Below are 57,671 nucleotides of genomic sequence, written 5' to 3'. Positions count from 1 at the left end.
GCGCAGTTTTGCCGATAAGTAGAAGAAGAGATTTTTCAGCTTCCGAATATGACCTTGAACCCGACTTAAGTAAGTACTTTCTATCTATGGCTAAAATTATCGGCATCATTGTCGTGTTCGCGAGCGTGCTCGGCGGATACGTGCTCTCCCACGGCAAGATCGCCGCCCTGATCCAACCCTTCGAGGTGTTGATCATCGGTGGCGCGGCCCTCGGTGCATTCTTGCAGGCCAACCCTGGCTATATGACGATGCACGTGCTCAAGAAATCCTTGAGCATGTTCGGCTCGCGTTTCAGCCACACCTTCTATCTGGAGGTGCTGGGGCTGATCTACGAAATCCTCAATAAAAGCCGCCGCGAAGGCATGATGGCGATCGAAGGCGACATCGAAGACGCCGCCGCCAGCCCGATTTTCGCCAAGTATCCGTCGGTGCTGAAGGATGACCGCATGACGGCGTTCATCTGTGATTACCTGCGCATCATGTCGTCCGGCAACATGGCGCCCCATGAGCTCGAAGGCCTGTTCGACATGGAACTGTACAGCCTCAAGGAAGACCTGGAGCACCCGTCCCACGCGGTCAACGGCATCGCCGACGGCATGCCTGGCTTCGGTATCGTCGCGGCGGTATTGGGGATCGTGGTGACCATGGCCTCCCTGGGCGAAGGCGACCAGGCGTCCATCGGCCTGCACGTGGGTGCGGCGCTGGTAGGTACCTTCTTCGGTATTTTGGCCGCCTATGGCTTCTTCGGCCCGCTGGCCCATTCCCTGGCCCATGATGCCAAGGAAGAACTCAACGTCTACGAAGCCATCAAGGCGTCCCTGGTGGCCTCGGCCTCGGGCATGCCGCCATCGCTGGCGGTGGAATTCGGTCGCAAGGTCCTGTACCCGGCGCACCGTCCAAGCTTCGCCGAGCTGGAACAAGCGGTTCGCGGTCGCTAAGTCATGGAAAATAACCAGCCGATCATCGTCAAGCGCATCAAGCGCATTGCCGGCGGGCACCATGGCGGTGCCTGGAAAATTGCCTTCGCCGACTTCGCCACGGCGATGATGGCGTTCTTCCTGGTGCTGTGGCTGCTGTCCACGGCAACCCCGGAACAGAAGATCGCCATCGCCGGTTACTTCAAGGACCCGGTCGGCTTTTCCGAAAGCGGCACGCCCTACATCATCGACCTGGGCGGCTCGCCGACCCTGGCGCCGGACACGACCCTCAATCCCGAGGTCAAGTCCCAGCCCCAGCCCGACAAGGTCACGGTGGATTCCGAGCAGGTCGAGGGCATGGCCGAGCAGGTCGAGCGCGAGCGTTTGGAGTTGCTGCTGCAGGAATTGCAGAACAAGGTCGAAGAGAACCCGGAGCTGCAGAAGTTCAAGGACCAGATCCTGTTCGAAATTACCCCGAACGGCTTGCGCATCCAGATCATGGACGCCGAGAACCGGCCGATGTTCGATTCTGGCAGCGCACGTCTGAAGCCTTATTTCGAAGATATCCTGCTGGCCATGGCCGACACCATCAAGGCGGTGCCGAACAAAATCAGCATCAGTGGTCATACCGATGCCAAGCCTTACATCGGTAAGGGTGACTACGGAAACTGGGAATTGTCCGCCAACCGCGCCAACGCGGCCCGTCGCGCCCTGGTGGCCGGCAGCTATCCGGACGAGCAGGTGGCACGGGTGGTCGGTTATGCCTCTTCGGCGCTGTTCGACCGCAAGGACCCGTTCAACCCGGTCAACCGGCGCATCGACATCGTGGTGTTGACCAAGAAGGCGCAGAAAGCCATCGAGGGCTCACAAACCGACGATCCGGCGCCCGATTCGGTTCCGGGCGAGGGTGCACCGGGTGAAGTGCCAGCTCCACAGGCTACGCCAGGTGCAGCGGTCGATCCGAATGCGTTGCCGGCGGACCAGCAACCCGTACCGGCCCATGAGCTGCGCGAGCGGCTGAACCTGTTCGACGACACCGCACCGAAACCGGCCGAGCCGCCGGCGCAGTGACCCACAAAAAAGCCGACCTCGATGTCGGCTTTTTTGTGGGTCCACTGTTTACTTGAGGATTGCTTGCCTTTGTGGCGAGGGAGCTTGCTCCCGCTCGGCTGCGCAGCAGTCGCAAGACCGGACAACTCGGTCTGGCTGGAGACTGTTGGGGCCTGCTTCGCAGTCCAGCGGGAGCAAGCTCCCTCGCCACAAGAGTGATCGGCTTGATACTGCGTGCAGGTCAATAACTGCTTTCCGGCAGGCTGGCGATGATCGAGCGGTAGCTGTTCATCCGTTGCTGATGCACGCGACCTTCTTCCAGGGCCTTGAGCAGGGCGCAACCGGGTTCGCGGTCGTGCTTGCAGTCGCGGAAGCGGCAGGTACCGATCAGCTCGTTGAACTCGATGAACCCGGCTTCGACATCGGCCCGGCTGACGTGGCCCAGGCCGAATTCGCGGATACCCGGCGAGTCGATCAGTTCACCGCCACCAGGGAAGTGGAACAGCCGCGCCGTGGTCGTGGTGTGGGTGCCTTGGCCGGACAGCTCGGACAACGGCCCGACGCGGGTCTCGACTTCCGGCAGCAGGCTGTTGACCAACGAAGACTTGCCGACGCCGGACTGGCCGACGAACACACTGATGCGCCCGTCCAACTGCTGTTGCAATTGTTCCATGCCGTTACCGTGGTGGGCCGAGACTTCCAGCACCGGATAACCCAAGTCCCGGTAGACCGACAGCAGGGCGTTCAGCGCCGGGGCGTTGTGTTCGTCGATCAGGTCGAACTTGTTGAGCAGCAGCAACGGGCGGATGCCGGCGTGCTCGGCGGCCACCAGGTAGCGGTCGATCAGGTTGGCGTGGGGCTCGGGCAACGGCGCGAACACAATAACGATCATGTCGACGTTGGCGGCCACGGGCTTGAGCTGGCCCCGGCTGTCCGGGCGGCATAGCTCGGTGTGGCGCGGCAGTTGCGCGACAATCACGCCGATGCCCTGGTTGCCGGCACGCCAGACCACCTGGTCGCCCGTCACCAGCGCCGGCAGGTTGGCGCGCAAGTGGCAGCGGAACACCTGGCCGGCCAGTTCGCCTTCCTGGGCCTCGACCTCGACCTGCACGCCGAAGTGGGCGATCACCAGGCCGGTCTGTTCAGGACCCAGGTCGCCACCCTCCAGGGCTTCGACAGCACTGGATTCGCGTTTGGCGGCGCGGGCGGCGCGCTCACCCTGGATCTTTTCGATGCGCCAGTTTTGACGACGATTGAGTTGGCGTTTGGCCATGGGTGTTCCGTATGAAGAAATACAGCGAATAGGGTAAAACGGCGGCGAGTTTAGCACGCCCAAGGGGCTGCCTAGGCTAAACTGCGTGGCTACGCCGAGGAGCCTCCCTATGCAAAACCCGCAGAACCTGATCTGGATCGACCTGGAAATGACCGGTCTGAACCCTGACACTGACGTCATCATCGAAATGGCCACCATCGTCACCGACAGCGACCTCAACACCCTGGCCGAGGGCCCGGTGATCGCGATCCATCACAGCGACGAGATCCTGGCCGGCATGGACGAGTGGAACACCCGCCAGCACGGCGGCTCGGGCCTGACCCAGCGGGTGCGCGAGAGCAAGATCAGCATGGCCGAAGCCGAAGCCCAGACCCTCGCGTTCCTGGAGCAGTGGGTGCCCAAGGGCAAGTCGCCGATCTGTGGCAACAGCATCTGCCAGGATCGTCGCTTCCTTTATACCCACATGAAATCCCTGGAAAGCTACTTCCACTACCGCAACCTGGACGTCTCCACCCTCAAGGAACTGGCCGCCCGCTGGGCACCGGAAGTGCGCGACAGCTTCCAGAAAGGCAGCACCCACCTGGCCCTGGACGACATCCGCGAGTCCATTGCCGAGTTGCAGCATTACCGTAAGCACTTCATCAAGTTCTGAGTCGACTCGAAGGCTACTGCGGCGAGACAGCTTTTGTGGCGAGGGAGCTTGCTCCCGCTGGCCTGCGAAGCAGGCCCCAACAGTTTTCCAGGAAGACCGAATTGTCTGGTTTGCGGCTGCTGCGCAGCCGAGCGGGAGCAAGCTCCCTCGCCACAAGGAGTTGTTTGGGCTTGGCTGCATGGTGTTCAGGCAGAAGACGGGGCCGCGCCCTCTTTTGGTGCCAGCCCAAACTGGCTAGACTGCGCGCCTTCTCGTATGGACCGCCATCATGTTGCTGATGCTTTATCTGATCGCCATCACCGCTGAAGCCATGACCGGCGCCTTGTCTGCCGGGCGGCGGGGCATGGACTGGTTCGGCGTGGTGCTGATCGCCTGTGTCACGGCGCTGGGTGGCGGCTCGGTGCGCGACGTGTTGCTCGGTCATTACCCGCTTACGTGGGTCAAGCATCCGGAATACCTGGTGCTGACCACCGCGGCGGCGATGTTGACGGTGTTCATGGCGCGCTGGATGCGCCATCTGCGCTCACTGTTCCTGGTGCTCGACGCCGTGGGCCTGGTGGCGTTCACGCTGATCGGTTGCATGACGGCCCTGGAAATGGGCCATGGCATGCTGGTGGCGTCGGTTAGCGGGGTGATTACCGGGGTGTTCGGTGGCATTCTGCGGGACATCTTTTGCAACGATATTCCGCTGATCTTCCGTCGCGAACTCTACGCCAGCGTCTCGTTTGCCGCGGCGTGGTGTTATCTGCTGTGTGTCTTCCTGCAACTGCCGAACGAGCAGGCGATCCTCATCACCTTGTTTGGCGGTTTCCTGCTGCGGCTCCTGGCAATTCGCTTTCACTGGGAAATGCCGAAGTTCGTCTACAACGACGAAGTCTGACGCTCGGCATGTTGGCGTAACGCCCATTCCACATGCTCGCGCACCAGCTCCGACGGATAGTCACGCCGCGCCTCCAGCGCTTGCAGCACGGGAATCGTCGACGGCGCATTGCCCAGGCCCACCGCCAGATTGCGCAGCCAGCGTTCGTAACCGGCACGGCGCAGCGGTGAACCTTCGGTGCTGCTGAGAAATGTGTCTTCGTCCCACAGGAACAACTCGGCCAGCCCGGCATTGTCCAGGTTGTGCCGCGGCTTGAAATCGCTTTCCCCCGACGGACGGGCGAAGCGGTTCCACGGGCAGACAATCTGGCAATCGTCGCAGCCGAACACCCGGTTGCCGATCAGTGGCCGCAACTCTTCGGGAATGGCGCTTTTCAGCTCGATGGTCAGGTAGGAAATGCAGCGGCGGGCATCGAGCACGTAGGGCCCGACGAAGGCATTCGTCGGACAAATGTCCAGGCACGCGGTGCATTTTCCGCAATGTTCGGTGCCGTGGGGCGGGTCTGTCGGCAGCGGCAAGTCGACGAACAGCTCGCTCAGGAAAAAATAACTGCCGGCCTTGCGGTTCAATACCAGGGTGTTTTTACCGATCCAGCCCAGGCCGGCCTGTTCGGCGATGGCTTTTTCCAGGACCGGCGCGCTGTCGACGAAGGCGCGGTAGCCAAAGGGACCGATGACCGCCTGGATTTTTTCCGCCAATTGTTGCACGCGTTTACGGATCAATTTGTGGTAATCGCGGCCCAACGCATAACGCGAGACGTAGGCTTTTTCCGGTTGGCCGAGCATCTGCGCCATCTGGGTGTCGCCCGGCAGGTAATCCATGCGCAGGGACACCACGCGTAATGTGCCGGGCACCAATTCCTCGGGGTGCGAGCGTTTGCTGCCATGGGCGCCCATGTAGTCCATTTCGCCGTGGTAGCCGGCCTCGAGCCAGCGTTGCAGGTGTTGCTCATGCTCGGCCAAGTCCAGGCCGCTGATGCCGACCTGCTGGAAACCCAGCTCGCGGCCCCATTCCTTGATGGATTGGGCGAGGGCGGGGAGGTCTGTGGGAATGGCAGGCATGAGGCGAGAGAAACCAGAGCTGAGATGCGTATAATTCTGCCAGACATCGGAGCCCGAAGACGCATGCCGCACACTAAAGATGATTTTCCCGACGCGCTGTACAGCGCCGCGCAGGTCCGGGCCCTCGACGCACAACTGATCGCCGCAGGCACTGCTGGCTTTGAATTGATGCAGCGCGCCGCCCGTGCCACCTGGCGCGCGATCGTCCGACGCTGGCCTGACGCCCATGAGCTGACCGTGCTGGCCGGCCATGGCAACAATGCCGGCGATGGTTACCTGGTCGCGACCCTGGCCCGGCGTGCCGGCTGGTCGGTGCGGGTGCTGACGGTGGGCGAACCCCGGCGATTGCAGGGGGACGCCGCCAATGCCCACGCCGAGGCGGTGGCGGTGGGCGTGCCGATGGAACCGTGGTCGGATGAAGCCGAGTTGCGTGGCGTGCTGCTGGACGCGTTGCTTGGCACGGGCCTGAGTGGCGATGTGCGTGAGCCGTATGTGCAGGCCATCGATACGATCAACGTCAGCGGCCTGCCGGTCGCGGCGGTGGATATCCCCTCAGGATTGTGTGCCGACACCGGCCGGGTGTTGGGTACGGCAGTGGCGGCCGACCTGACCGTGACCTTCATTGGCTTGAAGCTGGGGTTGTTCACGGGCGAAGCGGCGGACCGGGTGGGTGAGCTGGTATTCAATGACCTGCACGCCGATCCGGATATCGTTGAAGCAGCACCGGCCAATGCCCGACTGCTCCTACCTCACAATCTGCCGCATCTGACACCTCGCGCCGCCACTTCCCACAAAGGCAAGTTCGGTCACGTGCTGTTGATCGGTGGCGACCGGGGCTTTGGTGGCGCCATCCAGATGAGCGCCGAAAGCGCGCTGCGCTGCGGGGCGGGCATGATTTCGATGGCGACCCGCAGCGAGCATGTGTCCGCCGCGCTGATGCGTTTGCCGGAAGTCATGGTGCAGGGCACCCATTCGGCGAACCAATTGATGGGCTTGCTCCAGCAGGCCAGCGTGCTGGTGGTCGGGCCGGGCCTGGGCCAGGCTGCCTGGGGACGTAGCCTGTTATCGGCCGCAGCCAATGCGCCACTGCCGCAAGTGTGGGATGCCGATGCGCTGAACCTGCTGAGCGCCGGCGACGTCCGTCTGCCTGAACATTGCGTGATCACCCCGCATCCGGGCGAGGCGGCGCGGCTGCTGGAGATATCCACCGCCCAGGTGCAGGCCGATCGTCCGGCGGCGGCTCATGCCTTGAGCCAGAAATACACCGCCACGGTGATCCTCAAGGGAGCCGGCAGCCTGGTCGCCAGCCCGGATGGTCGCCTGGCAGTCTGCGGCCAGGGCCATCCGGCCATGGCCACCGCCGGCCTGGGGGATGTGCTGGCTGGCGTGGTCGGGGCCTTGCTGGCCCAGGGCATGGAAAGCTTCGAGGCCGCGTGCCTGGCGGTCTGGCTGCATGCCAATGCCGGTGCCAAGGTCGGTCGCTCGGGCCGGGGATTGGCGGCGACCGATCTGATCCCGGCCATTCGTCAGTTGTTGGAGGAGCATTCACCGTGTCTGAAGTAACCCTGTACGTGGCGGACGAACAAGCCATGACACAATTTGGCGCCCGCATCGCGCAGATCACTGCCGGCCACGGCCTGATTTTTCTCGAAGGCGACCTCGGCGCGGGGAAAACCACCTTGTCCCGTGGCATCATCCGCGGCCTCGGGCACGTCGGCTCGGTCAAGAGCCCCACGTTCACCTTGGTCGAACCCTACGAGATCGGCGACATTCGTGCCTTCCATTTCGACCTGTATCGACTGGTGGATCCTGAGGAGCTGGAATTCCTTGGCATTCGCGATTATTTCGAAGATGACGCCTTGTGCCTGATCGAATGGCCCCAGAAGGGTGCAGGCTTTTTGCCAAAGCCCGACCTGACCATTACCATTGGCGCGCAGAACGGCGGGCGCTCGCTGAAACTGACGCCGCAAGGTGCCCGTGGTGAGTCGTGGTGTGCCGCTTTGGCATTGGAAAACTAATTGATGATGGGGTTTGGTATGCGCTTTCGCGCGGTGGTTGCTGTCGTAGGACTGTTGCTTACGGCACTGGCCGTCGATGCTGTGGCCGAGACAAAGGTCAACAGCGTTCGCCTCTGGCGGGCGCCGGACAACACACGGCTGGTGTTCGATCTGACGGGGCCGGTGCAGCACAGCGTATTCACCCTGACCGCCCCGGATCGCCTGGTGATCGACATCAACGGTGCCTCCCTGGGCGCGCCATTGAACGTCGCTACCGCCAATACGCCGATTACCGCGATGCGCTCGGCCCAGCGTACGCCCACCGACCTGCGGGTGGTCATCGACCTGAAAAAAGCCGTGACCCCGAAAAGCTTCACCCTGGCCCCCAACGCCCAGTACGGCAACCGGCTGGTGGTGGACCTGTTCGACAACCCGGCCGATGCCGACCCACCGCCACCGCCGCCGACCAAGGTTGCCACGGTGCCCGCGGTGCCGGTGACCCCGACCGAGCCTGCGCTCAAGCTGCCACCGGCCCCGGCCGGCAAGCGCGATATCATCGTAGTGATCGATGCCGGTCATGGCGGCGAGGACCCGGGGGCCTCGGGCTCGCGCGGGCAACGTGAAAAAGACGTGGTGCTTGCCATCGCCCGTGAATTGCAGCGCCAGGTCAACGGCATGAAAGGCTTCCGCGCCGAACTGACCCGCACCGGCGACTATTTCATTCCTTTGCGCGGTCGTACCGAGATCGCCCGCAAGAAGGGCGCCGACCTGTTCGTCTCCATTCACGCCGACGCCGCGCCTTCGAAAGCCGCGTTCGGGGCCTCGGTGTTTGCCCTGTCCGACCGTGGCGCCACGTCCGAGACCGCCCGTTGGCTGGCCGACAGCGAAAACCGTTCCGACCTGATCGGCGGTGCCGGCAACGTCAGCCTCGACGACAAGGACCGCATGCTTGCCGGTGTCTTGCTCGATTTGTCGATGACCGCCTCGTTGACCTCCAGCTTGAACGTCGGCCAGAAAGTCCTGAGCAACATCGGTCGTGTCACGCCGCTGCACAAGCAGCGCGTCGAACAGGCTGGGTTCATGGTGCTCAAGTCGCCCGACATCCCGTCGATCCTGGTGGAGACCGGCTTCATCTCCAATTCAAACGAGGCGTCCAAGCTGTCGTCCTCCAGCCACCAGCAGGCCTTGGCCCGATCCATCAGCAGCGGCGTGCGACAGTTCTTCCAGCAGAACCCACCGCCGGGCACCTACATCGCCTGGCTGCGGGATTCCGGCAAGATCGCCCAGGGGCCACGGGACCACCGCGTCAACCCTGGCGAAACCCTGGCGATGATTGCCGTGCGCTACCAGGTGTCGCCCGCCACCTTGCGCAGCGCCAACAATCTCAAGAGCGATGAGCTCAAGATTGGCCAGACCTTGACCATTCCGGGCAACGAAGTGGCGGTCAAGCAATGAGTGACGAAGTGATCGGCAGCACCGCCCGCATCGAACTGCTCAGCCCTCGGCTGGCGAACCAGATCGCCGCCGGGGAAGTGGTCGAGCGTCCGGCATCGGTCATCAAGGAGCTGCTGGAAAACAGCCTCGACTCCGGGGCCAGGCGCATCGATGTGGATGTCGAGCAGGGTGGCGTCAAGCTGCTGCGGGTGCGCGATGACGGTGGTGGTATTTCCTCCGACGACCTGCCGCTGGCCCTGGCGCGTCACGCCACCAGCAAGATCCGAGACCTGGAAGACCTTGAACGGGTCATGAGCCTGGGTTTCCGGGGTGAAGCGCTGGCGTCCATCAGTTCGGTGTCGCGCCTGACCCTCACCTCACGCACCCGCGACGCCGAGCAGGCCTGGCAGGTCGAGACCGAAGGCCGCGACATGGCCTCTCGCGTCCAGCCCGCGGCCCATCCGGTGGGCACCTCGGTGGAAGTGCGCGATTTATTTTTCAACACCCCGGCACGGCGCAAATTTCTCAAGGCCGAGAAGACTGAATTCGATCACCTGCAAGAAGTCATCAAGCGCCTGGCCCTGGCGCGTTTTGACGTGGCGTTCCATTTGCGCCACAACGGCAAGACTATCCTCAGCCTGCACGAGGCCCGCGATGATGCAGCCCGCGCCCGGCGCGTGGGCGCGGTGTGCGGAGCGGGTTTCCTGGAGCAGGCCTTGCCCATCGAGGTGGAGCGCAATGGCCTGCACCTGTGGGGTTGGGTCGGGTTGCCAACGTTCTCCCGCAGCCAGGCGGACCTGCAGTATTTCTACGTGAACGGCCGGGCGGTGCGCGACAAACTGGTGGCTCACGCGGTGCGCCAGGCCTATCGCGACGTGCTGTTCAATGGCCGGCATCCGACCTTCGTGCTGTTTTTTGAAGTCGATCCGGCGGTGGTGGACGTCAACGTGCACCCGACCAAGCATGAGGTGCGTTTCCGTGATGGGCGCATGGTCCACGATTTCCTCTACGGCACCTTGCACCGCGCCTTGGGCGATGTACGTCCGGAAGATCAACTGGCGGCGCCAGCGGCAGTGGCGGGCATGGTCCGGCCAACGGGGCTGGAGGCGGGCGAATTCGGGCCCCAGGGCGAAATGCGCTTGGCGGCCAACGCATTGCTGGAGCAACCCCAGCCTCAGCCGAGCTACAACACGGCCGGCAGCGGCGCTGGCAGCGGCTATCAGTATCAATACACCCCGCGTCCACAATCCACTGTGCCCGCAGCCGAGGCCCAGGCGGCCTATCGCGAGTTCTTCAAGCCCTTGCCGGAAGCCGGCGCGGCGGCGATGCCCGATGGCCAGGGCGATATCCCGCCGCTGGGCTACGCCCTGGCGCAACTCAAGGGCATCTATATCCTCTCGGAAAATGCTCAGGGCCTGGTCCTGGTGGACATGCACGCCGCCCATGAGCGGATCATGTACGAGCGCCTGAAAATTGCCATGGCCAGCGAAGGCCTGAGCGGCCAGCCGCTGTTGGTGCCCGAATCCCTGGCCGTCAGCCAGCGCGAAGCCGATTGCGCCGAAGAACATGTGGCCTGGTTCCAGCGCCTGGGCTTCGAATTGCAGCGCCTGGGCCCGGAAACCCTGGCGATCCGCCAGATCCCGGCGTTGCTGAAGCAGGCCGAGGCCAATCGCCTGGTCAGTGACGTGCTGGCGGACTTGATGGAATATGGCACCAGCGACCGGATCCAGGCGCACCTGAACGAACTGCTCGGCACCATGGCCTGCCACGGCGCGATCCGCGCCAACCGGCGCCTGGCCCTGCCGGAAATGAACGGTCTGCTGCGGGACATGGAAAACACCGAACGCAGTGGTCAATGCAACCATGGCCGGCCGACCTGGACCCAATTGGGCCTGGACGACCTGGACAAACTGTTCCTGCGCGGTCGTTGATGAACCCGTTGCCACCCGCGATTTTCCTGATGGGCCCGACCGCCGCCGGCAAGACCGACCTGGCCATTGAGTTGACCAAGGTCCTGCCCTGCGAATTGATCAGCGTCGATTCGGCCTTGGTCTACCGGGGCATGGACATCGGCACCGCCAAGCCGTCGAAAGCGTTGCTGGCCGAATTCCCCCACCGCCTGATCGACATCCTCGACCCGGCCGAGGCCTATTCGGCGGCCGATTTCCGCCGTGACGCGCTCCAGGCCATGGCCGAAATCACCGCGCGGGGCAAGATCCCCCTGCTGGTGGGCGGCACGATGCTGTATTACAAGGCCTTGGTCGAGGGGCTGGCGGACATGCCGGCGGCCGATCCCGAGGTGCGCGCGCAGATTGAAGAAGAAGCCGCGCGCCTGGGCTGGCAAGCCCTGCACGAGCAATTGGCGGTCATCGACCCGGAATCGGCAGCGCGTATTCACCCCAATGACCCGCAGCGACTGAGTCGAGCCCTGGAGGTTTATCGGGTCAGTGGCCAGAGCATGACTGCCCTGCGCCAGCGACAAACTGCGCAAAGTACTGAAGCAGCCGCTTCGGGACTGCAACAATTGCCCTATACTGTCGCGAATCTGGCCATCGCTCCGGCGAACCGGCAAGTGCTGCATCGGCGAATTGAACAAAGATTCACATTAATGTTGGAACAGGGGTTCATAGACGAGGTCGTAGCCCTGCGTGAGCGAAGTGACCTGCATGCCGGGTTGCCGTCTATGCGTGCGGTAGGTTATCGACAAGTCTGGGATTACCTGGACGGCAAGCTGACGTCAGCCGAGATGCAGGAGCGTGGGATCATTGCCACGCGCCAATTGGCGAAACGCCAGTTCACCTGGCTGCGCAGCTGGACTGACCTGCATTGGCTCGACAGTCTCGATTGCGACAATCTGCCACGCGCCTTGAAATACCTCGGGACCATCTCCATATTGAGCTGAGTCCTTGCAATTGCCGTCTATCCTTGGGGGTGTGACGGCCCAAGCCATCTGATTCCGATTTTTATTATTGATCCTTAAAGGAGTGCGGCACATGTCAAAAGGGCATTCGCTACAAGACCCTTACTTGAACACTTTACGTAAAGAGAAAGTTGGGGTGTCCATCTATCTGGTCAACGGGATCAAACTGCAAGGCACGATCGAGTCTTTCGACCAGTTCGTCATCCTTCTGAAAAACACCGTCAGCCAGATGGTCTACAAGCACGCGATCTCGACAGTGGTGCCCGTTCGTCCAATTCGTCTGCCTAGCGCAACCGAATCCGAAGGCGGTGACGCTGAACCGGGTAACGCCTGATAGGAGCCTCCTTTGTTCTTTGAGCGCCACGGTGGTGGTGAACGAGCCATTCTCGTTCACTTGGATGGACAGGACCCTGAGGCGCGCGAAGATCCGCAGGAGTTTCAGGAATTGGCACTTTCGGCCGGCGCCGAGACCGTCGCGTTTTTCAACGTGCCGCGTCATCGGCCAACCGCCAAGTTCCTGATCGGCAGTGGCAAGGTCGAGGAGTTGCGCGACCTGGTCAAGGCCGAGCGGGTCGATCTGGTGATTTTCAATCACATCCTCACGCCCAGTCAGGAACGTAACCTCGAACGTGTCTTCGAGTGTCGCGTGATCGACCGCACGGGGTTGATCCTCGATATCTTCGCCCAGCGCGCCCGCACCCATGAGGGCAAGCTCCAGGTCGAACTGGCCCAGCTTGAGCACATGAGTACGCGGCTGGTTCGCGGCTGGACTCACCTTGAGCGGCAGAAAGGCGGTATCGGCCTGCGCGGCCCGGGTGAAACCCAGCTGGAAACCGACCGACGCCTGTTGCGGGTTCGCCTGCGCCAGATCAAGGGGCGGCTGGAAAAGGTCCGCAGCCAGCGCGAGCAGTCGCGCCGCGGTCGCAAGCGCGCGGATATCCCGACGGTTTCACTGGTGGGTTATACCAACGCCGGCAAATCGACCCTGTTCAACAATGTCACCCAATCCGACGTCTACGCCGCCGACCAGTTGTTCGCCACGCTCGACCCGACCCTGCGCCGGCTCGACCTGGACGACCTCGGGCCGATCGTGCTGGCCGACACCGTGGGCTTCATCCGTCACCTGCCGCATAAGCTGGTCGAGGCTTTCCGGGCTACGCTCGAAGAGTCGAGCAACTCCGACCTGCTGTTGCACGTGATCGATGCCGCCGAGCCGGACCGGATGCTGCAGATCGAGCAGGTGATGGTGGTGCTGGGCGAGATCGGAGCCCAGGACTTGCCGATCCTCGAGGTATACAACAAACTCGATTTGCTCGAAGGCGTGGAGCCGCAGATCCAGCGCGATGCCGATGGCAAGCCGCAACGGGTCTGGCTGTCGGCCCGTGACGGCACCGGCCTGGACCTGCTCAAGCAGGCCGTGGCCGAGCTGTTGGGCAATGATCTGTTTGTCGGCACCCTGAAGTTGCCGCAACGTTTCGCCCGGCTTCGTGCGCAGTTTTTCGAGCTGGGGGCCGTGCAAAAAGAAGAACACGACGAAGAAGGTGTCTGCCTGCTGGCTGTTCGCCTGCCTCGGTCGGAGCTCAACCGGCTGGTCAGTCGCGAAGGGCTGCAACCGATGGAATTCATCGAGCAACACACTTTGCAATAAAAGCCTGAGAAAGCGGTGTCAGGCATTCTGTAGCATTGGTCGGCGCGCCGTGGGTGCGTCTTTGCTTTATCAGATGGAGAGCGCTATGGCTTGGAATGAGCCGGGTGGCAACTCGAATAATCAGGATCCTTGGGGTGGCAAGCGTCGTAACAACGGCGACCGCAAGGGGCCGCCGGATCTCGACGAGGCCTTCCGAAAGCTGCAGGAAAGCCTGAACGGTTTGTTCGGTGGTGGTAAAAAACGCGGTGATGAGGGCGGTGGTCGCTCGGGCAAGGGCGGCGGTTTCGGCCTGCTCGGCATCGGCCTCGTCGTGCTGGCGGCTGTCTGGCTGTACAGCGCGGTCTATGTCGTGGACGAACAGGAGCAAGCCGTGGTGCTGCGCTTCGGCAAGTACTACGAGACGGTTGGCCCGGGCCTGAACATCTATTTCCCGCCGATCGACCAGAAGTACATGGAGAACGTCACGCGTGAGCGGGCGTACACCAAGCAGGGCCAGATGCTCACGGAAGACGAGAACATCGTCGAAGTGCCGCTGACCGTGCAATACAAGATCACCAACCTGCAGGACTTCGTGCTGAACGTCGACCAGCCGGAGATCAGCTTGCAGCACGCGACCGAAAGTGCCTTGCGCCATGTGGTGGGTTCCACCGCCATGGACCAGGTGCTGACCGAAGGTCGCGAGCTGATGGCGAGCGAAATCAAGGAGCGTCTGCAACGTTTCCTCGATACCTATCGCACCGGTATCACCGTCACCCAGGTCAACGTCCAGAGCGCAGCGGCACCGCGTGAGGTCCAGGAAGCCTTCGATGACGTGATCCGTGCCCGTGAAGACGAGCAGCGTTCGCGCAACCAGGCCGAAACCTATGCCAACGGCGTCGTGCCGGAAGCCCGTGGCCAGGCCCAGCGCATTATCGAGGATGCCAACGGTTACCGCGATGAAGTGGTCTCCCGTGCCAAGGGTGAGGCCGATCGCTTCACCAAGCTGGTGGCCGAATATCGCAAGGCCCCTGAAGTGACCCGCCAGCGTCTGTACCTGGACACCATGCAGGAAGTCTTCAGCAACACCAGCAAGGTCCTCGTGACCGGCAACAAGAACGGCCAGAGCAATCTGCTGTACCTGCCGCTGGACAAGATGGTCGAGAGCGGTCGAAACACCAGTACGCCACCGGCCAGTTCGACGGCGGCCAGCAATGAGGCCAGCACCCGTGCGGCGGCGGACCTGCAACAACAGCAAGCACGTACCAGGGAGAGTCGCTGATGAGCAATAAATCGCTGATCGCCCTTATTGTCGGTGTCGTCGTGGCGATCGCTGCCTGGAACTGCTTCTACATCGTGGCTCAGACCGAGCGCGCGGTGTTGCTGCAATTCGGTCGCGTGGTCCAGGCTGATGTCCAGCCGGGGCTGCATGTGAAGGTGCCGTACGTCAACAAGGTGCGCAAGTTCGACGCTCGCCTGATGACGCTGGATGCGCCGACGCAACGCTTCCTGACACTGGAAAAGAAAGCCGTGATGGTGGACGCCTACGCCAAGTGGCGCGTGAAGGATGCCGAGCGCTTCTACACCGCGACCTCGGGCCTCAAGCAGATCGCCGACGAGCGTCTGTCCCGTCGTCTGGAATCGGGCCTGCGTGACCAGTTCGGTAAGCGCACGCTGCATGAAGTGGTGTCCGGCGAGCGTGATGCGCTCATGGCCGACATCACCCGTTCGCTGAATGCGATGGCGGAAAAAGAGCTGGGTATCGAAGTGGTCGATGTCCGGGTCAAGGCTATCGACCTGCCGAAGGAAGTGAACCGCAGCGTGTTCGAGCGGATGAGCACCGAGCGTGAGCGTGAAGCTCGCGAGCACCGCGCCAAGGGTAACGAGCTGGCCGAAGGCATCCGTGCCGACGCCGATCGCCAACGCCGCGTGCTGCTGGCCGAAGCCTATCGTGAATCGGAAGAGGTCCGTGGTGATGGTGATGCCCAGGCCGCTTCGATCTACGCCAAGGCTTATGGTCAGGATCAGGAGTTCTACGCGTTCTACCGTAGCCTGCGTGCCTACCGTGAAAGCTTCGCGAACAAATCCGACGTCCTGGTCCTGGACCCAAGCAGCGACTTCTTCCACTACCTGGAAAAGTCCAAGCCTTGATGCGGCGTTGACCTGAGACACTCCGCCCGGCGGCTAAAACGTCGGGCGGGGTGATCCTTTGGGAAAACGTGTGTATGATGCGGCAGCCGGGAAATTCCCGGCTTTTTTGCGTCTGCACGTTCGATTGCGGTTTTATAGGTGCAGGCGTCGGGTTGAACGACTCGACAGGTTTTTCGAGGAAAGTGCCGGGCGAGGCCGATGATGGGCCATTCGTCACGTCGCTCTTGCGCGTTTTTTGCCCAAGCTGCGCGCCTGGCGCAGGTATTTTCTGCTTCACTCAAGGCCAGTCCGAAAGCTGGCCGCCCGGACCATAGGGGAATGGCGTAATGGCAACGGTAGACCGCTGGCTGCTGCCAGATGGCATCGAAGAAGTACTGCCACCGGAAGCTGCGCGTATCGAAGTGGCGCGTCGGCAGGTGTTGGATCTGTTCCAGAGCTGGGGTTACGAGTTCGTCGTCACCCCGCATATCGAGTACCTGGAATCCCTGCTCACCGGCGCGGGCCAGGACCTGGACCTGCGCACCTTCAAGGTAATCGACCCGCAGTCGGGTCGGCAGATGGGCTTTCGTGCCGACATCACGCCGCAAGTGGCGCGCATCGACGCCCACACCCTGCGCCGCGAGGGCCCGAGCCGCCTGTGCTACGCCGGCAGTGTGCTGCATGCCCAGCCGCGCGCCTTGTCCTCTTCGCGCAGCCCGATCCAATTGGGCGCCGAGTTGTATGGCGATGCCAGCCCGAGCAGCGACGTGGAAGTCATCAGCCTGATGCTGGCCATGCTGCAACTGGCTGACGTGCCGGATGTCCACATGGACCTGGGGCATGTCGGCATCTATCGCGGCCTGGCCCGTGCGGCCGGTTTGTCCGGCGAAGTTGAACAGCAGCTGTTCGATGCCCTGCAGCGCAAGGCCATCGACGAAGTCATCAGCCTGACCGAGGGCCTGCCGGCCGATCTGTCGGGCATGCTGCGGGCGCTGGTGGACCTGTGCGGCGGGCGTGAAGTATTGGTCGCGGCCCGTGAACGCCTGGCCCATGCACCGGCGCCGGTGTTGGCCGCGCTGGACGACTTGCTGGCGATTGCCGAGCGTCTGTCGGTGCGCTTCCCCGAGTTGCCGCTGTATTTCGACCTGGGCGAGTTGCGCGGTTATCACTACCACACCGGTGTCGTGTTCGCGGTGTTCGTACCGGGCGTGGGGCAGTCCATCGCCCAGGGCGGCCGTTATGACGACATCGGCGCTGACTTTGGTCGTGCCCGTCCGGCGACCGGTTTCTCCACCGATTTGAAAACCCTGGTGACCCTGGGGCGTGCTGAAGTCGAGCTACCGTCTGGCGGTATCTGGATGCCTGACAGTACGGATGCGGCACTCTGGCAGGCGGTCTGCCAGTTGCGCAGTGAGGGTCAGCGTGTTGTCCAGGCTTTGCCAGGGCAACCTTTGGCCGCCGCCCGTGAAGCGGACTGCGACCGGCAATTGATTCAGCAGAACGGGCTTTGGCAAGTATTGCCGCTGGCTTCTTGAGTTTTCCCGCCGGCCGAAGCCGGCACCAAGTTTGCGCGAATGAGGACAAGTGTTATGGGTAAGAATGTCGTAGTCCTGGGCACCCAGTGGGGTGATGAGGGCAAAGGCAAGATCGTTGATCTGCTGACCGAACATGCTGCCGCCGTAGTGCGCTACCAGGGTGGCCACAACGCAGGCCACACCTTGGTCATCGACGGTGAGAAAACCGTCCTGCACCTGATTCCGTCGGGCGTGCTGCGCGAAGGCGTCCAGTGCCTGATCGGCAACGGTGTGGTGGTTGCGCCCGACGCCTTGCTGCGGGAAATCATCAAGCTGGAAGAAAAAGGCGTACCGGTGCGCGAGCGCCTGCGTATCAGCCCGTCCTGCCCGCTGATCCTGTCCTACCACGTTGCGCTGGACCAGGCCCGTGAAAAGGCCCGTGGCGAGCTGAAGATCGGCACCACCGGTCGTGGCATCGGCCCGGCCTACGAAGACAAGGTGGCCCGTCGTGGTCTGCGCATCGGTGACCTGTTCCACCGTGAGCGTTTCGCCGCCAAGCTGGGTGAGTTGCTGGACTACCACAACTTCGTCCTGGTCAATTACTACAAAGAGCCGGCCATCGACTTCCAGAAAACCCTGGATGAGTGCATGGAATACGCCGAGCTGCTCAAGCCGATGATGCTCGACGTCACCGCCGAGCTGCACGAGCTGCGTCGCGCCGGCAAGGACATCATGTTCGAAGGTGCCCAGGGTTCGCTGCTGGATATCGACCACGGTACCTACCCGTACGTCACCAGCTCCAACACCACCGCCGGCGGCATCGCCACCGGTTCGGGTTTCGGCCCGATGTACCTGGACTACATCCTGGGCATCACCAAGGCCTACACCACGCGCGTCGGTTCGGGTCCATTCCCGACTGAGCTGTTCGACGACGTCGGTGCTTTCCTGGCCAAGCGTGGCCACGAGTTCGGTGCCACCACCGGCCGTGCCCGTCGTTGCGGCTGGTTCGATGCCGTCATCCTGCGTCGCGCCATCGACGTCAACAGCATCTCGGGCCTGTGCCTGACCAAGCTGGACGTGCTGGACGGCCTGGAAACCATCAACATCTGCGTGGGCTACAAGAACCAGGACGGCGCTGTCATCGACGCACCGACCGATGCCGACAGCTACATCGGCCTGGAGCCGGTGTACGAGCAGATGCCGGGCTGGACCGAATCGACCGTGGGCGCCAAGACCCTGGAAGAGCTGCCGGTGGCCGCGCGCAACTACATCAAGCGCGTCGAAGAGTTGGTCGGCGCGCCGATCGACATTATTTCGACGGGGCCGGACCGCAACGAAACCATCGTTCTGCGTCATCCGTTTGCCTGATAAGTCGTTGATGTAACACACAAAGGGCCCTTATTAGGGTCCTTTGTCGTTTCTGCCTGCCGGGCGGCACGACACTTGCTATGCAACTCCATTAAGGCACCGCTTTTCCGAGTGCCATCAAATTAATGGCGTTTGGTAGAGGGATTTCACGTGTCGGCCGTTCTCTCACTGTTACAAAGCCGTTTATTGCGGCCTGTGTTCGTTACCCTGGGTATCGCCCTTTTGGTGCAGGTGCTGGTGGCCGTTGCGCTGACCCGAAGCACCGTCACGGCGCTGGAAGCTGACCTTGGCACGCGGCTGGGGGCGGACAGCCAGAAGCTCTCCACCGAGCTGGAGCAGGCCGGGCGCGAAGTCACGTCGAGCCTGGACAGCCTGTCCGCCAATACCCGCCAGCGACTGAACGCCGGGCTGTCCGCTCGCCTGAAGGACGAGCAGGCGCAGTTGCGTGGGACGTTGGAGAAGGACTTGAGGGATTCCGCCAATGATATGGCGCAACTCCTGGCGTCCGTTGCGCCGCGCGCCATGTGGGATAACGACGTGCCCACCCTCTCTGAGTTCGCCCGTCGGGCCCAGCGCAATCCCAACGTGCTGTTCGTCATTTATGATGACGCCAACGGTGAGCACTTGACTCGCTACCTGAACCGGGAAAACCCGATCAACAAGGCGCTGCTGGAGAAGGGCAAAGGCGAGCGGGCGTTGGACAAGGTGCTGGACGCGGCGAAGAACGATCCATCTGTGTATTACCTGGAAGCCTCGATTAACCCCAACGGCGTAGAGATCGGCAAGGTCTTGATGGGGGTTTCCACGGCTTCCGTTGAAACCGACCTGAAGGCGTTGGACCAGCGCTTCTCGGCCTTGATCGCCAGCAGCGACCAATTGGTCGGCGACAGTCTCAAAGGCGCGGCGGCTGACAGCGCCACCGCCATGCGCGGTCGCTTGGAGTCGGCCCAGGCCACGGCCACGCAGATGCAAACCAATACCGCCTCCACTGTCCAGGAGGCCGCAGGCACTTTGCGCTGGCGCATCGGCCTGGGCTTGGCGCTGGTGGGCTTCGGCGTGCTGGCGCTGCTGGCCGTGGTGCTGGGGCGTCGAGTGGTCAATCGCTTGAAGCTGCTGATCGCCGCCATGAACGACCTGGCGGCGGGCGAGGGTGACCTGACCAAGCGTGTGCAAATCAACAGCAAGGACGAAATCGGCGACATGGCCTCGGCGGTCAATCGCTTTGTGGATAAGTTGCAACCCATCGTGCGCGAGGCGGGCGATGTGGCCCAGCGTACCGGCGTGGAAATCGGCGCGATGACCTTGCGCAACTCCGGCGCCGACGCGGCGGCCGGGATGCAGCGCGATGAAGTGGCCGAGAGCCTGCGTGCGCTGTCGCAAATGGCTGACGAAGCTCAATCGGAAAGTCAGGCAATGCAGGCGGCGCTGCAACAAGTGGTGGAAATCCGCCAGGCCACCGATGAAAACACCCGGACTTCGGCCAAGGTCGGCGGCTTGATCGAGGCGCTGGCCGGCCAGGTGGACACCGGGGCGAAAGTGATCGAGCGCCTGGCGCAGCAGAGCGAACAGATTGAAGTGGTGCTGACGGTGATTCATGGCATTGCCGAGCAGACCAACTTGCTGGCCCTGAACGCGGCCATCGAGGCGGCGCGGGCCGGGGAAACCGGGCGCGGGTTTGCGGTGGTAGCGGACGAGGTGCGGGCGTTGGCGAGCAAGACCCAGAGCTCGACGGGCGATATCCAGGCGCACATCGTGGCCTTGCAGCAAGGCGCTCGCGAGGCGGTGGCCGCCATTGGCCAGGCGGGGCGTCAGGCCAGCGAAGGTTTGTTGGTGTTGCGTGACAGCGCGCGGCTGCAGCAGTCGGTGCAGGCGTCCGTCGAGCAGGTGCATGCGGCCATCGGTCTGGCGACCCAGGCGGCGGCCCATCAAGCCCAGGGCGCGCAAGCGGTGCGTGGGCGGGTGGAAACCATCCATGCCCAGGCCGAGAAGGCGGCCCAGGCTGTCGTTGAGACCACTGCCAGCGGCAAGGTGCTGGACAGTCTGGCGGCGCAGTTGAAGGCCAGCCTGGGGCAGTTCAGGGCTTAGCGTTGTTTGAGCTGGCCTAATCGCGAGCAGGCTCGCTCCCACAGGGGATTACAGTGAACGCAGAATCTGTGGGCGCTTGAGGTCAACTGTGGGAGCGAGCCTGCTCGCGAAAGCGGTTTCAATGCCTCGAATGCATTCGTGTCTGCTTTCCAATACCCAGAAACGCAAAAACCCGCTTTCGCGGGTTTCTGTGAGGTTCAAGGCCTAACCTTGAAGCTTGAATTGGTGCCCAGAAGAAGACTCGAACTTCCACGACCTTGCGGTCACCAGCACCTGAAGCTGGCGTGTCTACCAATTTCACCATCTGGGCAGCATCTTCAGCGTTGCCGCTGTTGATGTCGCGCACTATACGGAGCGCGTTTTGATCTGTAAACCCCTGTTTTTGTTTTAGTAATTGCCAGGCGCAAATCCAAGGGGCAGAAATGCAAAAACCCGCTTTCGCGGGTTTTTGTTGAGCTTGCAAGCCATTGACCTGCTGCTCGAAATTGGTGCCCAGAAGAAGACTCGAACTTCCACGACCTTGCGGTCACCAGCACCTGAAGCTGGCGTGTCTACCAATTTCACCATCTGGGCAGTATCGGCAACGTGTGTACGTCGTCGATGGCGCGCACTATACGGAGCGTGTTTTTAACTGTAAACCCCTGCGGAGAAAAAAACCGCTAAATTTCACGAGCGGTGCTTCCCGGGGTGCCAAAGGGCTGGCCAAATGACGCTGGAAACGCTATCGATTGCTTGAAATTTCCCGTTTCATTAAGCCTATGCCAAACTAACCCGCATATAGACAAGGTGAAAACTCTCTAATGGCCGATTGGCAGTCCCTCGATCCCGAGGCCGCTCGTGAAGCGGAAAAATATGAAAACCCTATTCCTAGCCGTGAACTGATCCTGGCGCATCTCGCCGATCGGGGTTCGCCTGCTAGCCGCGAGCAGTTGGTCGAAGAGTTCGGTCTGACCACCGAGGACCAACTCGAAGCCCTGCGCCGCCGTCTGCGCGCCATGGAGCGCGACGCTCAACTGATCTACACCCGGCGCGGCACCTATGCGCCGGTGGACAAGCTCGACCTGATCCTCGGCCGCATCGCCGGTCACCGTGACGGCTTCGGCTTCCTGATCCCGGACGATGGCAGCGACGACCTGTTCATGAGCCCGGCGCAAATGCGCCTGGTGTTCGACGGTGACCGGGCCCTGGCTCGTGTGTCCGGCCTGGACCGCCGCGGTCGCCGTGAAGGCGTGATCGTCGAAGTGGTGTCCCGCGCCCATGAAAGTATCGTTGGCCGTTACTTCGAAGAAGGCGGCATCGGTTTCGTTGTGCCGGATAACCCGAAGGTCCAGCAGGAAGTGCTGATTACCCCGGGCCGTAATGGCGCCGCGAAGGTGGGTCAGTTCGTCGAGGTGAAAATCACCCACTGGCCCACTGCGCGCTTCCAGCCACAGGGCGATATCGTTGAAGTGGTCGGCAACTACATGGCGCCGGGCATGGAGATCGACGTTGCGTTGCGCACCTACGACATTCCTCACGTCTGGCCCGACGCTGTGCTCAAGGAAGCCGCCAAGCTCAAGCCGGAAGTCGAAGAGAAAGATAAAGAAAAACGCATCGACTTGCGCCATCTGCCGTTCGTCACCATCGACGGCGAAGATGCCCGCGACTTCGACGATGCGGTGTACTGCGAAGCCAAGCCCGGCAAGCTGCGCCTGTTCTCCGGCGGCTGGAAGTTGTTCGTCGCGATTGCCGACGTGTCCAGCTACGTGAAGATCGGTTCGGCCCTGGATAACGAAGCCCAGGTGCGCGGCAACTCCGTGTATTTCCCTGAGCGCGTGATCCCGATGCTGCCTGAGCAGCTGTCCAACGGCCTGTGCTCGCTGAACCCGAAAGTCGACCGTTTGGCCATGGTGTGCGAGATGACCATCTCCAAAACCGGCGAAATGACCGACTACCAGTTCTACGAAGCGGTGATCCACTCCCAGGCGCGCCTGACCTACAACAAGGTCAGCACCATCCTGGAAACGCCGAAGACCAGTGAAGCCAAGGCCCTGCGTACCGAATACGCTGGCGTGGTGCCGCACCTCAAGCAACTGTACGCGCTGTACAAGGTGTTGCTGGGTGCCCGTCACGTGCGTGGCGCGATCGATTTCGAGACCCAGGAAACCCGGATTGTCTTCGGTTCCGAGCGCAAGATCGCCGCGATCACCCCGACCACCCGTAACGATGCGCACAAGCTGATCGAAGAGTGCATGCTGGCGGCCAACGTGGCCACTGCCGAATTCCTCAAGAAACACGAGATTCCGGCGTTGTACCGCGTGCACGACGGCCCGCCGCCGGAGCGCCTGGAAAAACTGCGCGCCTTCCTCGGCGAGCTCGGCCTGTCCCTGCACAAAGGCAAGGACGGTCCGACGCCGAAGGACTACCAGGCACTGCTGGCCAGCATCAAGGATCGTCCGGATTACCATGTGATCCAGACCGTGATGCTGCGCTCCCTGAGCCAGGCGGTGTACAGCGCCGACAACCAGGGCCACTTCGGTCTGAATTACGAGGCGTACACCCACTTCACCTCGCCGATCCGTCGTTATCCGGACCTGCTCACGCACCGCGCGATCCGCAGCGTGATCCATTCCAAGCAGAACACCCCGCACGTCAAGCGCGCCGGTGCCATGACCATTCCGAAGGCACGGATCTATCCGTACGACGAGGCGGCCCTGGAACAGTTGGGCGAGCAGTGCTCCATGAGCGAGCGCCGTGCCGACGAAGCGACCCGCGACGTGGTGAACTGGCTCAAGTGCGAGTTCATGAAGGATCGCGTGGGCGAGTCGTTCCCTGGCGTGATCACGGCAGTGACCGGCTTTGGTCTGTTCGTCGAGCTGACCGATATCTATGTCGAGGGCCTGGTGCACGTCACCGCCTTGCCGGGTGATTACTACCACTTTGATCCTGTGCATCACCGCTTGGCGGGCGAGCGCACCGGTCGCAGCTTCCGGCTGGGCGACACCGTGGAAGTGCAGGTCATGCGCGTCGACCTCGACGAGCGCAAGATCGACTTCGGAATGTCCGACAAGCCGGCCGAAGCGCCGACTGGCCGTAAAAAGCGCGGCAGCGAGACCGCGGCGCCTGCGAGCAAGGGCAAGGGTGCCCCGGCAAAAACCGCAGCGCCTGAGCCAGCCAAGGCTGGTCGCCGTTCGTCTACCAAGGACAAGGCCCCCGAAGCCTACCGCCCCAGCGACGCAGCGGCGAAAAACGCCGAACTGCGCAAGAGTCGCGAGTTGAAGCAGCAGTTGCTCAACGAAGCCAAGAGCGGTGGTAAAGCGGCGTCTGGGGGAAAGTCCCACGGGGCGGAAAAGTCGTCGAGCAAGCCAAGCAAACACCGTAAAGGCCCGCCAAAAGCGGGTTCGGCCCCCGCGAAAAGCGGCGGGTCGCGCAAACCTAAGGCCAAGTCATGAGTCTGGAAAAAATCTACGGCGTGCACGCCGTAGAAGCCCTGCTGCGTCACCACCCCAAGCGTGTCAAGCAAGTGTGGTTGGCGGAAGGTCGCAGCGAGCCGCGTGTGCAAGCGCTGGTCGAACTGGCTACCCAAAACAAGGTTGCCATCGGCCAGGCCGAGCGTCGTGAAATGGACGCGTGGGTCGAGGGCGTTCACCAAGGCGTGGTCGCGGACGTCAGTCCGAGCCAGGTCTGGGGCGAAGCCATGCTCGACGAGCTGCTCGACCGTACCGAAGGCGCTCCGCTGTTGCTGGTGCTGGACGGCGTGACCGATCCCCACAACCTCGGCGCCTGCCTGCGTTCGGCGGATGCCGCCGGAGCATTGGCGGTCATCGTGCCCAAGGACAAGTCGGCGACGTTGACGCCGGTGGTGCGTAAAGTCGCTTGCGGCGCGGCGGAAGTGATTCCGTTGGTGGCGGTGACCAACCTGGCGCGCACCCTGGAAAAACTCCAGCAGCGCGGCCTGTGGGTCGTCGGTACGGCGGGCGAGGCCGAGGTCAGCATCTATGACCAGGACCTGACGGGCCCGACGATCCTGATCATGGGCGCCGAAGGCAAGGGCATGCGCCGCCTGACCCGCGAGCATTGCGACTATTTGGTCAAGTTGCCGATGGCCGGCAGCGTCAGCAGTCTCAACGTCTCGGTGGCCACCGGCGTGTGCCTGTTCGAGGCGCTGCGCCAGCGTAGCGTCAAGGCTGTCGCCAAAAAGCCCTGATCCAGGCGTAAATCAATTGTGGGAGCGGGCTTGCTCGCGAAAGCGGAGTGTCATTCGGCAAATATGTTGAATGTCGGACCGCTTTCGCGAGCAAGCCCGCTCCCACATTGTTTTGTGTTGAGGTGGAAATCAGCGGTTGTTCAAATAATCGCCAATTGCCTTGCGCCGCCTTCGCCCCTTCTCTACAATTGCGCCCCTTGCTGTGATGGCAGGCACTTATGTGTCTAGCGTCCTCAAGTCCATAAGTGTCATTCACTCCTTGTCTGACCGTTTTTGAGCGGCAGGCTACAACCCGTAAGGAGCATTCATGCGTCATTACGAAATCATCTTTTTGGTCCACCCGGATCAAAGCGAGCAAGTCGGCGGCATGGTTGAGCGTTACACCAAGCTGATCGAAGAAGACGGCGGCAAAATCCACCGTCTGGAAGATTGGGGCCGTCGTCAACTGGCCTACGCAATCAACAATGTTCACAAGGCTCACTACGTGATGCTGAACGTTGAGTGCACTGGCAAGGCCCTGGCCGAGCTGGAAGACAACTTCCGCTACAACGATGCAGTGATCCGTAACCTGGTCATCCGTCGCGAAGAAGCCGTCACTGGCCAATCCGAGATGCTCAAGGCTGAAGAAAACCGCAGTGAGCGCCGTGAGCGTCGCGACCGTCCTGAGCACTCTGACAGCGCCGATGGCGATGACAGCGATAGCGACAGCGACAACAGCGATAACGCTGACGAGTAATCCACGGACCTTTTAAGGAGCCAATCACATGGCACGTTTCTTCCGTCGTCGTAAATTCTGCCGCTTCACCGCTGAAGACGTGAAAGAGATCGATTACAAAGATCTCAACACTCTGAAAGCCTACGTATCCGAGACCGGCAAAATCGTTCCAAGCCGTATCACCGGTACCAAAGCTCGTTATCAGCGTCAGCTGGCCACCGCTATCAAGCGCGCCCGCTTCCTGGCCCTGCTGGCCTACACCGACAGCCACGGCCGCTGAGACCGGGCAGTCGACGAGTAGTAAGGGATTGAATGCATGCGCGCCTTAGCTGAGTTCATCATGCGCGGTCGTATGCAGGCCACTCTGGTAGTGGCTGGATGCGCGGCATTGCCGTTGTTGTATTGGTTGGGTGCTGCCGCCGGGAGTCTTGTACTCCTGCGGCGCGGATTGAGGGACGCCTTGGGCGTTCTTGCTCTAGGACTGCTGCCGGCCTTGCTCTGGTGGTTGTATTCCGCGGACCCGCGTGCAGTCATGGTACTGCTGGGGACTTCGGCGCTGGCGTTGGTGTTGCGCGCTAGCGAATCCTGGAACCGCGTGCTGCTGGTCAGCATAGCGATAGGCGTGGTGTTTTCAGTGGTGCTCGGGGTGGCTTTCGCACCCCAGATCGAGATGCTGTCGCAGGCTTTGATAAAAATCCTGCCCGAGGCGCTCGGTGATCTCTACCAGCAGATGTCGGTAGAAGAGCAGGCGCGTTTCGCGTCCCTGATCGCCCCCGTCCTGACCGGACTGATTGCGGCCTTGTTGCAAATCGTCAGTGTGCTGAGCCTGGTTATCGGGCGCTACTGGCAGGCGTTGTTGTACAACCCGGGTGGTTTTGGTCGCGAGTTTCGCGCCATCCGTTTCCCGCTTGGGCTGGCGATGTTGCTGTTGGCGGGCATGCTTCTGGGGCCGAACTTCGGTCCGCAGATGGCGATGCTCACGCCGTTGTGCAGTGTACCGCTGGTCTTTGCCGCCCTGGCCCTGATTCACGGGCTGGTGGCGCAAAAGCGACTGGCCAGGTTCTGGCTGGTGGGGTTGTACGTCACGTTGTTGCTGTTCATGCAGCTGATCTATCCGTTGCTGGTGGTCTTGGCCATCGTCGACAGCCTGATTGATTTTCGCGGTCGTATGGCGCCGAAAGACGCCGACAACGCGAACGGTGAAGGTTAAAAGTTAGAGGATTTTCACATGCAACTGATCCTTCTGGAAAAAATCGCCAACCTGGGCAACCTGGGCGATAAAGTAAACGTTAAGGCCGGCTACGGTCGTAACTACCTGCTGCCTTTCGGCAAAGCCACCGCTGCGACCGCTGCCAACCTGGCTGCGTTCGAAGAGCGTCGCGCTGAGCTGGAAAAAGCCGCCGCAGACCGTAAAGCATCGGCTGAAAGCCGTGCTGCCCAACTGGCCGAGCTGGAAGTGACCATCACTGCCACCGCTGGCGACGAAGGCAAGCTGTTCGGTTCGATCGGTACTCACGACATCGCTGACGCACTGACCGCCTCCGGCGTTGAAGTTGCGAAAAGCGAAGTTCGTCTGCCGAACGGCACCATCCGCAACGTAGGCGAATTCGACGTAGCCGTGCACCTGCACGCCGAAGTTGAAGCCACCGTACGCGTTGTCGTGGTAGCAGCCTAAGCAACACCTGTCGGCTGGCACCCTTGGGTGCTTGCCGGTAACATCGGGCACGATCCTGTTTACAGGTCGTGCCCTTTGTCTTTCTGCAATTCCTGATTTTCATAACCAGACGTGGCCATGAACGAAATCACCGCCCCCGAGCAATACGATCTGCAAACCGCTGCCCTGAAGGTGCCTCCGCATTCCATCGAGGCCGAACAGGCCGTGCTGGGCGGCCTGATGTTGGATAACAACGCCTGGGAACGTGTGCTCGATCAAGTCTCCGATGGCGATTTCTACCGGCATGACCACCGCCTGATTTTCCGTGCGATCGCCCGTCTGGCCGATCAGAACATGCCGATCGACGTCGTGACCCTGGCCGAGCAATTGGACAAGGAAGGGCAGACGTCCCAGGTCGGCGGCCTGGGTTACCTGGGTGAACTGGCGAAAAACACGCCGTCGGTCGCCAACATCAAGGCTTATGCCCAGATCGTGCGCGAGCGGGCGACCTTGCGCCAGTTGATCGGCATCAGCACCGAGATCGCCGACAGTGCCTTCAACCCGGAAGGCCGCACTGCCGCCGAGATCCTTGACGAAGCCGAGCGGCAGATCTTCCAGATCGCCGAGGCCCGGCCGAAAACCGGCGGCCCGGTGAGCGTCAACGACCTGCTGACCAAGGCCATCGACCGCATCGACACCTTGTTCAACACCGACAACGCCATCACCGGCCTGTCCACCGGCTACACCGACCTCGACGAGAAGACCAGCGGCCTGCAACCGTCCGACCTGATCATCGTCGCCGGCCGACCGTCCATGGGTAAGACCACCTTTGCGATGAACCTGGTGGAAAACGCCGTGCTGCGCAGCGACAAGGCGGTGCTGGTGTATTCCCTCGAGATGCCAGGCGAATCGCTGATCATGCGTATGCTCTCGTCCCTGGGGCGTATCGACCAGACCAAGGTCCGTTCCGGCCAACTGGAAGACGACGACTGGCCGCGCCTCACCTCGGCGGTCAACCTGCTCAACGACCGCAAGCTGTTCATCGATGATACGGCGGGCATCAGCCCGTCGGAAATGCGCGCCCGGACCCGGCGCCTGGTGCGTGAGCACGGTGACATTGCGCTGATCATGATCGACTACCTGCAATTGATGCAGATCCCCGGTTCCAGCGGCGACAACCGGACCAACGAGATTTCCGAGATCTCCCGTTCCCTCAAGGCCCTGGCCAAGGAATTCAACTGCCCGGTGGTGGCCCTGTCCCAGTTGAACCGTTCCCTGGAACAGCGCCCCAACAAACGCCCGGTGAACTCCGACTTGCGGGAATCCGGAGCGATCGAGCAGGACGCCGACGTGATCATGTTCGTCTACCGGGACGAGGTGTATCACCCCGAGACCGAACACAAGGGCATCGCCGAAATCATCATCGGCAAGCAGCGGAACGGCCCGATCGGCTTTATCCGCCTGGCGTTCATCGGCAAATACACGCGTTTCGAAAACCTGGCGCCGGGTAGCTACAATTTTGATGATGACGAATAACTTGTGGGAGCGGGCTTGCTCGCGAAGGCGGTGTGCCAGACCACTTCAATGTCAACTGACACGCCGCTTTCGCGAGCAAGCCCGCTCCCACAGAGGGACCGCCGATTTCCGACCATAGCCGTCGGAATTGATCAATTTTTGTGCTATATTCCGCGCCCGCGATTTTTCATCCTTTATACCGGTCATCGACATGCAAGCAGCCAAGCCGTTATTTGACTATCCCAAGTACTGGGCCGAATGTTTCGGCCCGGCGCCGTTCCTGCCCATGAGCAGGGAGGAGATGGATCAGCTCGGCTGGGATTCGTGCGACATCATCATCGTCACCGGTGATGCCTACGTCGATCACCCGTCGTTCGGCATGGCGATCATTGGCCGTTTGCTGGAGGCCCAGGGCTTCCGTGTCGGGATCATTGCCCAGCCGAACTGGCAGTCCAAAGACGACTTCATGAAGCTTGGCGAGCCCAACCTGTTTTTCGGCGTCGCGGCCGGCAACATGGACTCGATGATCAACCGCTACACCGCCGACAAGAAAATCCGCTCCGACGACGCTTACACCCCGGGCGGTTTGGCGGGCAAGCGGCCGGACCGTGCGAGCCTGGTCTACAGCCAGCGCTGCAAGGAAGCCTACAAGCATGTACCGATCGTGCTCGGCGGCATCGAAGCGTCCCTGCGCCGCATCGCCCACTATGATTACTGGCAGGACCGGGTGCGCAACTCGATCCTGATCGACGCCTGCGCCGACATCCTGCTCTACGGCAACGCCGAGCGGGCGATTGTCGAAGTCGCCCAGCGCTTGTCCTATGGCCACAAGATCGAAGACATCACCGATGTGCGTGGCACCGCGTTTATCCGCCGTGACACGCCGCAAGGCTGGTACGAAGTCGATTCCACGCGCATCGACCGTCCGGGCAAGATCGACAAGATCATCAACCCGTACGTGAATACCCAAGATACCGCTGCCTGCGCCATCGAGCAGGAAAAAGGTCCGGTTGAAGATCCAAGTGAAGCCAAGGTCGTGCAGATCCTGGCGAGCCCGAAAATGACCCGCGACAAGACCGTGATCCGCCTGCCATCGGTGGAAAAGGTCCGTGGCGACGCGGTGCTCTATGCCCACGCCAACCGCGTGCTGCATCTGGAAACCAACCCGGGCAACGCCCGCGCCCTGGTGCAGAAGCACGGCGAAGTCGACGTCTGGTTCAACCCGCCGCCCATTCCGATGACCACTGAAGAAATGGACTACGTGTTTGGCATGCCTTACGCACGTGTTCCCCATCCGGCGTACGGCAAGGAGAAGATCCCGGCCTACGAGATGATCCGTTTCTCGGTGAACATCATGCGCGGCTGCTTTGGTGGCTGCACCTTCTGCTCGATCACCGAGCACGAAGGCCGGATCATCCAGAACCGTTCCGAAGAGTCGATCATTCGCGAGATCGAAGAGATCCGCGACAAGGTTCCAGGTTTCACTGGGGTGATTTCCGACCTCGGCGGGCCGACCGCGAACATGTACCGCATTGCCTGCAAGAGCCCGGAAATCGAATCCGCGTGCCGCAAGCCGTCCTGTGTGTTCCCCGGCATCTGCCCGAACCTGAACACCGACCATTCTTCGCTGATTCAGCTGTACCGCAGCGCCCGGGCATTGCCTGGGGTGAAGAAGATCCTGATTGCCTCTGGCTTGCGTTACGACCTGGCAGTCGAATCGCCGGAATACGTCAAGGAGCTGGTGACCCACCACGTCGGCGGCTACCTGAAGATCGCCCCGGAACACACCGAGGAAGGTCCGCTCAACCAGATGATGAAGCCGGGCATCGGCAGCTATGACAAGTTCAAGCGGATGTTCGAGAAGTACACCAAGGAAGCCGGGAAAGAGCAGTACCTGATTCCGTACTTCATCGCCGCCCACCCGGGCACCACCGACGAAGACATGATGAACCTGGCGCTGTGGCTCAAGGGCAACGGCTTCCGGGCCGACCAGGTGCAGGCGTTCTATCCGTCGCCGATGGCCACCGCCACCGCCATGTACCACTCGGGCAAGAACCCGCTGCGCAAGGTCACCTACAAGAGCGACGGGGTGACCATCGTCAAGAGCGAGGAGCAGCGCCGCCTGCACAAGGCTTTCCTGCGGTATCACGACCCGAAAGGCTGGCCGATGCTGCGCGAAGCGTTGACCCGCATGGGCCGCGCCGACCTGATCGGGCCGGGCAAGAACCAGTTGATTCCGTTGCACCAGCCGGCCACCGACAGCTACCAGAGCGCCCGTCGCAAGAACTCGACGCCAGCCGGCAGCCACAAGGTGGGCAAGGAAACCACCAAGATCCTGACCCAGCACACCGGCCTGCCGCCGCGAGCCAGCGACGGTGGCAACCCATGGGACAAGCGCGAGCAGGCCAAGGCCGCGGCATTCGCCCGCAACCAGCAGGCCGCCAAGGAACGCAAGGATGCCGCCAAGGGCAAAGGACCGAAACCAGCGCGCAAGCCCGTCGTGCCGCGCTGATCGCCTTGCAGCCCCGCAAAACGCCAGCCTAAGTGCTGGCGTTTTGCTTTCTAGCGGCGGTGCTGGCCGTTTGTTATCGTGGCGCCCGCATAGCCTTTGTGGCGAGGGGGCTTGCTCCCGCTGGGCTGCGAAGCGGCCCCAAACAATCCCATGCAAGGTTTCAGATAGACCGTGGCGCCCGGTTTACGACGGCTTCGCCGCCGAGCGGGAGCAAGCTCCCTCGCCACAGGGGTTCTGTGTGGATAACGTTTCACCCTCCGATTCTCAAGGACGATTCATATGAGCAGCGCTTCAACGGGCATCGGCATGGACTTGGCTTTCTCCCAGTTCATGGCCCGCCAACGCATCGAAAGCCAGGTCAACCTGCCACGGCTGTTCGCTGCCATCGACGCCGATCCTGGCATCGCCGGTGCTGGTGTGGTGTATGTCGATTCCGACTACAACGTCGTGACGCTGCGTGAATTCAAGCCGATCTGCAGCATCGCACCCAAGCGCATCGTGCTGCGCGAGGCGAAAAAATACATCGCGCCGCAGCAATTCATCGATCAGGTCAAAAGCAGCCCCCGCGAGTCCAAGCTCGGGCTTGAAGCAACCAATGCCGGCTTGTCCTGTGTCGCCGCGGTGATTGGTTGGGTAGTGGTGTTCAGTGGCAGCGTCGCGGTGCCCTTTACGGCGGGGGCCAGTGCCTTTGTCGTTGCCCTGGGCGCCGCCGCTGCGACGGCCAGTACCGCGCAATGCGTCATTGGTGGGATGCGGGTGGCCAATGAGCTGACCAATCCGACGGGCAACGATGAGATGAACGACGCCGACTGGTACAACATCGTGTCGCCGATTCTTGACGGGGTTTCCCTGGTGGGTGTGGGAGGCTCGGCCCTGACGACTGTCCGGCTGCTCAAGGCCAACAAAGCAGCCGGCACCGGAAAGAGTTGGTACCAGTTGCTCAAGGGCCTCAATCGGCAGGAGCGCAGCAAGCTGACCAAGGAGCTGTTGACGCTCAAGGACCCGAGCCTGACCGCAAAGCTGCTCAAGTTGCAGCAGCGCGCGGGGGCCGTGCCCAAGCGTTATTCCTCCGCTGAGATCCGCCACGCGACCCTGACGCAAATCAAGGACTCGTTGGGCGGTGCCCTGGGCGTCATTGGCAGCTACACCGGGGGCGGCCATGTGAAGACCGTGGCCGTTGGCCTGTATGAGGAGTTCACGGAATGATCGGTGGCGGATCCTTGAAGCCTTTCCTCGCCCGTTATTTTCCGGTCTTCATGGGGACGATTCTGCTGGGCTGCTTTTCCGGGTCCACGCTGCTGGCGTTGGCCGGGGGCACTTATTGGCGTGCCCTGGCGCCATCAACCAGGACCGACTATGTCGGGCTCGGCACCTTGGTCCTGGTGCTCGTCCTGGTCTTGGGCAACCTCTTGATCGCTCGCGGGCGCGCCTGGGCGGTCTGGTGGGTGGCGGGGTATTTCCTGGCCTGTCTGGTGGCGGTGCTGCCGACGTTCGCTTATGGGCCGCATCAGGGCGCGTACCTCTTCGCGGTGCTGCTGCCACTGCTGGGGCTCTTGCTGCTCAACAGCAAGCGTCATCGGGAAATGCGCGGCAAACTCGTGGACATTCGCCGCCAACGCAAACTTATCATCCAGGCCGCCAAGGCCCCACGCTCGCGCCGTTGAGTCAATTCGCACGGCCAGCGCCGCATTTATGTGCATTGCGTTGCAGATGAATTCGGGCATCGCGCGTTTTTAGTGCTCTACTGCCTTGAGTAGACAAAGAAAGTGTCCGGCCTGCCTGCATGGCATAAGTCTTGCGCCGCTTTCGTTACCGCTCAGGCTCGCAGGAGGCACGTCGTGTCGATCCATGTCGCATTGCATCACGTCACGCATTACCGCTACGACCGCGCGGTCGAACTCGGCCCGCAGATCGTTCGCCTGCGCCCGGCGGCCCACAGCCGCACGCGGATCCTTTCCTATGCGCTGAAGGTTTCGCCCGAGCAGCATTTCATCAACTGGCAGCAGGACCCCCAGGGCAATTACCTGGCGCGGTTGGTGTTTCCCGAAAAAACCCGGGAGATGCGGATCGAAGTCGACCTGCTGGCGGAAATGGCGGTGTTCAATCCGTTCGACTTCTTCCTCGAGCCCTACGCCGAGAAGATTCCGTTCACCTACGCGGCTGACGAACGCAAGGAGCTGGCGCCTTACCTGGAAACCCTGCCATTGACGCCGAAGTTCCAGGCCTATCTGGAGGGCATCGACCGCACGCCGTTGCCGGCGGTGGATTTCCTGGTGGCGCTCAACCAGCGCCTGAGCGAAGACATCAACTACCTGATCCGCATGGAGCCCGGTGTCCAGACCCCGGAGCACACCCTTGAGCACGCGTCCGGCTCGTGCCGCGACTCGGCCTGGTTGTTGGTCCAGTTGCTGCGAAACCTCGGCTTGGCCGCGCGGTTTGTCTCCGGTTACCTGATCCAGTTGACCGCCGACGTGAAGAGCCTCGATGGCCCGTCCGGCACCGACGTGGATTTCACCGACCTGCATGCCTGGTGCGAGGTCTACCTGCCCGGTGCCGGCTGGATCGGCCTGGATGCGACCTCTGGGTTGTTCGCCGGTGAAGGCCACATCCCGTTGGCCTGTAGTCCCGATCCGTCCTCGGCGGCACCGATCAGCGGCTTGGTGGAGCCGTGCGAGTGCGAGTTCAGCCACGAAATGTCCGTCGAGCGTGTCTGGGAAGCGCCGCGGGTGACCAAGCCTTACACCGATGCGCAATGGCTGGCGATCCAGGCCCTGGGGCGGCAGATCGATGCCGACCTGCTGGAGGGCGACGTGCGCCTGACCATGGGCGGCGAACCGACCTTTGTCTCCATTGATGACCCGGACGGCGCCGAGTGGAACACCGCGGCACTTGGGCCGGACAAGCGTCGGCTCTCCGCCGAGCTGTTCCAGCGCATGCGCAACCACTACGCGCCCAAGGGGCTGGTGCATTTCGGCCAGGGCAAGTGGTACCCCGGCGAGCAATTGCCGCGCTGGTCGCTGAACTGTTATTGGCGGCGCGACGGGGTGCCGATCTGGCACAACAGCGCGTTGATCGCCGACGAGCAGCAAGATTACGGCGCCGATGGCGAACTCGCTGGACGCTTCCTGGCAAGCGTTGCCGAGCGTTTGAAAATCCCTGCGCGGTTCGTGTTTCCTGCCTACGAAGATAATTTCTATTACCTCTGGCGCGAGGGTGCGTTGCCGTCGAACGTCACGGCCGAAGACCCGCGCCTGGAGGATGCCTTGGAGCGTGCGCGGTTGCGCAAGGTCTTCAGCCAGGGCCTGGACAAGGTCATCGGCCAGGTCCTGCCGTTGGCCCGCACCGCCAAGGGCGATCAATGGCAAAGCGGTCGCTGGTACCTGCGGGACAATCATTGTCGCCTGGTGCCGGGGGATTCGCCCCTGGGCTATCGCTTGCCGCTGGCGTCCCAGCCTTGGGTGACGTCGGCCGAGTACCCGTTCATCCATCCCACCGACCCGAACCAGGACTTGCCCGAACTGCCCGGCACCGAGCAGTTGGCGCGTCACGGCGAGTCGGCGGCCGAGCAGGAGCGTGTCCCGGAGATCGACAAATCTGCCGACTGGCTGACCCGCACCGCCTTTTGTGCCGAGGCCCGCGAAGGCCGGCTTTACTTGTTCATGCCGCCGCTGGAGCGGGTCGAGGATTACCTGGAGCTGGTCAGTGCCATCGAGGCGACGGCTGAGGAGTTGCACTGTCCGGTGCTGTTGGAGGGCTACGAGCCGCCAAGCGACCCGCGCCTGAGCAATTTCCGCATCACCCCCGACCCTGGTGTGATCGAGGTCAACGTGCAGCCCTCGGCAAGCTGGGATGAGTTGGTCGAGCGCACTGAATTTTTGTACGAAGAAGCGCGACAGACCCGGCTGACCACCGAGAAATTCATGATCGATGGCCGGCACACCGGCACCGGTGGCGGTAACCATTTCGTACTGGGTGGCGCGACACCGGCGGATTCACCGTTCCTGCGGCGTCCCGATCTGCTGCGCAGCCTGATCAGTTACTGGCATAACCACCCGTCGTTGTCCTACTTGTTTTCCGGATTGTTCATCGGCCCGACGTCCCAGGCGCCCCGCGTGGACGAGGCGCGCAACGACGCGTTGTACGAGCTGGAAATCGCCTTCGCGCAAATGCCCCAGCCCGGCGAGGAATGCCCGCCGTGGTTGGTGGACCGCTTGCTGCGCAACCTGTTGATCGACGTGACCGGCAACACCCACCGTGCCGAATTCTGCGTCGACAAGCTCTATTCACCGGACGGCGCCACCGGGCGTCTCGGCCTGTTGGAGTTGCGTGCGTTCGAGATGCCGCCCCACGCCCGCATGAGCCTGGCCCAGCAGTTACTGCTGCGGGCACTGGTGGCGCGGTTCTGGCGCGAGCCGTATGCGCCGGCGAAACTGGCGCGTTGGGGCACCGAGCTGCATGACCGCTTCCTGTTGCCGCACTTTATCGAGCAGGATTTTGCCGACGTCATCCACGAACTGAACGCCGTCGGCTACCCGCTGCGGGCCGAGTGGTTCGCCGCGCACCTGGAGTTCCGTTTTCCCAAGGTGGGCGATTACGCGGTCAGCGGCATCGAGCTGCAATTGCGCCAAGCCCTCGAACCTTGGCATGTGCTGGGAGAAGAGGGCGCGGTGGGCGGCACCGTGCGTTATGTGGATTCGTCCCTGGAGCGTTTGCAGGTCAAGCTCAGCGGCCTGGCGCCGCAACGCTACCTGCTGACCTGCAACGGCGTTGCGGTGCCGTTGCAACCGACCGGTCGAGTCGGCGAGTTCGTCGCCGGGGTGCGGTTCCGTGCCTGGCAACCGGCCAACTGCCTGCAACCGACCATCCCGGTGCATGCGCCGTTGGTTTTCGACGTGCTCGACACCTGGATGCAACGTTCCGTGGGCGGCTGCCAGTATCACGTGGCCCATCCGGGCGGGCGCAACTATGACAGCCTGCCGGTGAACGCCAACGAGGCCGAGAGCCGGCGCATGGCGCGTTTCTTCCGGCTCGGACATACGCCGGGGAAACTGCCGATACCGAGCCTGGCGGTGGATGACGAGTTTCCGCTCACGCTCGATCTGCGACGTTTTCCAGGGGCGCCAAAGCGCTAGGTGGACCTTGTGGCGAGGGAGCTTGCTCCCGCTCGGTTGCGCAGCGACCGTAAAATCTTGGGGCTGCTGCGCAACCCAGCGGGAGCAAGCTCCCTCGCCACAATGATTGCAGTCTCAAAGCCCAGGTCGGATCCAACACAAACACACCTATCCGGGCGTCATGCGCTTGCGCTAGTCTCACCTTTCATTGCTGTCTGCCGAGCTTTCCATGCCTGACCTGCTTGACCGTTACCCGCTGACGACGGGCACCTATCACGAATTGCTGGACGACAGCGGTGCGGTGCGTGCGCACTGGCGGCGGCTGTTCGACCAGTTGCAGCGCAGCACGCCGGCCCAACTGCTGCAGCGTCAGGCCCTGCTGGCCCGGCAGATCCAGGAAAACGGCGTGACCTACAACGTCTACGCCGATCCGAAAGGCGCCGACCGGCCGTGGGAACTGGACCTGTTGCCCCACGTGATCGACCCGCAGGAATGGAAGCATCTGCAAGCTGGGATCGCCCAGCGTGCGCGCCTGCTCAATGCGGTGCTGGCCGACCTGTATGGGCCGCAGCGGCTGATCAGTGAAGGGCTGTTGCCGGCGGAGTTGGTCTTCGGGCACAACAATTTCCTCTGGCCTTGCCAGGGCATCGCACCGCCGGACGGCAGCTTCCTGCACTTGTACGCGGTGGATCTGGCACGCACGCCCGATGGTCGCTGGTGGGTCACGGCGGACCGGACCCAGGCGCCTTCGGGGGCTGGGTACGCGCTGGAAAACCGCACGATCGTTTCCCGCGCCTTCCCCGACTTGTACCGCGACCTCAAGGTGCGGCACCTGTCCGGTTTTTTTCGCACCTTGCAGGAAACCCTGGCGCGACAGGCGCCCAGCGACGGCGAGTCGCCGCTGGTGGTGCTGTTGACACCGGGGCGGTTCAACGAAAGCTATTTCGAGCATCTTTACCTGGCGCGCCAACTGGGCTATCCGCTGGTGGAAGGCGGCGACCTGACCGTCCGCGACGCCACGGTCTATCTCAAGACTCTCAGCGGCCTGCGCCGGGTCCATGCCATCATGCGCCGGCTTGACGACGATTTCTGCGATCCCTTGGAGCTGCGCACCGATTCGGCCCTCGGCGTGCCGGGCTTGCTCGAAGCGGTGCGCCAGGGCCGGGTGCTGGTGGCCAATGCCCTAGGCAGTGGCGTGCTGGAATCGCCGGGCCTGCTGGGGTTCCTGCCGAAGATCAACCAGTACCTGTTCGGCGAAGAACTGCTGCTGCCGTCCATCGCCACCTGGTGGTGCGGCGAGCCGCCGGTGCTGGCCCAGGCCCTGGAAAAATTGCCGCACTTGTTGATCAAGCCGGCGTTTCCCTCCCAGAGTTTCAGCCCGGTGTTCGGTCGCGACCTGAGCGAGGCGCAGCGTGCCCAACTGGCGGCGCGCATGCAGGCACGGCCCTATGCCTATGTCGCCCAGGAACTGGCACAGCTGTCCCAGGCGCCGGTGTGGCAGGCCGAAGATGGCCAGATCCAGCCGAGGGCAATCGGCATGCGCATGTATGCCGTGTCCGGGAAAGACGATTATCGGGTCCTGCCGGGTGGCCTGACCCGGGTGGCCGCCGAGGCCGACGCCGAAGTGGTGTCGATGCAGCGCGGTGGCGCGAGCAAGGACACCTGGGTGCTGAGTGAGCAGGCCCCCGGCGGTGAACAATGGAAGGCCCAGCGAACCGTAGGGGTTCATGACCTGGTTCGACGTGATCCGTACCTGCCTTCGCGAGTGGTGGAAAACCTGTTCTGGTTCGGCCGCTACTGCGAGCGTTGCGATGGCAGCGCGCGGTTGCTGCGGATCATGCTGGCGCGTTATGTCGACGGCGATGATCCACAGGCCTTGGAATCGGCGGTGGCCTTGGGCGAAAGCCTGATGCTGCTGCCCGAAGAGGGTGAACTGCCCGAGCGTTTGCTGGCGGCGCTGCTGGGGGACGACTGGTCGTTCAGCCTGCGTTCCAACCTCCAGCGTTTGCAGTGGGCCGCCTCGCAGGTGCGCGGCAAGCTGTCCCGGGAGAACTGGCAGGCGCTGGTGGAATTGCAGCGCGAAGCCATGGAGCTGGAAACCGAGGAAGCGGATTTCGGCGAGTTGCTGGACTTTCTCAATCGGTTGGTGATGTCCCTGGCGGCGCTGTCCGGCTTCGCCCTGGACGACATGACCCGCGACGAAGGCTGGCGCTTCCTGATGATCGGCCGGCGCCTGGAGCGCCTGCAGTTTCTCAGCAGCAGCCTGGCGGCGTTCCTGCGCAGCGATGCGGTCTTCGACCAGGCCGGGCTGGAGTGGTTGCTGGAACTGGGTAACAGCAGCATCACCTACCGCTCGCGCTATTTGGCGGTGGCCCAGTTGATTCCGGTGCTGGACTTGCTGCTGCTGGACGAACAGAACCCCCACGCGGTGCTTTTCCAGTTGAAACTGGTGACCCGCACCCTCAAGCGCTTGAACGATGATTTCGCCGCGCCCCGGGAAACCGCCTTGCCGGAACTGGTCGCACGCCTGTCGCGCTTTGACCTGCGTTGCCTGGAGAACCCGTTGTTCGGTGAAGCCAGCCTGCGCGCCGCACTCGATGGGCTGGCCGACCTGTTGCAGGAAGTGGCCGATGTCAGTGGCCAGGTGTCCGATCGCCTGGCCTTGCGTCATTTCGCCCATGTCGATGATGTCAGCCAACGCACGGTGTCCGTCTGATGAACGCTCGTTACCAGATTCTCCACGACACCCATTACCACTACGACAGCCCGGTGTCCCTGGCCCAGCAGCTTGCCCATCTGTGGCCACGGGCCTGTGATTGGCAGCGTTGTACTGAGCGGCAGTTACTCATCAGTCCGGAACCGACGACCCGGCGCGATGAACAGGATGTGTTCGGCAATCCGCTGACCCGCCTGGCTTTCGAGCGGCCCCATGATGAATTGTTGGTCAATGCGCGCCTGAGCGTCGAGGTGCTGGCCCGCCCCGAGCTGGATTTCAACCTGTCCCCGGCCTGGGAGACGACTTGTAACGCGCTGACCTACACGGGCCGGCCACTGGCAGCGCCAGTACTGGAGGCGTGCCGTTACCGTTTCGAGTCACCCTACGTGCACCTCAAGCGCAGCTTCGTCGAATTTTCCGAGAGCTGCTTTGCGCCAGGGCGACCGCTGATGGTGGGCGTTCGAGCGTTGATGGAGAAGATTTTCGAGGAGTTCACCTTCGATGCCGAGGCGACCCAAGTGGCGACGCCGTTGGTGGAGGTGCTGGAGCGGCGACGGGGCGTTTGCCAGGACTTCGCCCACTTGATGCTGGCCTGCGTGCGCTCTCGCGGCTTGGCGGCACGTTACGTCAGCGGCTACCTGCTGACCCAGCCACCGCCCGGCCAGCCCCGGCTGATTGGCGCCGATGCGTCCCATGCCTGGGTCTCAGTGTATTGCCCGGTATTGGGTTGGGTGGATTTCGACCCGACCAATAATGTACAGCCGGCGCTGGAACACATCACCTTGGCCTGGGGCCGGGATTTTTCCGATGTGTCGCCGTTGCGCGGGGTGATCTTGGGGGGCGGTACGCATGATCCCGAAGTGCGGGTGACGGTGATGCCGCTGGAGTCATGAATCAATTGCCCAGTGAAATACCTGTGGCGAGGGAGCTTGCTCCCGCTCGGTTGCGCAGCAACCGCTCAAATACCTGGGGGGCCGCTACGCGGCCCAGCGGGAGCAAGCTCCCTCGCCACAGGAAACACTCATTAACAGCGAGTCCCGCTATGTTCCCGGTGTCCATCAAAGGCGTGCTGCAATCCCCCGAAGGCCTGGTTGTGCTGATGCTCAATGAGCGGGATGAGTGGGAGCTGCCCGGCGGGCGGATCGAGCTGGGCGAAACGGCGCCGCAATGCCTGGCACGGGAGATCGCCGAGGAGCTGGCGGTCGAGGTGAGTGTGGGGGAGCCGCTGGATTCGTACCTGTTCGAGGTCATTGCCGGCAAGCACGTCTTCATCTCCACGTACCGCTGCCAGTTGCTGGGCGGTTTCGTGCCGACCATCAGTCATGAGCACAAGGAGATCGGGCTGTTCGCGCCGGACCAATTGCCGGTGAACCTGCCTGCGGGTTATCGCCTGTCGATTATCAAGGCGCTGAGGTTGTGAGGGCCGGCAGCGAGGCTGCCGGTCCTGGACACAAAACCGGGGGGCCGGATCGGATCATCGGGCCCTGGGGGAGTCAGGCGTCGGGGGCCTGATCTTTCGGTGCATCGACATCATCGTCTGCCGCCACTTCACCCTCGGCATCGGGGTTCAGTGCTGCTTCATCGGCGGTTGCTTTCTTGCGCTGGAGCTTTTCCTCTTTCTTCTGCTCCTTGGCCAAGTCTCTCTGACGTTTGGCGAAGGAATAATTGGGTTTGGCCATGGGCGATCCTCTGGGGTCGAAGGTGAGGTTGAGCGGCGCATATTCTGCCCTGTATCGGGGTCGAGCCGTTAGCTGGGTTTTTGTTCGGCCCACTTTGGCTGCACGGACGGTTGCCATTCGTCCAGGGCATCGAGCAGGTTTTGCGCGGATTCGCTCACTTGCAGCATGTCACGATGGGGCGCGCGGACGAAGCCTTCGCCGACGATATGATCGAGAAAAGCGGTGAGCTTGCCGTAGAAACCGTTCACTTCCAGCAGCCCCAGCGGTTTGCCGTGATAGCCGAGCTGGCCCCACGTCCAGACTTCGAACAACTCCTCCAGCGTGCCGAGGCCGCCGGGCAGGGCGATGAAGGCATCGCTGAGTTCAGCCATGCGCGCCTTGCGGGCGTGCATGCCGTCCACCACTTCCAGGCGGGTCAGGCCGCTGTGGCCGATCTCCTTGTCCTTCAGGCTTTGCGGGATGATGCCGATGACTTCGCCGCCAGCGGCCAGGGCCGCATCCGCGACAATCCCCATCAATCCCACAGCGCCGCCGCCGTAGACCAGGGTCAGTTTTCGTTCCGCCAAGGCGCGGCCGAGGGCCTGCGCCGCTTCACGATACGCGGGAGTGGTGCCAGTGCTGGCGCCGCAAAATACACAAACAGACGCGATGGACATGCTTTACTCCGTGGTCAGTCACCGCGCCAGAGTAAAGCCTGGCCTGTGTTGCGCAAAGGACTTAAACCTCGCGCCGGGGCTTTTCGTAGGTACCGCTGGCGCCGCAGGCGTAGGCGGCGAGCAAGCTGCACAGCAGGCTGTTGACGTTCATGATGATCGCTCCAGAAGATGATGGGCCTGATCATAGGGCCGCCTCATACTTCTGGCTGGTTGATTCTGTCCATCAGGCTGATAGGCTTAAGTTGTATACAATCTTTGACTCAGGTCATAGGAACTTGCCGGAAAATCAGGCAGTCTTTTCCTTTGACGGAATTTTGTTAACCATGCCTGGGAGATTCACGATGTTTGCCAAACTTGTAGCAGTATCCCTGTTGACACTGGCCAGCAGCCAACTGATGGCAGCGGAGTGCAAGACCACCATCGACTCGACCGACCAGATGTCCTTCAGCACCAAGGCCATCGAAATCGACAAGAGCTGCAAGACGTTCACCGTTGAGCTGACGCACTCGGGCAATTTGCCAAAAAACGTCATGGGCCATAACTGGGTGCTGAGCAAAGAGGCTGACATGCAGCCGATCGCCACCGATGGTCTGAGCGCCGGTATCGACAAGAACTACCTCAAGGACGGTGATACTCGTGTCATCGCCCACACCAAACTCATTGGGGCCAAGGAAACCGACTCGGTGACCTTCGACGTGTCGAAACTCAGTGCTTCCGAGAAGTACGGCTTCTTCTGCTCGTTCCCGGGCCACATCTCGATGATGAAGGGCACCGTTACCCTGAAGTAACCACCGCCTGTCCTGTGGGAGCCGAGCTTGCTCGCGATGGCGTCAGCGCATTCAACATCCATGCAAGCTGACCCACCGCAATCGCGAGCAGGCTCGCTCCCACATTTTGAGCTTGATCCGACACAACTCTTGTATTCGATGAAGCCCCCTGTGGGAGCGAGCCTGCTCGCGAAAGCGGTGTGTCAGTCAGCAATGATGTCGCTGATGCGACGCCTTCGCGAGCAGGCTCGCTCCCACAGGGATTGTCACACCGTCGCGGTGGTTACGGGGCGTACGGCATCACGCGCTTGTGCTCGGTTTTGCGATAGGTATCACAAATGATTTTTGCCGCCTCTTCGCGAACCGGTTGGCCGTGCAGGAACGCATCGATCTCGGCGTAGGTCACGCCGTGGGAGGCTTCATCCGGCTTGCCGGGTGACAGGTCTTCAAGGTCGGCGGTGGGGACTTTTTCCACCAGCGATTCCGGCGCGCCAAAATCCCTGGCGATGGCCCGGACCTGGTTTTTCACCAGGCCGCTCAACGGTGCCAGGTCGCAGGCACCGTCACCGAACTTGGTGAAGAAACCCATGACCGCTTCAGCCGCATGGTCAGTGCCGATCACCAAGCCCTGCTCGGTCCCGGCGATGGTGTACTGCGCCACCATTCGCATCCGCGCCTTGGTATTGCCCAGCACGAAATCCCGCGACACCGCCGCCTTGCCCTCGAACGCCGCGACTTGCTCGGCCAAGGCCTTGACCGCCGGGCCGATGTTGACGGTATGGCGCTCGTCCGGGTCGATGAAGTCCACGCAGGCCTGTGCTTCATGTTCGTCGAACTGGGTTTCGTACGGCAGGCGCACGGCGATGAACTTGTAGGCCGAGTTGCCGGTTTTCTCCCGCAGTTCGCGCATGGCGCGTTGGGCCAGCAGCCCGGCGGTCAGCGAGTCGACGCCCCCGCTGATGCCCAGCACGAGGGACTTGAGCCCGGAATTGACCAGGCAATCCTGGATAAAGCTCACTCGCCGGGCGATTTCGGCCTTGAGGGCGGCGTCATTGGCGAACGGTGGCTGGACCTTGAGCTGTTCAGCAATCTCACGCTGTACGGCTTGCATGAATTCACTCCTTGCTTGATGCGTCTGAAAGGGCGGCAGGTACTTGGAAAACGTGTCGCATGTAGGCGACGAAATTCGGGTCCTTGCAGTGGGTCTTGCCGGGCTCATCGGAAATCTTGGCCACGGGTTGCCCGGCACAGCTGATCATTTTAAGCACGATGCTCATCGGCTCGACACCCGGAATGTCGCAGGTCAGGTGGGTGCCGATACCGAAGCTGACATTAATGCGACCACGCAACGCCCGAAAAATCTCCAGGCATTTGGGCAATGTCAGGCTATCGGAGAACACCAGGGTCTTGCTCATCGGGTCGATGCCTAGCTTGTGGTAGTGGGCAATGGCTTTTTCCGCCCAGATCACCGGGTCGCCCGAGTCGTGGCGCAAGCCGTCGAACAGCTTGGCGAAGAACAGATCGAAGTCCTTGAGGAAAGCGTCCATGGTGATGCAATCGGTGAGCGCGATACCCAGCAGGCCTCGGTATTCACGCACCCAGCAATCGAGGGCGGCGATCTGGCTGTCGATCAATCGCGGGCCCAGTTGCTGATGGGCCATGATCCACTCGTGGGCCATGGTGCCGAGGGGTTTCATGTCCAGCTCCCGGGACAGGTGGACGTTACTGGTGCCGACGAAACGCCCGGGGAAATCGTGCTTGAGGACGTTGACCACTTCTTCCTGAACGCGGAAGGAAAACCGACGACGGGTGCCGAAATCCGCGACTTGCAGCTCGGACAGCTCGTCGGCGCTGGCGTTGGCGCTCAACCAGTCGAACTTGCGGTACAGCTGCTCGCGGGTCTGTTCCAGGACGACTTCACGGTAGCGATAGCGATTACGCACTTCGCTGACGATGGCCAACAGCGGCACTTCGAACAGGATCACATGCAGCCACGGTCCGCGCAGGCGGATGAACAGCTCGCCGTTGTCGATGCCGGTGTGCACGTAGCGCAGGTTGAAGCGGAACAGCCCCAGGAAGCGTAGGAAGTCCGGCTTGAGGAAGCTGATGCGCTCCAGGAAACCCAACTGGTCAGCGCTCAGGTTCAACTCCGCCAGGCGCTCGATCTGGAAGCGGATCTCTGCCAGGTACGGTCGCAGGTCTTCGCTGTTGCGGCAACGGAACTCCCACTCGACTTCGACGTTGGGGTAGTTGTGCAGCACCGCCTGCATCATCGTCAGTTTGTAGAAGTCGGTGTCGAGCAGGTTCTGCACGATACGATCGGCAAATACGCTCTCGCTCATAGGGTTCTCCAGACAGGCCGCAGCCGTGGGCAGCGAAGTTCGGCAGTTCAGTGAACGGCTAGTGGCGCATAACCGTGGTGGGTTTTGCCAGCGATTTTTTAACAGTCCTCAGGCCTTTGCGGGAGCGCGCTTACTGTGGCGAGGGAGCGTGCTCCCGCTGGAGTGCGAAGCGCTCCCCTTTTTTTGCGGGTGCTTCGCACCCGAGCGGGAGCAAGCTCCCTCGCCACGGGGTTTGTGTGGGGTGCCGTTATTGCGGTACTTCCGGGCTGTCAATCTGCTCCAGCATCCACTCCACGAAAAGCCGCACCTTGGGTACTTCCGCCGAATGCTCCGGATAGGCCAGGTAATAGGCGCTGGTGCTGGGCATTGCGTGGGGCCAGGGGATGACCAGCTTGCCGTCGGCCAGTTCTTCTTCCACCAGGAACCGTGGCAGCAGGGCGACGCCACAGCCGACCTGGGCGGCGCGAATGCACATGTAGAAGGTTTCGAAACGCGGGCCGTGGTAGCTGTGTTCGGTGTGGTAGCCCTGGCTGTCGAACCAGTCGTGCCAGGCCTGGGGTCGCGAGGCGTTTTGCAGCAGCACCAACTCGGCCAATTGGGTCGGGTCGGTGAAGGGCTGGCCGGGTAGGCTGCCGGGCGCGCAGACTGGCACCAGCTCCTCGTCGAAAAGTCTCAGGGACTCGGTGCCAGGGCGTGAACCCTGGCCGAAGTAGAACGCCAGGTCGCTGCGCCCCTGCTGCAAGTCGTCGGCTTCCTGCTCGCTGCACAGGTCCAGATGAATTTTCGGATGACGCAGGCGCCAGCCTTTCAGGCGCGGGACCAGCCAGCGAGCCCCAAAGGTCGGGGGCGTGGAAACACGCAGGACTTCGGTGTCGCCACCGTAGGACCGCAGGTAATGGGTAGACATCTCCACCTGGGTGAGGATTTTTCGTACTTCCCCCAGATACAAATCCCCGGCCGGTGTCAGCTGCAAGCGACGGCGCACGCGCCGGAACAGCAGGTGCTGCAACAATTCCTCAAGCTGGGCGACCTGTTTGCTGACGGCACTCTGGGTCAGGTGAAGCTCTTCGGCGGCACGGGTAAAGCTCAGGTGGCGGGTCACGGCTTCGAAGCACTGGAGGGCGGTTATCGATGGTAAATAGCGCTTATTGAGCATGACGAGGGCCTTTTTCTTGTTGCTCTATAAATCGAGTCAGGGGCAGCATGAATAAACGGAATGATATCTCGCTTAATGGTCGTTTGTTGGCAAGACTCGAGCCAGCTAAAACTAGAGGCCTGAGCAGACGTGATTGCCCGCCTGCCAATCTTTTATCGCTCGTTTAGAGGAGTTACCCATGGTTGCTGCATTGCTTGATCGTCTGGGCGTCAATCCGGCCTTGTACCAGGGCGGCGCGCAGCCGGTGCATTCGCCTATCGATGGCAGTCGTATCGGCGCCGTGAACTGGGAAGGCGCCGCTGAAGTCGAGCAGCAGGTCAGCCGTGCCGAGCATGCCTTCGACCTGTGGCGCAAGGTGCCGGCCCCGCGTCGCGGCGAGCTGGTGCGTCAATTCGGCGATCTGTTGCGTGAATACAAGGCCGATCTCGGCGAGCTGGTGTCCTGGGAAGCCGGCAAGATCACCCAGGAAGGCCTGGGTGAAGTGCAAGAGATGATCGACATCTGCGACTTCGCCGTCGGCCTGTCCCGCCAGTTGTACGGTTTGACCATCGCCTCCGAACGCCCAGGCCACCACATGCGTGAATCCTGGCATCCGCTGGGCGTGGTCGGGGTGATCAGTGCCTTCAACTTCCCCGTCGCGGTCTGGGCCTGGAACACCACGCTGGCCCTGGTCTGCGGCAACTCGGTGATCTGGAAACCGTCGGAAAAGACCCCACTCACCGCCCTGGCGTGCCAGGCGCTGTTCGAGCGCGTGCTGAAGAACTTCAGCGACGCGCCACCGTACCTGAGCCAGGTGATCATCGGCGGTCGCGATGCCGGTGAAGCGCTGGTGGATGACCCGCGCGTGGCCTTGATCAGCGCCACCGGCAGCACCCGCATGGGCCGTGAAGTGGCGCCGAAAGTCGCCGCGCGTTTCGCCCGCAGCATCCTGGAGCTGGGCGGCAACAACGCCATGATCCTGGCGCCGAGCGCCGACCTGGACATGGCCGTGCGCGCCATCCTGTTCAGCGCCGTCGGCACCGCCGGCCAGCGTTGCACCACCCTGCGTCGCCTGATTGCCCATGAGTCGGTGAAGGAAGAGATCGTCACCCGCCTCAAGGCCGCCTATTCGAAAGTGCGCATTGGCCATCCGCTGGAAGGCAACCTGGTCGGACCGCTGATCGACAAGCACAGCTTCGAGGGCATGCAGGACGCGCTAGAGCAGGCCTTGAGCGAAGGCGGTCGCGTGTTTGGTGGCAAGCGCCAGCTTGAAGACCAATTCCCGAATGCCTATTACGTCTCGCCGGCCATCGTCGAGATGCCCGAGCAGAGTGATGTGGTGCGCCATGAAACCTTCGCGCCGATCCTGTACGTGGTCGGCTACAAGGACTTTGCCGAGGCCCTGCACTTGAACAATGCCGTGCCTCAGGGCCTGTCGTCCTGCATCTTCACCACCGACGTGCGTGAAGCCGAGCAGTTCATGTCGGCCGTGGGCAGCGACTGTGGCATCGCCAACGTCAACATCGGCCCGAGCGGCGCGGAAATCGGCGGCGCGTTCGGCGGCGAAAAAGAAACCGGCGGCGGTCGCGAATCCGGCTCCGACGCCTGGCGCGGCTACATGCGCCGCCAGACCAACACCGTGAATTACTCGTTGGAGTTGCCGTTGGCGCAGGGGATTACGTTCGATTAAGGCTTGAGCCAAGCGGTGATCCCATGTGGGAGCGGGCTTGCTCGCGAAAGCGGACTGTCACTCAACATTAGTGTTGACAGGCCAACTGCCTTCGCGAGCAAGCCCGCTCCCACAAATGGAATGGTGTAGTGGTTAGGTTTCATTTCCGGAGTCTGGCAATGCCGTTACGCGAAGAGTGTCTGTGGGAAAAACTGACGCCGCAAAGGCCTGAAAACACCGCGCTCACCGGTGAAATCACGGTGGATGTCTGTGTGATCGGCGCAGGCTTCACCGGGCTGTCGGCGGCGGTGCACTTGCTCGAACAAGGCAAGCGCGTGGCTGTGCTGGAAGCCCATCGGGCCGGGCAGGGCGGGTCGGGACGCAACGTCGGCCTGGTGAACGCCGGGCTGTGGATCCCGCCGGATGACATCGAGGCCGGGTTCGGCGAGGCGGTGGGCAGCCAGCTCAACCGCATGCTGGGGGCTGCGCCAGCCTTGGTGTTCAGTCTCATCGATAAATACAGCATCGATTGCCAGTTGCGTCGCGAAGGCACCCTGCACATGGCCCATAACGCCCGGGGCGAGGCCGACCTGCGCAGTCGCGAGGCACAATGGAAACGCCGTGGCGCCCCGGTGGAGTTGCTCACCGGCCAGGCCTGCGCGGAGGCGACCGGCACCTCGAAAATCGCTGCGGCATTACTCGACCGCCGCGCCGGCACGCTCAACCCGATGGCCTACACCAGCGGGTTGGCCAAGGCCGCAACGGACCTGGGCGGCCAGTTGTTCGACCATTCCCCGGTGACCCGCCTGGAACGCCAAGGCCAGCGCTGGTCGGTGCTAACCGCCCAGGGTTCGGTGCTGGCCGAGCAGGTGGTGATTGCCTCCAACGCCTACACCGAGGGCGACTGGACCGAGCTGCGGCGCAATTTTTTCCCTGGCTATTACTATCAGGTCGCCTCGGTCCCGCTGACCGACGAGGCCGCCCGCCGCATCCTGCCAGGCGGCCAGGGTTCGTGGGATACCCGCCAGGTGCTGAGCAGCATCCGCCGGGACAAGGACGGCCGCTTGCTGCTGGGCAGCCTGGGCAACGGCAACCGCAAGCCGACCTGGTTCCTCAAGGCCTGGGCCGACCGAGTACAGCAACACTATTTTCCTTATCTCAAGCCGGTGGAGTGGGAATGCACCTGGACCGGTTGCATCGCCTTTACCCCCGATCATCTGATGCGCCTGTTCGAACCGGCCCCCGGGCTGGTGGCCGTGACCGGCTACAACGGCCGGGGCGTGACCACCGGTACGGTGGTCGGCAAGGCGTTCGCCGATTACCTCTGCCACGGTAACGCCCAGGCCCTGCCGATCCCGTTCGCGCCCATGCAGCCACTGGCCGGGGTGGGGTTGCGCAGTTGCCTGTATGAGGCCGGTTTTTCGCTGTATCACGCGGGCCAGTGCCTGCGGATCGTCATTTGAGTGTTGAAAATTGTTGCTGGAACCCGCGTTTTCCGGCGTAGCGTCTAGCCTGTTATGGTGCGGCTTGTAGCAGTCGCGCACCGACAGTGTGCAGTTCGGTGACGTGGGTTGTTACACAGAGGTTGCACGCCGTTTCGTGTGATGGTTGCAATGATGGCTCACGGAGGGTTTCACCCATTTAAATAAAAGGTTGCACCTCGTGCGGTTTAGACGGTTGCACGCCCCATGAAAAAGGGCTCGAAACAGTCGAAATAACAATAAAGCAGCGACTTTTTTCAGAATAAAAAACCGATGGCACGGCCCTTGCTCTGAGCTTTTCAGTGAAATGAAGTCGCAGTGCCAACTAAAAAAAACCTTGGAGCACCACCTCATGTCCCAGACGTTTTACAAGAAAGGTTTCCTGGCCCTCGCAGTGGCAGCTGCATTGGGTGTTTCTGCGTTTGCTCAAGCTGATGTGAAATTTGGTGTGGCGGGGCCGATGACCGGCGCCAACGCTGCATTTGGCGAGCAGTACATGAAGGGTGCGCAGGCAGCGGCCGATGTCATTAACAAAGCGGGTGGCGTCAACGGCGAGAAGATCGTACTGGTTGCCGGTGACGATGCTTGCGAGCCCAAGCAGGCCGTGGCCGTGGCCAACCGCCTGGTTGACCAGGACAAGGTGATTGGCGTGGTCGGGCACTTCTGCTCGTCCAACACCATCCCGGCCTCCGAGGTCTACGACGAAGCCGGCATCATCGCCATCACCCCCGGCTCGACCAACCCGGCCGTGACCGAGCGCGGCCTCAGCGCGATGTTCCGCATGTGCGGTCGTGACGACCAGCAGGGCATCGTGGCCGGCGACTACATCGTCGACGTGCTCAAGGGCAAGAAAGTCGTTGTCCTGCATGACAAGGACACCTATGGCCAAGGCCTGGCGGATGCCACCAAGGCACAACTGATCAAGCGCGGCGTGACCCCGGTGCTGTACGAAGGCCTGACCCGTGGCGAGAAAGACTTCAGCGCCGTGGTCACCAAGATCCGTGGGGCTGGCGCCGACGTGGTCTACTTCGGTGGCCTGCATCCGGAAGCCGGTCCGCTGGTTCGCCAGTTACGTGAGCAAGGCCTCAAGGACGTGAAGTTCATGTCCGACGATGGCATTGTCACCGACGAACTGGTCACCACCGCCGGCGGCGCGCAATACGTCGATGGCGTGTACATGACCTTCGGCGCCGACCCGCGCCTGCTGCCAGACAGCAAGGTCGTGGTTGAAGAGTTCCGCAAGAACGGCACCGAGCCTGAAGGTTACACCCTGTACGCCTACGCTTCGGTCCAGGCCCTGGCCGCCGGCTTCAACGGCGCCAAGTCCAACAAAGGCGAGGATGCGGCCAAGTGGCTCAAGGCCAACCCTGTCCAGACCGTGATGGGCAAGAAGGAGTGGGACACCAAGGGCGACCTGAAAGTCTCCGACTACGTGGTCTACCAGTGGGACAAGGACGGCAAATACCACCAGTTGGAAAAACAGAAGTAATTTGAAGGGATGACTAGCCTGTGGCGAGGGAGCTTGCTCCCGCTGGGGCGCGTAGCGGCCCCAAAAAGGGGACTGCTGCGCAGTCCAGCGGGAGCAAGCTCCCTCGCCACGGAGACTGTGTTCACCCTGTCCTGATTGGCATTAGCCAAAGGCCCGTCTGTTTTTTTCTACGAGCCGCACATCCTTTGGCGCTGGGCTTCGAACCCGTCGTCGCGTCCCCGGGATGTGCTGTCTCACTGCGTGAGATTGCGTTATGGATGGTATTTTCCTGCAGCAACTGATCAATGGCCTGACCCTCGGGTCGGTCTATGGTCTGATCGCCATCGGCTACACAATGGTCTACGGCATCATCGGCATGATCAACTTCGCCCATGGCGAGGTTTACATGATTTCCGCTTACCTCGCGGCAATCAGTCTGGCTCTGCTGGCTTACTTCGGTATTGAATCCTTTCCGCTAATGATCCTTGGCACCCTCGTGTTCACGGTCGTGGTCACCGGCGTATACGGCTGGGTCATCGAACGCGTCGCCTACAAACCCCTGCGCAACTCCACCCGGCTGGCACCGCTGATCAGTGCCATCGGCATCTCGCTGATCTTGCAGAACTATGCACAAATCAGCCAGGGCGCCCGTCAACAAGGGATCCCGACGCTGCTCGAAGGCGCCATGCGCGTCGACATCGGCAGCGGTTTCGTCCAGCTCACCTACACCAAGATTTTCATCCTGGTCGCTGCGTTCGCCGGGATGGCCGCGCTGACCTACATCATCAAATACACCAAGCTCGGGCGCATGTGCCGCGCCACCCAGCAAGACCGCAAGATGGCCTCGATCCTGGGGATCAACACCGACCGGGTGATTTCCTACGTGTTCATCATCGGTGCAGCCATGGCGGCCCTGGCCGGCGTGCTGATCACCATGAACTACGGCACGTTCGACTTCTATGCCGGCTTCATCATCGGCATCAAGGCGTTCACCGCAGCGGTACTCGGCGGCATTGGCTCCCTGCCTGGGGCGATGCTCGGCGGGATCATCCTCGGGATCTCCGAGTCGCTGTTCTCCGGTCTGATCAACTCTGACTACAAAGACGTGTTCAGTTTCTCGCTGTTGGTGCTGATTCTGATTTTCCGTCCCCAGGGCCTGTTGGGTCGCCCACTCGTGGCGAAGGTATAAGTATGTCTGCTGCCAATAAACCGCTTGATATCAAACAGAGCGTCATCGACGCGATCCTGGCCGGGCTGATCTCGCTGATCGTGTTCGGGCCGATTGTCGGCGTGGTGCTCGACGGCTACAGCTTCAACCTGCAACCGGCCCGGGTCGGCTGGTTGGTGGCGATCGTGATGATCGGCCGTTTTGCCTTGAGCCTGTTCCTGCAAACCCCCAAGGGACTGAAGATTCTCCAGGGCTTCGAAAGCACCGGCTCCGGCGTGCATGTGCTGCCACCAGACTACAAGTCGCGGCTGCGCTGGATCATTCCGGCGCTGATCGTGATTGCCATCGTGTTTCCGTTCTTCGCCAATAAGTACGTGCTCACTGTGGTCATCCTCGGGCTGATCTATGTGTTGTTGGGCCTGGGTCTGAACATCGTGGTCGGCCTGGCGGGGCTGCTCGACCTGGGTTACGTGGCGTTCTATGCCATCGGTGCCTATGGCCTGGCGCTGGGCTATCAATACCTGGGGCTGGGTTTCTGGACCGTATTGCCGCTGGCGGCCATCGCGGCGGCGATGGCGGGGTGCATATTGGGATTCCCGGTGTTACGAATGCACGGTGACTACCTGGCCATCGTGACCCTGGGGTTCGGTGAGATCATCCGGTTGGTGCTGAACAACTGGCTGTCGTTCACTGGCGGGCCGAATGGCATGCCCGTGCCGTCGCCAACCTTTTTCGGCCTGGAGTTCGGCCGACGAGCGAAAGATGGCGGGGTGCCGTTCCATGAGTTCTTCGGCCTCGACTACAACCCCAACATCAAATTCCTGTTCATCTACATCGTGCTGTTCATCACGGTATTGCTGGTGCTCTACATCAAGCATCGCCTGACGCGCATGCCGGTCGGACGTGCCTGGGAGGCCCTGCGCGAGGATGAGATCGCCTGCCGCTCCATGGGCCTGAACCATGTGCTGGTCAAGCTCTCGGCCTTCACCATCGGCGCGTCCACAGCTGGCCTGGCCGGGGTGTTCTTCGCCAGTTACCAGGGCTTCGTCAACCCGTCGTCGTTCACCTTCTTCGAGTCGGCGTTGATCCTGGCGATCGTGGTGCTGGGCGGCATGGGGTCGACGGTCGGCGTGGTGATTGCCGCCTTCGTGCTCACCGTGGCGCCGGAGCTTTTGCGCAGTTTCTCTGAATACCGGGTGCTGCTGTTCGGCGTACTGATGGTGTTGATGATGATCTGGCGCCCGCGCGGCTTGATCCGTATCAGCCGTACCGGTGTGACGCCGCGCAAGGGGGTAGCGCCATGAGCGAAGTCGTACTCAAAGTTGAAAACCTGATGATGCAGTTCGGTGGCATCAAGGCCCTCAGCGATGTCAGCCTGCAGGTCAAGCGCAACTCGATCTTCGCGCTAATCGGCCCCAACGGTGCGGGCAAGACCACGGTGTTCAACTGCCTGACCGGTTTCTACAAGGCTTCGGGCGGCAAGATTGAACTCAACGTGCGCGGCGAGCAGACCAACGTCATCAAGTTGTTGGGCGAAGCGTTCCGCCCGACCGACTTCGTCTCGCCGAAATCCTTCGCCAGCCGGCTGTACTACAAGATGTTCGGCGGCACCCACCTGGTGAACCGCGCCGGCCTGGCGCGTACCTTCCAGAACATTCGCCTGTTCAAGGAAATGTCGGTGCTGGAAAACCTGCTGGTGGCCCAGCACATGTGGGTCAACCGCAGCCTGGTGGCGGGTATCCTCAATACCAAGGGTTACCGCAAGGCTGAAAGCGACGCCCTGGACCATGCGTTCTATTGGCTGGAGGTTGTGGACCTGGTGGATTGCGCCAACCGCCTGGCCGGGGAGCTTTCCTACGGCCAGCAACGGCGCCTGGAAATCGCCCGGGCAATGTGCACGCGTCCGCAGATCATCTGTCTCGACGAGCCGGCCGCCGGCCTCAACCCTCAGGAAACCGAAGCGCTGAGCGCGATGATCCGGCTGCTGCGCGACGAGCATGATCTGACCGTGGTGCTGATCGAACACGACATGGGCATGGTAATGAGCATTTCCGACCACATCGTGGTGCTGGACCACGGCAACGTGATCGCCGAGGGTGGTCCCGAGGCGATTCGCAACGATCCGAAGGTGATCGCGGCCTACCTGGGTGCCGACGAAGAGGAACTGGTATGAGTGGACCTATCCTCGAACTCAAGGAGTTGGACGTGTTCTACGGGCCGATCCAGGCCCTGAAGAAAGTCTCGATGCACATTGGCGAAGGCGAGACCGTGAGCTTGATCGGCTCCAACGGTGCCGGCAAGTCCACGCTGTTGATGTCGATCTTTGGCCAGCCCCGCGCGGCGGGCGGGCAGATCATCTACCAGGGCGTGGACATCACCCACAAGTCCTCCCACTACATCGCTTCCAACGGCATCGCGCAGTCGCCAGAAGGGCGGCGGGTTTTCCCCGACATGACGGTCGAGGAAAACCTGCTGATGGGCACCATTCCCATCGGTGACAAATACGCCAGCGAAGACATGCAACGCATGTTCGAGCTGTTCCCGCGGCTCAAGGAGCGCCGCAACCAGCGGGCCATGACCATGTCCGGCGGCGAGCAGCAAATGCTCGCCATCGCCCGGGCATTGATGAGCCGGCCGAAGTTGTTGTTGCTTGATGAGCCGAGCCTGGGGTTGGCGCCGATCGTGGTGAAACAGATCTTCGCCACCCTGCGTGAACTGGCCTCCACCGGGATGACCATTTTCCTGGTGGAACAGAACGCCAACCACGCCCTCAGGCTGTCGGACCGGGCTTATGTGATGGTCAATGGTGAAATCCGCCTGACCGGCACCGGCAAGGAACTGCTCGCCAACGAAGAGGTGCGCAACGCGTACCTGGGTGGGCATTGAGGCGGTTGAAGCAATGAAAAAAACCGGCGAGTGAATCGCCGGTTTTTTTATCTCTCCCCTATCACCGCCATCCCCTGTGGGAGCGAGCCTGCTCGCGAAAGCGGTGGATCAGACATATTGATGTCGACTGACACGCCGCCTTCGCGAGCAAGCCCGCTCCCACAGGGGGAATTTGTATGGTTTCAGGAATTGTGGACAACAATCCTGAGCCCCTGCGAAACCGCGACATAAAGTCGCCGCAAACAGTTGTTTTGTCACGGTTTTGACTTGTCCCCGTTTGCTGTGGAACTGGCTGTGGGTAACGTGGGAGTAGCTGGCTGAAAGCCTTTGATTACGTGGCTTGCAGGGCTGTGATCGTTTTTTGATCAGGCGTTTTAGGTCAAGCGTGAGCGGCAGTTGTCAACAGTTTTGTGAGCACTGGAATGGGCTCGGAAGTCTATGAGCAAGCCTGTGGATAAGTCTGTGATTAAACTCTGGAAAGACCGCGCTGAGGGCCGTGGTTACTGGCTTGGAGCCATCGCCTCTGGGGCGCTGACTTATAGCAGATAACTTGCGTTGCACAACCTGAGTTGCAGGGTCAAGCGAAAAAATTTTCCAAATACCCCGCAAAGCCTTATGCACAGCGGCCTGTGGGGTTTGCACTTGCCCCCGATTACTGTGGACGTGCCTGTGGATAAGGTGCGGGCAACCGGCTGCGGCCCTTGCTGGGCAAGGCCTGGCGTGGATTGGTTGTTTTATGAGCAGCTGTGGCCCAAAAAGCGCGTGTGCAAACCTTGCCCACGACGTATCAGGCCGGGCATGCTGTGGGCCGATTCCATTCAACGGCTTTTGAAGTTCCAACAAGGAGAACACGATGTCTGACACCCTGTTTATCACCGGCGCGACATCCGGTTTTGGTGAAGCCTGTGCCCGACGTTTTGCCGAGGCCGGTTGGAAACTGGTGCTGACCGGTCGTCGTGAAGAACGCCTCAATGCCCTTTGTGCCGAGCTGTCGAAGCAGACCGAAGTCCATGGCCTGGTCCTGGACGTGCGCGATCGCAAGGCCATGGAAGAGGCCATCGCCAACCTGCCGCCGTCCTTCGCCACGTTGCGCGGGCTGATCAACAACGCCGGCCTGGCCTTGGGCGTCGACCCGGCGCCCAAGTGCGACCTCGATGACTGGGACACCATGGTCGACACCAATGTCAAAGGGCTGATCTACAGCACCCGCCTGCTGTTGCCGCGCCTGATCGCCCATGGCCGTGGCGCCGGGATCGTCAACCTGGGTTCCATTGCCGGCAATTACCCGTATCCGGGCAGCCATGTGTATGGCGCGAGCAAGGCGTTCGTCAAACAGTTCTCCCTGAACCTGCGTTGCGACCTGCAAGGCACGGGCGTGCGGGTGAGCAACATCGAGCCGGGCCTGTGCGAAAGCGAATTCTCCCTGGTGCGCTTCGGTGGCGACCAGGCGCGTTACAACGCGACCTATGCCGGCGCCGAGCCGATCCAGCCACAAGACATCGCCGACACGATTTTCTGGGTGCTCAACACGCCGGCGCACATCAACATCAACAGCCTGGAGCTGATGCCGGTGAGCCAGACCTGGGCTGGGTTTGCGATTGAGCGTAACAAGGCCTGACCGCTGACGTACTTGAGCTGGAAATGTTGAGCCCTTGTGGCGAGGGAGCTTGCTCCCGCTCGGCTGCGAAGCAGTCGTAAGCTTTTTAGGGCCGCTGCGCGGCCCAGCGGGAGCAAGCTCCCTCGCCACAGTGGGATCAAGCCAGATAATCGGCCAGCCCGCGATAGCAGGTCAGCAGGTGATACGGCGTGGTGGACGGCATGTCCCGGCGGCTGACAAGGCCGTCGGCGTCGAGGCATTCATTCCAGCCTTGGGGATGAAGAAAATGCTGCCGCAACGCCTGTAGTTGATGTAGCAATGCCCCCTGATTGTCCGGGCGCAAAGTCAGCGCCCGCAGGTATTCCGCCTGGGCCCAGATGCGTTGGGTGGCATCCCGTGGGCCTGCTTGTGTGTCCACCGCCAGCATCGCGCACACCGCGGCGGAATCCGGATCGACGCCGCGTTGTTCGGTATGGCCGAAGCTGCGCTCCAGGGCCGTGTGCAACTTGCCGTTGCGCAACAGCGGCGATGAGGCCAGCAAGTAATACCATTCGAACTGGTGGCCCGGCTCGAACCAGTTATCCACAGCCTTGAGCGGTTTTTCCATCATGACCCGCTGCTGCGGATCGATGAAGTGCTTGGCCATCCCGTCGCACAAGTCCAGCAACGCCTGGCGGACGTTGGCATCTTCGCGGACCGAGAGGGTGGCGAGAAACGCTTCGGCCAGGTGCATCAACGGGTTTTGCAAAGGGCCGGAACCCGTCGTCGACCAATCGCGCTTGAGGCTGGCTTCGTAGAGACCGTCGACGCTGGCAAAGCGCCGGGCGATGACTTCCAGGCTCGCGTTGAGCACCGATTCCACCAGCGGTTCGCGGACCTTGCCCCAGTAATGGGCGCAGGCGAACAGGATAAACGCGTGGGTATAGAGGTCCTTGCCGGTGTCCAGCGGCGCGCCTTGCGGGTCGATGCTGTAGAACCAGCCGCCATGTTCGGCATCGTGGAAATGACGCTGGAGCGAGCGGAACAGTGCGCTGGCCCGTTCCTCGGCCTGGGGCACTTCGCCAATCAGGCTCGCAAACACATACAGTTGTCGCGCACAGGCCATGGCCCGGTAGCGCTGGGGCGGCAGCGGCGCATGTTCGGCATCCAGGGATTCATAGGGCAGCGCCAGTTCGGCATTCCAGCCCGGGCCTTGCCACATCGGCACGATCACGTCGTGAAAATGCTGCCGCACTGTTGCGAACAGGGCGGTCAATTCAGGCGGGGGAGCGGGGCGGGAAGCATCAGGCATGGGCGGACGTCGTCACGGCTTGGGGGCGATTGCGCGACATGGTAGCAGAGTGGCAGGCCTGGGGAGATGGGGTGGCTATCAGGCCGCCTTCGCGAGCAAGCCCGCTCCCACAGGGTACGGTGTACACCGATCAAGCTGCGGGAGCAGGCTCACTCCCACAGGAGGCGGCGTACACCGACCTAACTGTGGGAGCGGGCTTGCTCGCGAAGGCGTCTTCG

General features: G+C 62.0%; 47 protein-coding genes, 2 tRNA genes and 1 pseudogene. 40 read left to right on the top strand and 10 right to left on the bottom strand.

All coding sequences use genetic code 11. The features are described from left to right. Positions 1-86: 86 nt before the first annotated feature. Positions 87-938: a flagellar motor stator protein MotA gene (gene motA / locus HU715_RS25690; RefSeq protein WP_186707998.1), complete on the top strand. Its 852-nt coding sequence runs from the start codon at positions 87-89 to the stop codon at positions 936-938. 3 nt (positions 939-941) lie between these two features. Further along, entirely contained in the window at positions 942-1,988 is a 1,047-nt protein-coding gene (motB, locus tag HU715_RS25685; RefSeq protein WP_186707996.1) for a flagellar motor protein MotB, read from the top strand. A gap of 220 nt (positions 1,989-2,208) precedes the next feature. On the opposite strand, the gene rsgA is transcribed toward motB, so the two are convergent. Then, entirely contained in the window at positions 2,209-3,240 is a 1,032-nt protein-coding gene (rsgA, locus tag HU715_RS25680) for a small ribosomal subunit biogenesis GTPase RsgA (protein ID WP_072407102.1), read from the bottom strand. Between the two features lie 109 nt (positions 3,241-3,349). On the opposite strand from rsgA, the gene orn reads away from it, so the two are divergent. Continuing rightward, positions 3,350-3,892: an oligoribonuclease gene (gene orn / locus HU715_RS25675; RefSeq protein ID WP_122567314.1), complete on the top strand. Its 543-nt coding sequence runs from the start codon at positions 3,350-3,352 to the stop codon at positions 3,890-3,892. 265 nt (positions 3,893-4,157) lie between these two features. After that, the gene (locus HU715_RS25670; RefSeq protein WP_186708082.1) at positions 4,158-4,772 is read left to right on the top strand and encodes a TRIC cation channel family protein; all 615 of its coding nucleotides are present in this window, start codon (positions 4,158-4,160) and stop codon (positions 4,770-4,772) included. Here the strand turns inward: HU715_RS25670 and queG are convergent. Next, positions 4,754-5,833 carry a tRNA epoxyqueuosine(34) reductase QueG gene (gene queG, locus HU715_RS25665; protein WP_186707994.1) on the bottom strand — a complete coding sequence of 360 codons (1,080 nt, stop codon included), beginning with the start codon at positions 5,831-5,833 and terminating at the stop codon, positions 4,754-4,756. The two genes, HU715_RS25670 and queG, sit on opposite strands and share 19 nt — an antisense overlap. Before the next feature lie 63 nt (positions 5,834-5,896). Here queG and HU715_RS25660 point away from each other — a divergent pair, with 63 nt between their 5' ends. From HU715_RS25660 to HU715_RS27740, 13 genes and pseudogenes are all read left to right on the top strand, one after another. Beyond that, positions 5,897-7,396 carry an NAD(P)H-hydrate dehydratase gene (locus HU715_RS25660; protein ID WP_186707992.1) on the top strand — a complete coding sequence of 500 codons (1,500 nt, stop codon included), beginning with the start codon at positions 5,897-5,899 and terminating at the stop codon, positions 7,394-7,396. Beyond that, positions 7,384-7,851, top strand: a complete 468-nt coding sequence (gene tsaE / locus HU715_RS25655; RefSeq protein ID WP_186707990.1) for a tRNA (adenosine(37)-N6)-threonylcarbamoyltransferase complex ATPase subunit type 1 TsaE — start codon at positions 7,384-7,386, stop codon at positions 7,849-7,851. The genes HU715_RS25660 and tsaE overlap by 13 nt, the downstream gene beginning before the upstream one ends. Before the next feature lie 3 nt (positions 7,852-7,854). Continuing rightward, on the top strand, positions 7,855-9,285 hold the full coding sequence (locus HU715_RS25650; RefSeq protein ID WP_186707988.1) for an N-acetylmuramoyl-L-alanine amidase: 1,431 nt from the start codon (positions 7,855-7,857) through the stop codon (positions 9,283-9,285). Beyond that, positions 9,282-11,195, top strand: a complete 1,914-nt coding sequence (gene mutL, locus HU715_RS25645) for a DNA mismatch repair endonuclease MutL (protein WP_186707986.1) — start codon at positions 9,282-9,284, stop codon at positions 11,193-11,195. The genes HU715_RS25650 and mutL overlap by 4 nt, the downstream gene beginning before the upstream one ends. Then, a complete protein-coding gene (gene miaA / locus HU715_RS25640; protein WP_186707984.1) occupies positions 11,195-12,166 on the top strand; it encodes a tRNA (adenosine(37)-N6)-dimethylallyltransferase MiaA in 972 nt (323 codons plus the stop codon). The genes mutL and miaA overlap by 1 nt, the downstream gene beginning before the upstream one ends. 91 nt (positions 12,167-12,257) lie before the next feature. Then, complete coding sequence (gene hfq, locus HU715_RS25635; RefSeq protein WP_003186419.1) at positions 12,258-12,518, top strand: RNA chaperone Hfq; 261 nt, start codon at positions 12,258-12,260, stop codon at positions 12,516-12,518. A gap of 12 nt (positions 12,519-12,530) precedes the next feature. Then, positions 12,531-13,832 carry a ribosome rescue GTPase HflX gene (gene hflX / locus HU715_RS25630; protein ID WP_186707982.1) on the top strand — a complete coding sequence of 434 codons (1,302 nt, stop codon included), beginning with the start codon at positions 12,531-12,533 and terminating at the stop codon, positions 13,830-13,832. 85 nt (positions 13,833-13,917) lie between these two features. Next, positions 13,918-15,090: an FtsH protease activity modulator HflK gene (gene hflK / locus HU715_RS25625; RefSeq protein WP_186707980.1), complete on the top strand. Its 1,173-nt coding sequence runs from the start codon at positions 13,918-13,920 to the stop codon at positions 15,088-15,090. After that, a complete protein-coding gene (hflC, locus tag HU715_RS25620; protein ID WP_053117908.1) occupies positions 15,090-15,959 on the top strand; it encodes a protease modulator HflC in 870 nt (289 codons plus the stop codon). Before hflK ends, hflC begins: the two co-directional genes overlap by 1 nt. Before the next feature lie 326 nt (positions 15,960-16,285). After that, on the top strand, positions 16,286-17,473 hold the full coding sequence (locus tag HU715_RS25615) for an ATP phosphoribosyltransferase regulatory subunit (protein ID WP_186707978.1): 1,188 nt from the start codon (positions 16,286-16,288) through the stop codon (positions 17,471-17,473). Between the two features lie 54 nt (positions 17,474-17,527). Next, positions 17,528-18,820 (top strand): adenylosuccinate synthase, encoded by a 1,293-nt coding sequence (locus HU715_RS25610; RefSeq protein WP_003186407.1) that lies wholly within the window; start codon positions 17,528-17,530, stop codon positions 18,818-18,820. A 486-nt stretch (positions 18,821-19,306) separates the two neighbouring features. Further along, positions 19,307-19,999, top strand: a pseudogene (locus HU715_RS27745) (methyl-accepting chemotaxis protein); the annotation flags it as partial. A gap of 21 nt (positions 20,000-20,020) precedes the next feature. Beyond that, on the top strand, positions 20,021-20,905 hold the full coding sequence (locus HU715_RS27740) for a methyl-accepting chemotaxis protein (protein ID WP_434576627.1): 885 nt from the start codon (positions 20,021-20,023) through the stop codon (positions 20,903-20,905). A 223-nt stretch (positions 20,906-21,128) separates the two neighbouring features. On the opposite strand, the gene HU715_RS25600 is transcribed toward HU715_RS27740, so the two are convergent. Beyond that, a tRNA-Leu gene (locus HU715_RS25600) sits at positions 21,129-21,215 on the bottom strand. Positions 21,216-21,391: 176 nt separating this feature from the next. After that, positions 21,392-21,478 (bottom strand) — tRNA-Leu (locus tag HU715_RS25595). Positions 21,479-21,705: 227 nt separating this feature from the next. Here HU715_RS25595 and rnr point away from each other — a divergent pair. The 14 genes from rnr (at position 21,706) to HU715_RS25525 (ending at position 40,734) form a co-directional block, all read left to right on the top strand. Next, positions 21,706-24,336 (top strand): ribonuclease R, encoded by a 2,631-nt coding sequence (gene rnr / locus HU715_RS25590; RefSeq protein WP_186707859.1) that lies wholly within the window; start codon positions 21,706-21,708, stop codon positions 24,334-24,336. Continuing rightward, positions 24,333-25,091 carry a 23S rRNA (guanosine(2251)-2'-O)-methyltransferase RlmB gene (rlmB, locus tag HU715_RS25585; RefSeq protein ID WP_060739416.1) on the top strand — a complete coding sequence of 253 codons (759 nt, stop codon included), beginning with the start codon at positions 24,333-24,335 and terminating at the stop codon, positions 25,089-25,091. The genes rnr and rlmB overlap by 4 nt, the downstream gene beginning before the upstream one ends. Before the next feature lie 307 nt (positions 25,092-25,398). After that, positions 25,399-25,827 carry a 30S ribosomal protein S6 gene (gene rpsF, locus HU715_RS25580; RefSeq protein WP_003186395.1) on the top strand — a complete coding sequence of 143 codons (429 nt, stop codon included), beginning with the start codon at positions 25,399-25,401 and terminating at the stop codon, positions 25,825-25,827. A 28-nt stretch (positions 25,828-25,855) separates the two neighbouring features. Then, positions 25,856-26,086, top strand: a complete 231-nt coding sequence (gene rpsR / locus HU715_RS25575) for a 30S ribosomal protein S18 (RefSeq protein ID WP_002551829.1) — start codon at positions 25,856-25,858, stop codon at positions 26,084-26,086. A gap of 36 nt (positions 26,087-26,122) precedes the next feature. Next, positions 26,123-27,016, top strand: a complete 894-nt coding sequence (locus HU715_RS25570; RefSeq protein ID WP_024618455.1) for a YybS family protein — start codon at positions 26,123-26,125, stop codon at positions 27,014-27,016. Between the two features lie 18 nt (positions 27,017-27,034). Further along, positions 27,035-27,481 (top strand): 50S ribosomal protein L9, encoded by a 447-nt coding sequence (rplI, locus tag HU715_RS25565; protein WP_003186385.1) that lies wholly within the window; start codon positions 27,035-27,037, stop codon positions 27,479-27,481. Between the two features lie 117 nt (positions 27,482-27,598). After that, positions 27,599-28,996, top strand: coding sequence for a replicative DNA helicase (gene dnaB, locus HU715_RS25560; RefSeq protein ID WP_027911801.1), 1,398 nt, complete (start codon positions 27,599-27,601; stop codon positions 28,994-28,996). A 190-nt stretch (positions 28,997-29,186) separates the two neighbouring features. Further along, positions 29,187-31,487, top strand: a complete 2,301-nt coding sequence (locus HU715_RS25555; protein ID WP_186707857.1) for a YgiQ family radical SAM protein — start codon at positions 29,187-29,189, stop codon at positions 31,485-31,487. A gap of 279 nt (positions 31,488-31,766) precedes the next feature. Beyond that, positions 31,767-32,693, top strand: coding sequence for an Ssp4 family T6SS effector (ssp4, locus tag HU715_RS25550; RefSeq protein ID WP_186707855.1), 927 nt, complete (start codon positions 31,767-31,769; stop codon positions 32,691-32,693). Beyond that, positions 32,690-33,151 (top strand): hypothetical protein, encoded by a 462-nt coding sequence (locus HU715_RS25545; protein ID WP_186707853.1) that lies wholly within the window; start codon positions 32,690-32,692, stop codon positions 33,149-33,151. The genes ssp4 and HU715_RS25545 overlap by 4 nt, the downstream gene beginning before the upstream one ends. A gap of 174 nt (positions 33,152-33,325) precedes the next feature. Then, on the top strand, positions 33,326-36,619 hold the full coding sequence (locus tag HU715_RS25540; protein WP_186707851.1) for a transglutaminase family protein: 3,294 nt from the start codon (positions 33,326-33,328) through the stop codon (positions 36,617-36,619). A 208-nt stretch (positions 36,620-36,827) separates the two neighbouring features. After that, a complete protein-coding gene (locus HU715_RS25535) occupies positions 36,828-39,314 on the top strand; it encodes a circularly permuted type 2 ATP-grasp protein (RefSeq protein ID WP_186707849.1) in 2,487 nt (828 codons plus the stop codon). After that, the gene (locus HU715_RS25530; RefSeq protein WP_186707847.1) at positions 39,314-40,207 is read left to right on the top strand and encodes a transglutaminase family protein; all 894 of its coding nucleotides are present in this window, start codon (positions 39,314-39,316) and stop codon (positions 40,205-40,207) included. Before HU715_RS25535 ends, HU715_RS25530 begins: the two co-directional genes overlap by 1 nt. Before the next feature lie 149 nt (positions 40,208-40,356). Next, positions 40,357-40,734 (top strand): NUDIX hydrolase, encoded by a 378-nt coding sequence (locus HU715_RS25525; protein ID WP_186707845.1) that lies wholly within the window; start codon positions 40,357-40,359, stop codon positions 40,732-40,734. Between the two features lie 73 nt (positions 40,735-40,807). Here HU715_RS25525 and HU715_RS25520 read toward each other — a convergent pair whose 3' ends face one another. Both HU715_RS25520 and HU715_RS25515 read right to left on the bottom strand, forming a co-directional pair. Then, on the bottom strand, positions 40,808-40,993 hold the full coding sequence (locus HU715_RS25520) for a hypothetical protein (RefSeq protein ID WP_186707843.1): 186 nt from the start codon (positions 40,991-40,993) through the stop codon (positions 40,808-40,810). Positions 40,994-41,061: 68 nt separating this feature from the next. Beyond that, a complete protein-coding gene (locus HU715_RS25515) occupies positions 41,062-41,649 on the bottom strand; it encodes a cytokinin riboside 5'-monophosphate phosphoribohydrolase (protein WP_186707841.1) in 588 nt (195 codons plus the stop codon). A 341-nt stretch (positions 41,650-41,990) separates the two neighbouring features. Here HU715_RS25515 and azu point away from each other — a divergent pair, with 341 nt between their 5' ends. Then, positions 41,991-42,437, top strand: coding sequence for an azurin (gene azu, locus HU715_RS25510; RefSeq protein ID WP_186707839.1), 447 nt, complete (start codon positions 41,991-41,993; stop codon positions 42,435-42,437). A gap of 262 nt (positions 42,438-42,699) precedes the next feature. On the opposite strand, the gene nadE is transcribed toward azu, so the two are convergent. The 3 genes from nadE to HU715_RS25495 all read right to left on the bottom strand — a co-directional run bounded on the left by nadE (position 42,700) and on the right by HU715_RS25495 (position 45,914). After that, positions 42,700-43,527: an NAD(+) synthase gene (gene nadE, locus HU715_RS25505; protein ID WP_186707837.1), complete on the bottom strand. Its 828-nt coding sequence runs from the start codon at positions 43,525-43,527 to the stop codon at positions 42,700-42,702. A 4-nt stretch (positions 43,528-43,531) separates the two neighbouring features. After that, positions 43,532-44,758: a nicotinate phosphoribosyltransferase gene (pncB, locus tag HU715_RS25500; RefSeq protein ID WP_186707835.1), complete on the bottom strand. Its 1,227-nt coding sequence runs from the start codon at positions 44,756-44,758 to the stop codon at positions 43,532-43,534. Positions 44,759-45,005: 247 nt separating this feature from the next. Further along, positions 45,006-45,914, bottom strand: coding sequence for a LysR family transcriptional regulator (locus HU715_RS25495; RefSeq protein ID WP_186707832.1), 909 nt, complete (start codon positions 45,912-45,914; stop codon positions 45,006-45,008). Between the two features lie 178 nt (positions 45,915-46,092). Here HU715_RS25495 and amaB point away from each other — a divergent pair, with 178 nt between their 5' ends. From amaB to HU715_RS25455, 8 genes are all read left to right on the top strand, one after another. Next, the gene (gene amaB / locus HU715_RS25490; protein ID WP_186707830.1) at positions 46,093-47,583 is read left to right on the top strand and encodes an L-piperidine-6-carboxylate dehydrogenase; all 1,491 of its coding nucleotides are present in this window, start codon (positions 46,093-46,095) and stop codon (positions 47,581-47,583) included. 158 nt (positions 47,584-47,741) lie between these two features. After that, on the top strand, positions 47,742-49,025 hold the full coding sequence (gene amaA / locus HU715_RS25485; RefSeq protein ID WP_186707828.1) for an L-pipecolate oxidase: 1,284 nt from the start codon (positions 47,742-47,744) through the stop codon (positions 49,023-49,025). Between the two features lie 370 nt (positions 49,026-49,395). Next, complete coding sequence (locus HU715_RS25480) at positions 49,396-50,532, top strand: branched-chain amino acid ABC transporter substrate-binding protein (RefSeq protein WP_186707826.1); 1,137 nt, start codon at positions 49,396-49,398, stop codon at positions 50,530-50,532. 253 nt (positions 50,533-50,785) lie between these two features. Beyond that, positions 50,786-51,700, top strand: coding sequence for an ABC transporter permease subunit (locus tag HU715_RS25475; RefSeq protein WP_053117953.1), 915 nt, complete (start codon positions 50,786-50,788; stop codon positions 51,698-51,700). Between the two features lie 2 nt (positions 51,701-51,702). Further along, complete coding sequence (gene livM, locus HU715_RS25470) at positions 51,703-52,983, top strand: high-affinity branched-chain amino acid ABC transporter permease LivM (RefSeq protein WP_186707824.1); 1,281 nt, start codon at positions 51,703-51,705, stop codon at positions 52,981-52,983. Further along, complete coding sequence (locus HU715_RS25465; RefSeq protein WP_057448281.1) at positions 52,980-53,852, top strand: ABC transporter ATP-binding protein; 873 nt, start codon at positions 52,980-52,982, stop codon at positions 53,850-53,852. The genes livM and HU715_RS25465 overlap by 4 nt, the downstream gene beginning before the upstream one ends. Further along, positions 53,849-54,565 carry an ABC transporter ATP-binding protein gene (locus HU715_RS25460; RefSeq protein ID WP_018606262.1) on the top strand — a complete coding sequence of 239 codons (717 nt, stop codon included), beginning with the start codon at positions 53,849-53,851 and terminating at the stop codon, positions 54,563-54,565. Before HU715_RS25465 ends, HU715_RS25460 begins: the two co-directional genes overlap by 4 nt. Before the next feature lie 853 nt (positions 54,566-55,418). Next, positions 55,419-56,183 carry an SDR family oxidoreductase gene (locus HU715_RS25455; protein WP_186707822.1) on the top strand — a complete coding sequence of 255 codons (765 nt, stop codon included), beginning with the start codon at positions 55,419-55,421 and terminating at the stop codon, positions 56,181-56,183. 136 nt (positions 56,184-56,319) lie between these two features. On the opposite strand, the gene HU715_RS25450 is transcribed toward HU715_RS25455, so the two are convergent. Then, a complete protein-coding gene (locus HU715_RS25450) occupies positions 56,320-57,453 on the bottom strand; it encodes an AGE family epimerase/isomerase (RefSeq protein WP_186707820.1) in 1,134 nt (377 codons plus the stop codon). Between the last annotated feature and the right edge of the window lie 218 nt (positions 57,454-57,671).

It is taken from the genome of Pseudomonas zanjanensis, from assembly GCF_014268745.2.
GTDB lineage: Bacteria > Pseudomonadota > Gammaproteobacteria > Pseudomonadales > Pseudomonadaceae > Aquipseudomonas > Aquipseudomonas zanjanensis.
The sequence above is the reverse complement of the archived record's forward strand: the minus strand, read 5'-3'. Positions and strand labels throughout refer to the sequence as shown.

Excerpts from the sequence above, each read along its gene's own strand:
- HU715_RS25450 (WP_186707820.1), bottom strand. The coding sequence starts at position 57,453 with ATGCCTGATGCTTCCCGCCCCGCTCCCCCGCCTGAATTGACCGCCCTG.
- mutL (WP_186707986.1), top strand. The coding sequence starts at position 9,282 with ATGAGTGACGAAGTGATCGGCAGCACCGCCCGCATCGAACTGCTCAGC.
- HU715_RS25545 (WP_186707853.1), top strand. The coding sequence starts at position 32,690 with ATGATCGGTGGCGGATCCTTGAAGCCTTTCCTCGCCCGTTATTTTCCG.
- rplI (WP_003186385.1), top strand. The coding sequence starts at position 27,035 with ATGCAACTGATCCTTCTGGAAAAAATCGCCAACCTGGGCAACCTGGGC.
- HU715_RS27740 (WP_434576627.1), top strand. The coding sequence starts at position 20,021 with ATGGCCTCGGCGGTCAATCGCTTTGTGGATAAGTTGCAACCCATCGTG.
- nadE (WP_186707837.1), bottom strand. The coding sequence starts at position 43,527 with ATGCAAGCCGTACAGCGTGAGATTGCTGAACAGCTCAAGGTCCAGCCA.
- motA (WP_186707998.1), top strand. The coding sequence starts at position 87 with ATGGCTAAAATTATCGGCATCATTGTCGTGTTCGCGAGCGTGCTCGGC.
- HU715_RS25495 (WP_186707832.1), bottom strand. The coding sequence starts at position 45,914 with ATGCTCAATAAGCGCTATTTACCATCGATAACCGCCCTCCAGTGCTTC.
- motB (WP_186707996.1), top strand. The coding sequence starts at position 942 with ATGGAAAATAACCAGCCGATCATCGTCAAGCGCATCAAGCGCATTGCC.
- ssp4 (WP_186707855.1), top strand. The coding sequence starts at position 31,767 with ATGAGCAGCGCTTCAACGGGCATCGGCATGGACTTGGCTTTCTCCCAG.
- livM (WP_186707824.1), top strand. The coding sequence starts at position 51,703 with ATGTCTGCTGCCAATAAACCGCTTGATATCAAACAGAGCGTCATCGAC.
- pncB (WP_186707835.1), bottom strand. The coding sequence starts at position 44,758 with ATGAGCGAGAGCGTATTTGCCGATCGTATCGTGCAGAACCTGCTCGAC.
- HU715_RS25475 (WP_053117953.1), top strand. The coding sequence starts at position 50,786 with ATGGATGGTATTTTCCTGCAGCAACTGATCAATGGCCTGACCCTCGGG.
- rsgA (WP_072407102.1), bottom strand. The coding sequence starts at position 3,240 with ATGGCCAAACGCCAACTCAATCGTCGTCAAAACTGGCGCATCGAAAAG.
- rpsR (WP_002551829.1), top strand. The coding sequence starts at position 25,856 with ATGGCACGTTTCTTCCGTCGTCGTAAATTCTGCCGCTTCACCGCTGAA.
- HU715_RS25515 (WP_186707841.1), bottom strand. The coding sequence starts at position 41,649 with ATGTCCATCGCGTCTGTTTGTGTATTTTGCGGCGCCAGCACTGGCACC.
- HU715_RS25460 (WP_018606262.1), top strand. The coding sequence starts at position 53,849 with ATGAGTGGACCTATCCTCGAACTCAAGGAGTTGGACGTGTTCTACGGG.
- rpsF (WP_003186395.1), top strand. The coding sequence starts at position 25,399 with ATGCGTCATTACGAAATCATCTTTTTGGTCCACCCGGATCAAAGCGAG.
- dnaB (WP_027911801.1), top strand. The coding sequence starts at position 27,599 with ATGAACGAAATCACCGCCCCCGAGCAATACGATCTGCAAACCGCTGCC.
- amaA (WP_186707828.1), top strand. The coding sequence starts at position 47,742 with ATGCCGTTACGCGAAGAGTGTCTGTGGGAAAAACTGACGCCGCAAAGG.
- miaA (WP_186707984.1), top strand. The coding sequence starts at position 11,195 with ATGAACCCGTTGCCACCCGCGATTTTCCTGATGGGCCCGACCGCCGCC.
- HU715_RS25650 (WP_186707988.1), top strand. The coding sequence starts at position 7,855 with ATGATGGGGTTTGGTATGCGCTTTCGCGCGGTGGTTGCTGTCGTAGGA.
- rnr (WP_186707859.1), top strand. The coding sequence starts at position 21,706 with ATGGCCGATTGGCAGTCCCTCGATCCCGAGGCCGCTCGTGAAGCGGAA.
- hflC (WP_053117908.1), top strand. The coding sequence starts at position 15,090 with ATGAGCAATAAATCGCTGATCGCCCTTATTGTCGGTGTCGTCGTGGCG.
- HU715_RS25535 (WP_186707849.1), top strand. The coding sequence starts at position 36,828 with ATGCCTGACCTGCTTGACCGTTACCCGCTGACGACGGGCACCTATCAC.
- HU715_RS25520 (WP_186707843.1), bottom strand. The coding sequence starts at position 40,993 with ATGGCCAAACCCAATTATTCCTTCGCCAAACGTCAGAGAGACTTGGCC.
- azu (WP_186707839.1), top strand. The coding sequence starts at position 41,991 with ATGTTTGCCAAACTTGTAGCAGTATCCCTGTTGACACTGGCCAGCAGC.
- HU715_RS25455 (WP_186707822.1), top strand. The coding sequence starts at position 55,419 with ATGTCTGACACCCTGTTTATCACCGGCGCGACATCCGGTTTTGGTGAA.
- amaB (WP_186707830.1), top strand. The coding sequence starts at position 46,093 with ATGGTTGCTGCATTGCTTGATCGTCTGGGCGTCAATCCGGCCTTGTAC.
- HU715_RS25610 (WP_003186407.1), top strand. The coding sequence starts at position 17,528 with ATGGGTAAGAATGTCGTAGTCCTGGGCACCCAGTGGGGTGATGAGGGC.
- rlmB (WP_060739416.1), top strand. The coding sequence starts at position 24,333 with ATGAGTCTGGAAAAAATCTACGGCGTGCACGCCGTAGAAGCCCTGCTG.
- HU715_RS25615 (WP_186707978.1), top strand. The coding sequence starts at position 16,286 with ATGGCAACGGTAGACCGCTGGCTGCTGCCAGATGGCATCGAAGAAGTA.
- HU715_RS25530 (WP_186707847.1), top strand. The coding sequence starts at position 39,314 with ATGAACGCTCGTTACCAGATTCTCCACGACACCCATTACCACTACGAC.
- HU715_RS25660 (WP_186707992.1), top strand. The coding sequence starts at position 5,897 with ATGCCGCACACTAAAGATGATTTTCCCGACGCGCTGTACAGCGCCGCG.
- HU715_RS25480 (WP_186707826.1), top strand. The coding sequence starts at position 49,396 with ATGTCCCAGACGTTTTACAAGAAAGGTTTCCTGGCCCTCGCAGTGGCA.
- HU715_RS25570 (WP_024618455.1), top strand. The coding sequence starts at position 26,123 with ATGCGCGCCTTAGCTGAGTTCATCATGCGCGGTCGTATGCAGGCCACT.
- hfq (WP_003186419.1), top strand. The coding sequence starts at position 12,258 with ATGTCAAAAGGGCATTCGCTACAAGACCCTTACTTGAACACTTTACGT.
- HU715_RS25555 (WP_186707857.1), top strand. The coding sequence starts at position 29,187 with ATGCAAGCAGCCAAGCCGTTATTTGACTATCCCAAGTACTGGGCCGAA.
- orn (WP_122567314.1), top strand. The coding sequence starts at position 3,350 with ATGCAAAACCCGCAGAACCTGATCTGGATCGACCTGGAAATGACCGGT.
- queG (WP_186707994.1), bottom strand. The coding sequence starts at position 5,833 with ATGCCTGCCATTCCCACAGACCTCCCCGCCCTCGCCCAATCCATCAAG.
- HU715_RS25465 (WP_057448281.1), top strand. The coding sequence starts at position 52,980 with ATGAGCGAAGTCGTACTCAAAGTTGAAAACCTGATGATGCAGTTCGGT.
- HU715_RS25525 (WP_186707845.1), top strand. The coding sequence starts at position 40,357 with ATGTTCCCGGTGTCCATCAAAGGCGTGCTGCAATCCCCCGAAGGCCTG.
- hflK (WP_186707980.1), top strand. The coding sequence starts at position 13,918 with ATGGCTTGGAATGAGCCGGGTGGCAACTCGAATAATCAGGATCCTTGG.